Genomic DNA, 57,671 nt, shown 5'->3' with positions numbered 1-57,671 from the left:
TGCGTTATCAGTTTTCATAAATTGTTCACCAATCAAAAAATGGTGAATATGATTTTGTTGCATTCGGTGAATATCGGTGGCATGATGAATACCGCTTTCGCTAACCACAAGGGCATCTTGCCCAAGATTGGCAAATAGTCGTTGGGATAAGCGAATGCTATTTTCTAAATCTACCTGAAAGGTATTTAAATTGCGATTATTAATGCCGTAGATATTGTGAGCTGATTTGGGTAAATTTAGTGCTTGGGTTAGCTCATCATCGGTGTGAATTTCAATCAATACATCCAGACCCAAGTCAGTTGCTGTTTGATGTAAGTGTAAGGCGGTATCAGCATCTAAACAAGCCATGATAAGTAAAATACAATCCGCCCCCATCGCAGCCGATTCAATAATTTGGTATTCATCAACCATGAAATCTTTACGGAGTACAGGTAAGCGAACAGCCTTGCGGGCTTTAATAAGATAGTCATCATGACCTTGAAAATAATCACGGTCTGTGAGTACGGATAAACAGGTTGCACCAGCCTTTTCATAGGCTTTTGCTGTTGTCACGGGGTTGAAATCTTGACAAATGATACCTTTGGAAGGCGAGGCTTTTTTTACTTCTGCAATCACACCAATATCGGTTGTTGTATCAACTGCTCTTAGTGCATCAGCAAAACCTCGAGGCATGTGGCAAGCTGCCGACTTTAAAAGCTCATTGGTCGTTTTGATGGCTTTGGCGACTGTAATCTCTTGGTGTTTGGTTGCGATGATTTTTTGAAGGATACTGGGGGTGTTTGTTGTCATAAGCTTGTCATCATCCTTGGTATTTGGACTTGTTATTCACAGTGCTGGGTAAAGTTTGCAAATGCATTTAGCTTATCTAAAGCTTGGCGACTTGTCATAATTTGCTTGGCAATGGCAACGCCTTCGGCATGTGTTTTGGCATGGCCTGCCACATAAATAGCAGCACCTGCGTTGATGGCAATCATCGCTCGTGCCTTTAGGCTGATATCATCATTTGCTGTGCCGCCCAGTGCATTTTTGATGATTTCAAGACTTTGTTTTGAATCATTGACAGTCAGACCATATAAAGTTCTTGAGACAATACCAACATCTTCAGGCTGACAAAGATAAGTATGTACCTTACCATCTTTAAGCTCAGCGACATGTGTGCCCGTGGCAAGACTAAACTCATCTAAGCCATCTTGAGAATGCACGACCATGACATGGGTAAGACCAAGTTTAGCAAAAACATATGCCAATGGCTCACACAGTTCAGGGCTAAAAACACCGACCACAGCACGGCTAACCTTAGCAGGGTTGGTCAGTGGGCCTAAAATATTGAAGATCGTACGAACTTTGAGCAATCGGCGGACACCAACAGCATGACGCATTGCAGGGTGATGATTGGGTGCAAATAAAAATCCAATGCCAAGCGTATTAATGGCTTTGACTGTCTGAGTTTTATTAATATCCAAACGCACGCCCGCCAAGCTTAGCACATCTGAAGAGCCAGAGCTTGTTGATACCCCACGATTACCGTGTTTGGCAATGGTAACACCTGCCGCCGCTGCCACAAAAGCAGATGCTGTTGATACATTAAATAAGTTTGAACCATCGCCACCAGTACCAACAATATCAACTGCATTGGGATTGCAAATATCAATGGTATCGGCAAGCTCAATCATTGTTTTAGCGCAAGTGGTAATTTCATCTATAGACTCACCTTTTTGCCGCAAAGCGATCAAAATGGCTCCCATCAACGCATCAGGGCAACGACCTTGCATGATGATGAGCATGACTTGACGCATCTCATCATGGGTTAATTCAATATTCTTTAGCAAGTGGCTAAGGGCTTTGGTCAAAATAGCCAAGATATCATCATCGGTCATGATGGCAATATTATCGGCGGTGATGGTCTTTGTCATAATATTTGGTTTATTTTTCCAGTGTAGGACTGCCTGTCGTAAATTTAGATTGTCAATCTGTTATCAATTTTTGATCATAGGTTTCAATAATAGGCATGCTAAATTAATTAATTGCATGCGTGTTTTTTGGTATCAGACAACTTTGGGTAAGTGACTATTTTCAAGCTTTGCCAACCCACAACGCTTTAAAAAGTTATTCAATAATTGATAACCATATTCGCTCAAAATAGATTCAGGGTGAAATTGCACACCTTCAACATCAAGCGATTTATGGCGTACGCCCATAATTTCTTGCATACGACCATCAGCATGAGCTGTCCAAGCGGTGACCTCTAAACAATCAGGTAGGCTTGCCTTGTCAATCACCAAAGAATGATAGCGTGTGGCATTAAAAGAGTTTGGAATATCAGCAAAAACACCTTGATTGGTATGGTGTACAGATGATAGTCGCCCATGCATTGCCTCACCTGCACGCACCACCTGACCGCCAAACGCTTGTCCGATGGCTTGATGACCTAAACAGATGCCCAAAATTGGAATTTTTCCTGAGAGTTTATCTAAAATCTCAAGTGTTACGCCTGCTTCGTTTGGACTGCAAGGACCTGGACCCAAAACAATCGCTCGAGGTGCAAGCTTGATGATTTGATCCAAAGTGGTTTCATCATTTCGCCAAACGGTCATTTCTTGCTGTAGTTCTCCAAAATATTGAACAATATTATAAGTAAAACTACAATAATTATCAATCATCAGTATCATTTTAATAAATCCTTGATTTAAATAGATATTTTGATTTTAATCCTTTATCCATACTCGCTTGGCACTGGCTTTAAGCGAATGATGGTAATATTTGACTCATTAGCAGTTATTTTGTTCAAAGTAATAAGTCAGGTCGTGCCTGTTGGTTCGGTATTGTACCATTTTTTTGGCAGTGGTCAAATCAGTGTACTGATAATTAGTCAATTAAACTTGCCAGTCAGCAGTTTACCAAATGGTATTGGCAGGTTCATAGTGCATGATTTGGGTAATGTGATTGTTGGCATCAACCAAAACAACATTGGGCTTATGATTTTGGGCATCAATATCCTGCATCATCACATAATTCATAATAATCACAACATCGCCTGGTTGTACTTTACGAGCAGCTGCACCATTTAGGCACACCACGCCACTACCACGCTCGCCTGCGATGGTATAAGTTTCAAATCTCTCACCATTATTATTATTGACGATGCTGACTTTTTCATTCACTAAGATACCAGCAGCATCTAACAAATCCACATCAATGGTGATGCTACCCACATAATTTAGATTAGCTTCAGTAACAGTAGCACGGTGGATTTTACCACCCAAAAGTGTACGAATCATGGTTGTATTTTCCAAATTAATAATTATCATTAATGTTGATAGTAATTGGTGTCATCGGCTTGAGTTTTAAAGCGGCGATGAAAACACATCCACTGGGTTAAATCTTTTTGAATATTTTGCTCAATCAGTCGATTGATGCGTTCAGCATCGGCGGTTTCGTCATCGCTGGGATAATTTTTTAACGCAGCGCTTAGGCTGATGTGATAATGTGGACGGTGACCTTTTGCGATATAATCGGGCGTTTGTCTGAGCATATCCATCATGATGATGACAGGAGGATTGGCTTTATCACCCAGCTTAATAAGACGACGCTGAGCGGTAATCGTTGCTGCAGGCACACCAAAAAAGGTCGCCATCACGCCATGCTCAAGACCAAAATCTTGATCAGGTGAATACCAAATTATCCGACCTTGTTTGAGCCGAGTGATGAGTTTTTTCATATCACGATTTGAGATTTGCTCATCAAAGATACAGCGGCGTGCATTATAGATAAACCATTCAAGCAAAGGGTTGTTTTGTGGGCGATACACGCAGTCCGCCGCAAAAAACTGTGTACATAACCGACCGCCCAAATCAAGCGTTGTGCGATGTCCACCAAGTAAAATCACCGCTTTATTTTGTTTTTGGGCATCAATCAAATGCTGTAAACCAGAAATGCTAAAAGTGCGTTTAAAGACATTAGGGCGAAACCATGCACATAAACTTTCAAAAATACCAATACCTTGATTAATAAATACTTGCCGTGCGGTGGCCTTGTGTTTTGATTTTGGTTGATTTGGGAAGGTAAGCTGCAGGTTGGTTAGAGTGTCTTGAACTCGGCTTTTAGCTAAGTAATGTACCAAAATGCCAAGACGCTTGCCGATCCAAAACTGCCAACGCAGCGGTAGAAAAATCAGCGGTAAAATCAACGCAAAAGCCAGCCAAACTCCCCAATATTTGGGATGTAAAAACGCCCATTCAAACGATTTTGGCTCAGCTTGGCTACTTTGTTTATGAATATCTGTCAAGCTTGGCATATGCTTAATGGATATGGCGTGTTTGGGTGTCTGCTTATGCTGATGATGGCAACTCATGGATCATATTCTTTATTAATGGTACTGTTTAAACCTGTATTTTAAAGTTTATTGGGTCATATTTTCAAGCTCATCCCATCGCTCAAGCTTCATCATCAAAAGCTCATCAATCTCTACCAATCGCTCACCAGCCTTCGTTGCTGCCGCCAAATCGGTACTAAACCATGAACCATCTTCAATCTTTTTGGCAAGCTGTGCCTGCTCTTGTTCAAGTGCAGCAATTTCATTAGGCAAATCTTCAAGTTCACGCTGCTCTTTATAGCTGAGTTTGCGTTTTTGGGCAACGCCTGATTGAGGTGGTTTGATTTGGATGGGTTCAGCGGGTTTTGTAGCCTTAGGTTTATTGTCTGTGGCGTGATGAGCAAGCCATCTTTCATGCTGTTGTACATAGTCTTCATAACCGCCAACATATTCCAAAACGATACCGTCGCCGTACTTATCAGTATCAAATACCCAAGTTTGGGTAACAACATTATCCATAAAAGCACGGTCATGGCTGATGAGTAATACCGTGCCTTTAAAATTGACCACAAAATCTTCTAAAAGCTCAAGTGTTGCCATATCCAAATCATTGGTAGGCTCATCTAGCACCAAAACATTGGCAGGTTTTAGCAATAATTTGGCCAATAAAACGCGTGCTTTTTCACCGCCTGATAGTGCTTTAACAGGTGTGCGAGCACGATTTGGCGTGAATAAAAAATCTTGCAAATAGCTTAAAATGTGCGTAGTTTTTCCACCAACATCGACATGATCAGAGCCTTCTGAAACATTATCTGCGATAGATTTTTCAGGGTCTAGGTCGTCTTTGAGTTGGTCAAAAAAAGCAATATTTAGATTGGTGCCAAGCTTAACCGAACCTGATTGAATCGCTGAATCATCCAAACCCAAAATGCTTTTAATTAAGGTTGTTTTGCCAACGCCATTTTTGCCAATGATACCAACTTTATCACCACGAACAAGCAGCGTTGAAAAATCCTTAACTAAGGTTTTATTGTCGTATTCTAAAGTTAAGTGATTGACTTCACAAACAATTTTTCCAGATTTTTCGCTATTGTTTTGGCTAATTTGGACAGTACCCAACACATCACGGCGTGCTTTTCGCTCTTCACGCATGGCTTTTAAGGCACGGACACGACCTTCATTACGGGTGCGGCGTGCTTTAATGCCTTGGCGAATCCAAACTTCTTCTTGGGCAAGCTTTTTATCAAATTCGGCAAATGATTTTTCTTCACTGGCAAGTTCAAGCGCTTTTAACTCTTGGTAGCGTGCGTAGCCACCCACACCTTGCGTCACATCATAGCCAGAGAGTTGACCACGGTCAAGCTCGATGATATAAGTGGCAAGTGTATCAATAAACTTCCTATCATGCGAGATGAAAAGAACGGTTAATCGTTCATTCAATAAAAATTTTTCAAGCCAAGTGATGCTTTCAATATCTAAATGGTTGGTTGGCTCGTCTAAAAGTAGCACATCAGGATTTGTTACCAAAGCCTGTGCTAACAAAACACGGCGTTTACGACCCCCTGATAATGTTGATAAGCAAGCATCGGCATCAAGCCCCATGCTGTCAATCAATGCACGCGCACGCCGCTCCAAGTCCCAACCGTTCAGAGCGTCTAAGGTTTGCTGAAGACCGCTCATGACATCACAGGCTTCATTGTCGCCCATGGCACAGTCTGCACTGGCTTGATGATAGTTTTTTAAGGCTTGGGCAACTTTGTCATCACCCTCCATCACCACGTCAAGGACGCTGGCCGACTCATTTGGCACATCTTGTGCCAGCATGGCAATTTTTGTACCATCTTTGATGAGTATCTCACCATCATCAGCATGTATTTGACGCATAATCAGCTTAAATAAGGTGGATTTGCCTTCACCATTTCGACCAATCAAACAAACGCGTTCATTGGGTTTTAGGGTGAAATGAACGCCATCTAAAATCGGCGCTGTGCCAAAGGCTAAATGAATATTTTTTAAGTGAATTAAAGCCATAAGATGAAAAGCGATACAGTAAAATCAATGATAAAAAAGTGATGAAAGATTGTCAAAAACCAATAGACTAACTATCATATCAAATTTTAACCAAAAATTGTGCGTTATGTCGTAAAATAAGCCAAATTGGTCAAAGATTTACCCAAAAACCTTAATCCAAAACCTTAATACCCAATAAATGAGTTGATATTTTTATGCCTGATGTCTTATTTACCAAAGATTTTACCTTAATTGATCTACAAACACGCATCAGCTTTTTGGAGGATACTTGTGATGAGCTTAGTAAAATTATTGCTCGCCAAGACCGTGATTTAAGAGATTTGCAAGATCAGTTAAAACTGATGTACCAACATATCCAAGCCAAGCAAGACGATGTAGGCATTGCTACATTTGATTTATTGGCTGATAGACCGCCACATTATTAAATCCGATTGATTTACACAATCAAATATCAACCATCAAACAAATGAAAATAAACGCTAAAAATTGTAAGAAAATATATATATTTTACTTGTTTTGTGATTAAATTTCATTTAAGATACAAATGTGTAAGACTTTTGTACTGTTCTATAAAGAAGTATGGACGGTTTTACATATTGTAAGGACTGACTTTTTGGAGAAAGTGATGAGCTTAAAATTTGGATACAAAGCGCTGAGTTTGGCGGTATTTTCAACCCTAACCGCAACCGCAGCACAAGCAGCAGGCCTGGATCGCTCAGGGCAAGATGTGACTGCTTTTTTACAAGATGGCACTTATGCCGAAACCGTTTATACTTATATTGATGCCAATGTTACCGGTAAAGATACCTCAGGCAAAGATACAGGTGATATTGCCGAAGCTTATGATTTTTTCCGTTATGGCGTTAAAGCAGACATCAACGACACCTTTAGTGTGGGTGTGCTGTACGATGAGCCATTTGGTGCAGCAATTAAGTATGATGGTAATAGTAATTTTGTGGCAGATAAAAATGCAACAGCAACAATTTTTGCCCAAGCTATCAATCAGGCTACAAAAGCACAATTAAACGATAGCCTTGCTTATAAATCAATTAAGCCAGTTTTAGACAGTGTTAAATCACCTCAGCGTGCTTTGGCAGTAGCATCAATCGTAGAAACCAATTCAGCACAAGCCAAACCCATTGCTGACCGATTAAGAGCAGCGGCTGCACATGCAGAAGCAACTGACGGTCAAAAGACTAATGTCGAAATTCGCACCAACAACCTAACCATGTTAGTCGGTGCCAAATTGGGTGCTAATAAAAATTTCCAAATCTATGGCGGTCCTGTGGCTCAAAGAGTTAAGGGCGAAGTGCATTTGCGTGGTCCTGCTTATCAAGTCATGACAGGTTATGATGCCAAAATTGCAACAGATACTCAATTGGGCTGGGCGGCAGGTTTGGCATTTTATAAACCCGAAATTGCCCTAAAAGCCGCTTTGACCTATCGCTCTGAGATTGAGCATGACTCTGAAATTGCCGAAACCATTCCTGTTACGGGCTATGCGGGTAAAAAGGATTTTAAAGTTACTTTGCCTGACTCATGGAACTTAGATTTTCAAACTGGTGTGAATCCAACAACGCTATTAACTGCCAAAGTACGCTATGTACCATGGTCTGATTTTGACATTCGCCCAACACAGTATACAGAAACCACAAAACTTCGTTATCCACAGGGTTTACCAATCATCAGCTATGACAAAGACCAATGGTCGGCTGAAGTTGGTTTGGGTAAGCGTGTTAGCGATCGTTTGGCTGTTTCAGGTGCGGTAGGTTGGGATAGTGGTGCAGGTAACCCTGCAAGTAGCTTAGGTCCTATCAAAGGCTATTATTCATTGGGCTTAGGTGCGCGTTATAATGTTACACCTGAATGGTCGCTGTCTTTGGGTGGTAAATACTTTAAATTTGGAGATGCTCAAGCACAGCTACCAACCAAAGATAAAGTAGGTAACTTTGATAGTAATGATGGCTATGCCTTGGGCGTTAAGCTTGCTTATCACGCCAAATAATCTCATGCTAAATCATACAAAAATGTCCTAAATATAAAAAATAGCTTGAATTTTCAAGCTATTTTTATTAGTTGGTTAAAAAATTAACGAATCTCAACCGTCGCACCATTTTCGATGACAGCGACCAATTCTAGCACATCCCAATTGGTCAGACGAATGCAGCCCAGCGACGATTGACGACTAATACCCTCTGGTATGGGCGAACCATGAATACCATAGCTGGGTTTATTTAATCCCATCCAAACCACACCGACAGGACTGTTTGGTCCTGGTGGTAAATAATAGACTTTGTTGTCTTCATCATCACGATTGACGGTGGCCTTATAAGTTGGCATTTTAACTTTATTGATGATTTTGTACTTACCGCCTGGTGTTGTACTTGCCTCACCGCCAACCGTTGTTGGGTAAGTGGCGACAAGCTGGTCTTCATGATAAGCATATAAAATCTTATCTTTACGATCAGCAACCACACGAGTAACAACGCCTTCAAATGGCTTGCCAGTATTAATAACCGTAATGCTTTCGCCAGCAACAAAGCGTTTATTTGGGTTGAGTTTTTTTAGGTATGCCACATCCATATGAAACCTTTCACCAAGCATCTCTTGAATACTTTCATAGCCTAAAGCTTTTAACTTTGAACGAGATTCTGCATCATTGGGTAGGGTTTTATAAGGACCTTTAGCATCAGCTTCGGTAATGGTATAACTGACCAAAACAGGTTGATTGGTCGCAATATTTTGGTTTAACGCATCCCAAGTAGCTTGGTTCATTTTACCCGTTGGCTCAAGCCCCTTGATTTTTTGAAAATTCATTAATGCTTTTTTTGAATTCATGCCCCAACCACCATCAATAGGGCCAGGGGAGGCGTGATTCCAGTCAAGCAATACTTGCATTTTTACGGTCATGGCAGTATTGACTTTCATGTCTTGTGTCCATAGCGACTCATTGACACGACGAGCGTATTCGTCCAAATTGTGTATTGTTGTACGCTTACCCCCTTGCTCGATACTGTTAATGACAGTATCATCGGTTTGGGTTGGGACGATGACCTCGCCTGAGATAATATCGCCATCAGTATTGGCATGAGCAATGCCGATGCTTAGTAAGCTTATCATTACTAAGCTTAAAGGCTTAATTAATGTCATAATAAATCCTAAAAAAAATATACGCTATTATATCACGACCAAAAACTCACCACAATTTTAAACATGATGGATAATCAGGGTTAAAATTTCTAAGCCAAATGATTGATTGATTTTAAGGCTGTCATTCGCTGACATAAGTCAGCATTGTATCTGCTTTTATACAGATATACCCCCAAGTTTTGTCGTTGTCATCAAGACATGGCATGATATTTAGAATTTAAATTTATGAACTTAAATTAATTTTATCTTTAAGAAGAAATTCCATCAGTGCTTTTTGGGCGTGCAATCGGTTTTCGGCTTCATCCCAAACCACAGAACGGGGATCGTTTAACAGATCAAAGCTGATTTCTTCGCCACGATGGGCAGGCAAGCAGTGCATGAACAAAACATCAGGATCAGCCTTATCAAGCATGGCAGGGCTAACCTGATAAGGAGCAAATCGGCGTGCACGCGTCATTTGTTCAGATTCTTGACCCATACTCGCCCATACATCAGTTGTAATCAGATGTGCCCCTTTGGCAGCCTCTTGAGGGTCTTCAACATAAGTGACGCAGTGGCTATACTCTTCGATGAGCTTAGGATTCGGCTCAAATCCATATGGTGCTGTCACACGCAACTGAAAGCCGAATTGATGAGCTGCCAAAATATAAGAGGCACACATATTATTACCATCACCGACCCAAGTGACAGTTTTGCCTTTGATGCTGCCTCGATGTTCATGAAAGGTCTGCATATCAGCAAGCAACTGGCACGGATGAAAATCATCAGTCAACGCATTAATCACAGGTACAGACGAATGCTTGCAAAATAAATCCAGCTTGTCATGCTCAAAAGTGCGAATCATGATGATATCAACCATACTTGAAATCACCTTGGCGGAGTCTTCGATAGGCTCGCCTCGACCAAGCTGTGTATCTTTTGGCGATAAAAAGATGGCATGACCACCAAATTGACCCATACCAGCCTCAAAAGAGATGCGTGTGCGAGTTGAGGATTTTTCAAAAATCATGCCAAGCGTACGCCCCACAAACGGACGATAAATCTCGCCACACTGCTGCATTTGACGCAGCTTGCTTGCACGACTGATGATAGCCTCAAGCTCGGCAGGCGTCATATCTAAAAGATTACGAAAATGGCGTACGCTCATGATAAAATATTCCTTTAACAATCAGGGCAAATTTGTAGTATAGCATGGATATGGGGCTTGGCTATCATTTAACGATAATTTGTTTTTTAAGTGATATGGGTTGTTATGTTTAAGAAATTTGTCAAATGATCGTAACTCACTGAAAATTAATTATTTATTTTGATTTGGCAAATATTTTATGTAAACAAGCGTATATTTTTACAACTCGTTACATTTATTTGTGATAAAATTATTGAGATTCAAAATTTACCAAAAGGATATGCCATGGGTTTTATCCATGCTAAGCCAATGATGACTAGGAGTAATTTATGGGAATTTATTTAACGGCAACCGGTCTTTATAAACCTGCTTATCAAATTAGCAATGATGAGTTGGTGGCTGCATTTAATACTTATGTTGATAATTATAATGCCGAACACGCTAAGGCAATCGCAGCAGGTGATAAGGTGGCCCTTCAGCACTCATCAAGCGAATTCATCGAAAAGGCATCTGGTATCAAATCTCGTTATGTGATTGATAAAAAAGGAATTTTAGATCCCAAAATCATGGCGCCTATTTTTCCTGCTCGCAAACTTGGCGAGGAGTTGTCAGTGATGGCAGAGATGGGTTTAGCAGCACTCAAAGATGCTTTGGATCGTGCCAAGCTGACGGCTGATGACCTAGATGGTATTATTTGTGCATCATCAAATTTCCAGCGTTGCTATCCTGCCATCGCCATCGAGATTCAACATGCCATCGGTATGCAGCATGGCTTTGCTTATGATATGAATGTGGCTTGTAGTGCGGCGACTTTTGGCATTGCCCAAGCGGTAGGCAGCATCAAAGCAGGGCTTGGCAAAAAAATCGCTGTGCTAAATGTTGAAATTACCTCAGCGCATCTTAATTGGCGTAATCGTGATAGCCACTTTATTTTTGGTGATGTGGCGGCTGCGACGATCGTTGAGGAGTTGTCAACCCCAAAAGGTTATGAAATTCTTGACAGTAAGCTATACACACAATTTTCTGCCAATATTAAAAATGAGTACGGTTTTATGGATCGTAGCGAGTTTTTGGCAGCAGATACACAAATGTATGCAGACATCAAAGAGCCAGTTACTGATAAGCTTTTCTTACAAGAAGGGCGTAAGGTATTCCGTGAAGTTTGCCCCAAAGTTTCAGAAATCATTACCATACATTTGACCGAAAATAACTTATCAGCCGATCAAATTAAGCGTATGTGGCTACATCAAGCCAATATTAATATGATTGATTTGATTTTGCGTACGGTCGTTGGAAAAGATGCGGATAAATCCATTGCACCTGTTGTCATTGCAGAATATGGCAATACCAGTTCAGCAAGCCCTGTGGTAGCGTTCCATGAGACTCAAGACGGTGTTGAAAGCGAAGATCTATGCGTAATGTGTTCTTTTGGTGCTGGTTATTCAATTGGATCGGTATTACTCAAAAAAGTATAAAATTATAATTAATTATTAAGTTAAGATATATTAATTAACAAGACCAATCAAAAGCGTCTATTTAATCAGATACTTTTGAAATTTTATCCATAAATTCAGTCCAAACCTACAAAACCTATCAATGGCAATTAACTCACCTACAAAGGCAATGCCTTACGATAGTCGCTTCAGGTAGCTGAGTGGTTTGGTGATTACCAGCACAAACGATAATTAAGTTTTACTAATATACTATTTTGTTAAAAGATTTGTTGCTTCGTCAATCAAGCAATCAAAAAACATTTGTACAGACAAAAGGCATGGCGATCATGTCTTTTTTATTTTGGGCTTTTGGTTTACAATAGCTCGATGATAAGAATTTATTTTAATTGAGTAATTTATGAAAATTTATTTGGCAAGAAACCAAGTGCAGGCAGGACCGTATACACTCGAAGAGCTTAATACCATGTTAGCATCTGGTGAGGTACGGCTTGATGATTTGATTTGGCACTCACCAATGACCACTTGGCAACGCTTGGGCGACTTAACCCAAAATCAATCCTATTATCAGCCCAATAGTACGCTACCACCTAAACCAGCAACTTTGGCTGAGATTCAGCACAAAACCAAAACAAGAGGATTTGGTGATAATGTAGATTTTCACTCTGATCGCACCCAATCTACCGATAAACCTAAGCGTATCAGTGTAGATGAGCTGTATGGTAAAAAACCCGTTCAGCCGTCTGATGATACAAATGATCAGTCGTCCAGTCGAACATCTGATGTGGCGATTAGTCAGAATACGCAGGCAGTTTTGGCAACCATTGGTTCAAGATTTATGGCGGTGATGATTAACTTTGTGCTATTTATGTTGGCACTGATGCCTTTTTTACAGCAGTTTATGGCACTAAACCCTGATCCAGTTCTACTAAATACAGGCGATTTTGAGACACGCATGGCTTATGCCCAAGAATTGGCAACGCAGATACCTGCACAAACGATGACACTATCAAGCATTTTGATTGCTGCCTATTTAATCATTCAGCTTATCTTAATTATAGTCCGAGCACAGTCATTTGGTAAACTGGTCGCAGGCATTCGTACTGTAGATACAAAAACTTTAGAAAAACCAAATTTTTTCAAGCGATTTGTCTTGCGTGTTGTCGTGCTATTTTTTATCTATCAGTTGGCAAGTGCTCTGCCAATCGCCATTAATATGGCGCTGATTTTATTGATGATTAATTATATCATGGCAGCACGCAGCCCAATTAAACAAGGTTGGCATGACAAATTGGCAGGTACTATTGTTGTGAAGGCATCTGAGGTAAAATTTAAGAAAAAATCAGATAAGTGAGAAAATCATGACGCCAGAACAACAAGCCATTCTTGAGCGAGTACAGCTGCCCAATGACTGGAAGCAGGCGCTTGCACCTGCCTTGATTAGCGAAAATATGGATAAATTGCGTGATTTTTTAAAGATGCAATATCATCAACAAAAAAATATTTATCCCCCAAAAAATCAAATATTTAACGCATTTCATTTAACGCCATTATCTCAAGTTAAAGTGGTCATTTTAGGCCAAGACCCCTATCATGGCATAGGTCAGGCCATGGGGTTGTCTTTTTCGGTACCTAAACTTATCCCAAAACCGCCCAGCCTTCAAAATATCTTAAAAGAGCTATCAAATGATTTGGGCGTGCCCATCAGTCGTCATGGCGATCTTAGCTTTTGGGCTAAGCAAGGCGTATTACTGCTGAATGCCACCTTGACCGTTGAAGCAGGTCTTGCTGGCAGTCATCAAAAACAAGGTTGGGAGGAGTTCACTGATGCCGTCATTGAAGCCATTAATAATTATACCGACCAGACGGTTTTTATATTATGGGGCAGCTATGCAAAACATAAAGGTCGATTTATTGATACATCAAAACACTTGGTGCTAACCGCAAGCCATCCTTCACCTTTGGCGGCAAATCGTGGGGGATTTTTTGGCACTCGACCATTTTCACGCACAAACGAGTATTTGCAACGCCATGGCAAAACACCGATCAATTGGGCTTTGCCTCAATAGTTGCCAAATATGATAGTGCCATTTCATTACATTAATAATTCTAATATCAGTTATGATCAGTATCACTTTTGGTCGATGCATGATGTTGAGATGATGAATCGTGCTTTGGAGATTGCCAAACAAGGTGCTAAGTTTGGTGAAATTCCTGTCGGTGCAGTGGTTGTATACGAGGGTAGGATCTTAGGTGAAGGCTATAATTGCCCAATCACTACCCAAGATCCGACAGCACACGCTGAAATTGTGGCAGTACGGCGGGCGTGTGAGACGCTAAATAACTATCGCCTACCAAAAGGCTGTATACTTTATGTAACGCTAGAGCCTTGCACGATGTGCTTTGGTGCGCTGATTCATGCTCGCATAAGCCGTGTTGTGTTTGGTGCATTTGAACCGAAAGCTGGCGTTGTTGTAAGTCAGCTAAAATTACCAGAACAGGTGTTTTATAACCATCACTTAAGTGTTTATGGCGGACTTTTGGCAGATAAAAGTAGTGCCTTATTGAGTGGTTTTTTTAGGCAGCGACGCCAAGAAAAAAGAGCATTAAAAACCCAAGCCTAATAATTTAACATACCTTACCATATCTATGAAAAAACACAATTTTATGACTGATTTACAGATAAATTCAGATAAACCAATCATTATCACCATTGATGGCCCAAGCGGTGCGGGTAAAGGTACGCTGGCTTATCGGCTGGCAGAGCATTTTGGTTTTGAGCTATTAGATAGCGGTGCGTTGTATCGTATTGTTGGGCTGATGGCTTATCAAGCAGGATTACTTGATAACACCCCTGATGAGCTTGCCTTATCTGATTTGGTGCAGTCGCTTCATTTAAGTTTTTGCCCAAACGCTAAAACACGAGCCATTGATATTTATGTTGATAAAAAGCCATTGCGTGATGATATCCGTAATGAAACTGTCGGCGGCTATGCTTCTATTGTTGCAGCATTTCCAAAAGTACGCTCAGCACTGCTTGACTTACAAAGAAATATCGCAGATAACAAGCTTGGCTTGGTGGCAGATGGGCGAGATATGGGTACGGTGATTTTTCCTCATGCCCATGCAAAAATTTATCTCACTGCAAGCGCTCAGGCTCGTGCCAAAAGGCGTGTTACTCAATTAACTCAAGCAGGAAAACAGGCAAATTTTGATGATATATTGGCGGATATCATCGCACGAGATGAGCGAGATGAAAATCGATCAGTTGCCCCAAGTCGTCCTGCCGATGATGCGTTATTGATTGATAGTTCAGATAAGTCAGCCGATTTGGTTTTTGAAGAAGCAATGCAGTTTATAGAACAAAAATTATCTGAATGATGATACGCTGACTAAAAATAACTTTATTAATTAAGACTTTGCCATTTAAGTTTGTCATTTAAGAGATAAAACATAAAAAATACTATCTATTGGGATTATAATCTGCTATAATTAACAGGTTTAATATATTTTTGTGTTGTCATTAAGTTTAAAACCAGCATTTCTTAATGACTATACATCACTTGAACCGTACTGTGCTGGACAGGCTACGGCTAATTTTTAAGGTAAATATAATGGTATCATTTGCTGAACTGTTTGAAGCAAGCCAATCAGAACAAGGTCTTAACATTGAGCGTGGCTCAGTGATTTCAGGAACAGTCGTTGCTATTGACAGCGATTGGATTACAGTTGATACAGGTCTTAAATCTGAAGGTATCGTTGCTCGTGAAGAGTTCTTAAACGAAGCTGGCGAGCTTGAAGTGGCAGTAGGCGACAGCATTGATGTTGTAGTTGAAGCTGTAGATAACGGCATGGGTCAAACTGTGCTTTCACGCGAAAAAGCGAAGCGTGAAGAAAGCTGGCGTGCGCTTGAACAACTACACGAAAATGATGAAATCGTTAAAGGCGTTATTTCATCTAAAGTTAAAGGCGGTTTCACTGTTGAGATCGGTTCAGTGCGTGCATTCCTTCCAGGGTCATTGGTAGATGTTCGCCCAGTTCGTGAAACGACACACCTAGAAGGCAAAGAGCTTGAATTTAAAGTCATTAAAATTGATAAACAACGCAACAATATCGTTGTATCACGCCGTGCTGTTATGGAAGCTGAAAATTCAGCAGAGCGTGATGAGCTACTAGCCAAGTTAGAAGAGGGCATGGAAGTAGAAGGTATCGTTAAGAATCTAACTGAATATGGTGCATTTGTTGATTTAGGCGGTATTGATGGTCTATTGCACATCACCGATATGGCGTGGAAGCGTATCAAGCACCCATCAGAAGCAGTGGAAGTCGGTCAAGACCTTAAAGTAAAAGTTCTTAAATTTGACCGTGAGCGTAACCGTGTTAGCTTGGGTCTAAAACAATTGGGTGCTGACCCATGGACTGAAGTTGAGCAAACTTATCCAGTGGGTACCATCACCAAAGCGCGTGTAACCAACCTAACTGATTATGGCTGCTTTGCTGAAATCGCTGAAGGTATTGAAGGTTTGGTGCATGTCTCTGAAATGGACCATACGAACAAAAATATTCACCCATCAAAAGTTGTTCAAGTGGGCGATGAGGTGAATGTGATGGTTCTTGAGATTGATGGTGAGCGTCGCCGTATTAGCCTTGGTATCAAACAAACCATGCCAAATCCATGGGCTGAGTTTGATAAAAACCATGAAAAAGGTCAAAAAATCAGCGGTACCATCAAATCAATCACTGACTTTGGTCTGTTTATTGGTCTAGAAGGTGGTATTGATGGTTTGGTACACCTATCTGATATTTCATGGACTGAGTCTGGTGAGGAAGCCATCCGCAATTACTCAAAAGGTGATACCGTTGAGGCGGTCGTATTGTCTGTTGATGCAGAAGCAAACCGTATCAGCCTAGGCATTAAGCAGCTAAACTCTGATCCATTTAATGAATACTTGCTATCAAATGATCGTGGTGCTATCGTTAAAGGTACAGTAAAAGAAGTGGATGCTAAAGGTGCGGTGATTACTTTGGCCGATGAAGTTGAAGGTTATTTGCGTGTTGCAGATATTGCTCGTGAGCGTACCGAAGATGCCTCTAAAGTCTTGAGCGTTGGCGATGAAGTAGAAGCTAAAATTGTCGGCGTTGACCGTAAATCTCGCAATATTAGCCTATCAATCAAGGCAAAAGATGAAGCTGATGAGCGTCAAGCCATTAAAGAGCTTTCTAATACAGCAGCTGAAACACAGCCAAAAACACTTGGCGATATTTTCGGTGAGCAGCTTAAAGGTTGATTGTCCTGAATATGATTAAGCCTATTAAAAAGAGCGGTGTTGGTCATCGCTCTTTTTATTGCAGTAAATTGATTCAATATCATTTTTAACGGTTTGAATGTATTTTGAATGTGTGACATTTTAACAAAAAAATTATTTTCTTTTTTTGTGTTTTAAGTTATTATTTCCAGCTTTTTTGATAAAAAGCTTGATTTGTGATTGAGGTAGGTCGTATGCAAGCGGTAATAAATAAATCTAATTTGATTGCAAATTTGGCATCAGTCTGTGAAGAGTTAGAAGAAGATGTTGTTGATGAAGCAGTACGCCTAATGATTGCGATGATGGTTAATGAGTTGGTGTATGATGGGCGTATTGAAGTTAGAGGTTTTGGTAGCTTTTGTTTACATCACCGTTCTGCACGCATTGCTCGTAACCCACGCACAGGCGAGAGTGTCTCTGTTAAGGCCAAAGCCACTCCTTACTTTAAGCCTGGTAAGGCACTGCGTGAATCGGTGAATTTGGTTAATGACTGACTAAACAAAGGGTTAATTATGCATATTATTTTAATCATCCTATTGGTGCTGGCATTTGCTTATTCTTTGGCACTTGTCGTTCTCAATAATCAAGCAATCGCTGTTAATTTATTATTTTCAAGTGTTGCAAATATGAGCTTGGGTTTAGTTTTAGTTGCAACAATTTTTTTAGGCATTTTGATTGGGATTTTGCTTGCACTGTTATTATTTCGTGTTTTTCAAAATAAGTGGGAAATCAGTCGTCTCAAAAAAGAAAAAGCATCCATTCAAGCCAAGCTTGGTGAAGCCAATCTTCAACTGGCACAACAAGCTGAAGAAATTCGCAGATTAGAACTTGAGTATCAGACAAATAAGCCAACCTTGGCTGATGCTACTTTACAACAAGTTACCAATGATGGCTGTCATCATCCAAATTTATAACTCAATGCCTGATGAATGATGGCTGTTATTCTAAATTGCGAATGCCATTAAAATATGCTATGATTGCCGTCATAATTTAATAAAAAGCCACCATCTACGGCTTTTTATGATTGGTCACAAGGATATTTTATGGCAATTACCTCACCCATCATTGTAGCTGTTGATAAGCATAATTTAAACGATGCACTATCCTTGGCGGACAGCTTAGACCCAGCACTGTGTCGCCTAAAAGTGGGTAAAGAGTTATTTACTGTATGTGGTATCCAAATCATTAAGGCATTTCATGAGCGTGGCTTTGAAGTCTTTTTAGATTTAAAATTCCACGATATCCCAAATACCACAGCACAAGCAGTACTTTCGGCAGCTGATATGGGTGTATGGATGACCAATATTCATGCCATGGTTGGCACTGATACGATGCGTTTGTGCAAGAGCCGCTTACAAGATGGGGGCTATGATACATTATTGATTGCGGTCACTGTGCTAACTTCTATGACACAAGCTAATTTATCCGAGCTTGGCATTCAGCGTTCGGTGAGTGAGCAGGTATGCCATTTGGCAGGATTAACTCATGATTCAGGATTGGACGGCGTTGTTTGCTCAGCTCAAGAAGCACAGCTTCTGAAACAAAAATTTGGCAAACAGTTTAGACTAATTACGCCCGGCATTCGCTTGGTCGAGGATGCTAAAGATGATCAAGCTCGCATTTGCACACCAGCTCAAGCACTACAAAATGGCTCGGATTATTTGGTCATAGGGCGTTCAATTACAAATGCATCCAATCCTAATGATAAGCTTCATACAATCTTAGCTGGTATTTGATTTTACTAACATGATTAAGCCCTGTTACCAAACAGGGCTTAATTTATGGTAATGAATAAGTCTTTTTATTGATAGCGTGTTGGATCGGCAATCTTAGCATCCATAAAGCCTTGTTTACGCAGATGGCAGCTGTCGCAGTGACCACACGCACGGCCCAACGCATCGGCTTGATAGCATGAAACGGTCATTGAGTAGTCCACACCCAATGAGATACCAAGCGTTAAGGTATCGGCTTTTGATAAATTTTGTAATGGTGCAATAATGGATAGGTGGTTGCCTTGCCTACCTGAAACGGTAGCAAGGTTTGCCATAGTTTCAAAGGCAGCGATATAGTCAGGGCGACAGTCAGGATATCCTGAATAATCTACCGAACTTACGCCAATGATGATGGCGGATGCTTGCGTCACTTCAGCAACTGCCAACGCATAAGATAAAAAGATGGTGTTGCGTGCAGGTACATAAGTAATCGGTGCGACCTGATCAGCATCGCTATAGGTGACAGACTCATCGTGATTTGGCACCGATAGATTCATATCGGTCAATGCCGAGCCACCAAGTTTTGCGATATCAATATCAATGACATGATGTCTAACGCTAAGCTTTTTGGCGATATTTTGAGCGGCATGAAGTTCACTTGAATGGCGTTGGCCATAGCAAAAGCTGACCGCAGTGACAGTTTTAAATTGTGATTTTGCCCAGTACAGGCAGGTGGTCGAATCCAAACCGCCTGAAAATAATACAACGGCATTTTGGTTATTATTCATATGACATTTCATTGGATAAAGTTTCAAGAAAGATACTCCAAATTATGACATATTTCAACTATTTTTTAGGTAAATTCCTTTCATTAATACAAACACTGCCAAAGCATGATAAAATAAGTAGCCATAATCGATATAAATTTGCTGTACCGAGGAATGAATGGAAGTTGAGATTATCAAAATTATTCTAGCCTTTATCGTGCTGATTAACCCATCGGCAGCTTTGGCAATGTTCGTTAATTTTACGCATGGATACAGTTATGAGGATAAACGCCGTGTTGCACGGATTGCCAGTGCAACAGTGTTTATTGCGATTGCATTTTTTTCATTATTTGGTGAGATCATGTTGCGTGGTTTGGGCATCTCGTTGGGGTCGTTTCGAGTTGCAGGCGGTATCTTGCTATTTTTGATTGCACTTGGCATGATGAATGATGGTAATAATCCTGTCAAACCCAATGAAGATGAGCTGGAATTATCCCAGCCCAAGGCAAAAGATCCAAGCTCTTTGACTGGCATTGCCGTGGTGCCTCTGGCGATACCAATGATGGTTGGGCCTGGCGGTATTTCCACTGTCATTATCTACTCATCTCAAGTAAGTGGTATTGTGGGAATGTCGCTCATCATTGTTGCAGGTTTATGCATCAGTATTTTATGCTATTTGTCTTTAATGGCAGCAGGGCGGATTAGTAAATTGCTTGGCGATACTGGCTTAAATATCATCAATCGTATTATGGGGATTATTTTAGCAGCTGTGGCGATAGAAATCGTTGTGGCAGGTCTAAGAACCATTTTTCCAAATTTATTATAATCAGCCCAAATAATTAAAACCAAAAATATCTTTAATCTTCTTCTTGGATGGGCGTGTTTAGCCGATCACGGTTTGGCGATAGTTTCGCCAATAGCTTAGATGACATGGGCAAAATGCCCCCATCCATCAGATCAGCCAATATTTCGGCACAAAAAGGGGCAAAGCTAAAGCCTTTAGATCCCATGCCGTACAGACAAAAAATATGGTCACTATCGGAAAGTTTGCCGACCAAAGGGTGATAATCTGGCGTTTGGGCACGAATCCCAACACGACCTTCAAAATGAGTATCTTTAGAGATATTTAAAGACTGGCAATAGTTGGGCAAAGCTTGGCTAAATTTTTGAAAGTTACTAAGATGCTCATCATCGCTTAGCTTTGTTTCTGTATTATTGCGAATAAAGCTTGCGCCAAATAGTAAGGATTTTGATTGGCTCTTAGAGTCAAAAAACTCGGTGCTATAACCGTCGTATTTGATGGCGTTGGTCGCTTGAGTTGGCTTTTTTGGATCATCGCCGTTGGTAAGAGCAAGCCAAGTAACTTGACCACGAATTTTTCGGCAATTAAACAGCCGATTATCAATGAGATGGCTGGCAAATCCTGCAGCGATCACGACTTGATCAAAGCTGAAATTTTGATGACTTTGCCCATCAAAAGCTGTCAATACCACCCTATTTTCTTGCTCTTGAAAGCGTACGACCTTAAAAGGGTGATGTATAAAATGCTTTTTTAGTAACTTGGCAATGTTAATCGGGTATAAAATACCGCCCATGGGAATGTGTGCAACGATATCTGTTTGTCGCAGATCTTGGCCAAGTGCAGAACTGTCTTTTTGTGGATAGTGGGTACTGATTAACGACTTTGGATATTCATCAATCAGTGCTTGTCTTTTTTTGGCAGTTTTTTGACTGGGTAATAAAAAATCAAGAACGCCAATCTGATCAAATATTTGTGAGTACAAATTCATTGCTTTATAATGGCGATATGAATACAAAAAACTGACCGTAGGCAGGTGATTGGTGGCATGATCCAGCAAGGTTAGTTTGGGTGAAAATAATGCACACGGATTACCTGACGCACCTGCCATAATATCATCAGGCTCAAACAAATGCACCACATGCCCACGATAGCTTAAGGCAGCGGCGGTGCTTACGCCGCTGATACCGCCGCCGATAATTGCGATCTTTTTGGGCTTAAAACCTATCTGATAATGGTTTAAGGTAGGCTGATTTGGCATTGGTGCTGTGCATAGCATTTGTCTTTTTCGCCCAAAGCCTGCTGACTTAACCATATCAAACCCTGCATCAATCAAGCCACGGCGTACAAATCCTGCCGCAGTAAAGGTTGCAACTGTCGTCTTGCGATGTGAAAGCTGTGCCATCGCCTTAAATAGTGCATCACTCCACATATCTGGATTCTTGGCAGGGGTAAAACCATCCAAGAACCAAGCATCAATGCGTATGCTATGCTCATGTTGATTATTGGCAATTTCATTAAGGGTATCTAAAGCCTCACCAAACCATAAATCCAAAGTAATCTTTTCGCTCAGATGCAGTCGATGGCATCCTGCCAAAGGCAGTGGATAAACCTGAATCAACGCATCTACCCAATCGCCAAAACTGTCGTCAGTACGCCATGCAGATAATGCTTGTGCAAAATCATCATGACCAAGCGGATATTTTTCGGTACTAATAAAGTGTAATCGAGTAGATTTTGGGGCTATTTTTTGCCAAAGCTGGCAAACTGCCAAAAAGTTTAATCCTGTACCAAATCCAGTTTCGGCAATCACAAAACGCTCGTTTTTGGTTAACTGACCAAATCGTTCGGTTAACCGATTACCATGAATAAACACATGGTAAGTCTCGCTTAAACCGCCAGCTTGTGAAAAATAGATATCATCAAAATGCCGTGATGTGGGGATAAGACAACCATTGTGATCTTCTTTCCATACGATATCAGCGGTTTTTAGCGTGTCTGTCATGAGTTGCCTCATACTACTTAGGAAGAACTTGGATAAAAGGCCTAACATCGACATGATGATACACGCCTGCGATGATATAAGGATCTGCTTCTGCCCAAGCTTTGGCGGCATGAATATCCTCAAATTCAGCCACCACCACGCTACCACTCATGGCAGGCTCTCCATGTGCGATCGGCGTGGGACCAGCAAGAATGAGCCGATTGTGCGCCATCAGCGTATTTAAGCGTTCAAGATGTGCAGGTCTGGCTTTGGTACGTTGATCTAGGCTGTCAGCGACATCGTGACCAATAATGACAAATAACGGCATGTTTTCTCCTTGGACGAATCAGTGATTAAATATGGGGATACGGCGTTCATTTAGCGCCACTTTCCAAGCATCATCGTGTATCTGCTCACCAACAAGCATCGCTATAATGCCAAATTGATGGCTAGCTAATCGTTCTACTTTACGCACTATGCCACGATCAGGTACGGTATCGGTATTGATAATTAAATAAATTTGTGCCGATAAGTGCAAAGCGTCTGCAAGTAGCATCTTTATTTGTGCGTGTGTATCAATCACGCCAAAATCTTTTATGGCATTGATTGGAATTGGATGATGATAATAAGGCTTTTCAAGTGCAGCAATAACTAATCGATCGCTTAATACAATAGGTGCAATCGTTGTAGGCTTAGGCGACTGATAGTCATCTGCATTAATGATGGTTTGACGATAAAAATTCATCAAATTGGCATAATAGGGTGCTTTGGTATCAATACGAAACTGTTGGCGTGCTTTGATACGACTATATAAATATGCTGCCAAACGAGGCAAAATCGCATAGATGATAACGCTTGTCATCGCCAATATGGCAAATTGTGCAGGTGTCTGACTTGACGCACTGGGCAACACAATCCCCAACTGACTGGGAATATAGCCGATGATCGTTATCAAACGATCAAAATGATGATCGGTCAGCAGTGTCGATTCCCAGTGAAAACTGTAGCTTTTGAATAAAAATAAGCCCAGCATACCCAAAATGCTACCCATTAAGCCAAATAGCCAAGCGCCGTGTAAGATACTGGCAATCTGCCATCGCTTGATGGGTTTGATTGTATCATTTAAGACGCTAAAACAAACTTTTTGGATGTTTTTATCACAAGCACTTAGCTTCTCAATCAGCTTATTTTTAAGGGCGATATGTTCCACGACGCTGCTAAGCATCGATGGGCGGTGCGAAAATGCAAGTGATATCAGCCACCAAACCAAAGAAAGCGTATGCCAACCTAATAACGCTACCATCAAATAAAAAAAGTTAATCGCTTGAGTGCCAAGCAGACTTGCAACGCCAATGAGAGCGAAGATAAAATAAAGCAGATAAATCAGTCTGATGACACTTAAGATACCATGCTGTGTGTCTGATAATATCTGCATAATGCGTGCATCGCTGTCAATTTTTTGAGCTCGGATAAATAGCTTATCAAATGCTGTGCCATTTTCCAACTTAACAGCCTCGGTGATGATTTTTGGATCTTGGGTAAAAATATAATTTTGAGCTTCAAGCCGTCTGATTACTTCTAAATGCTGATGTGCTTTTTTAGTCTTGGTTGTCATGTTGCACTCTCATGAGCGTCAGGGCTGTAGTTCACTAAGCTTAGCATTTAGCTTGTCAAGCTTATTTTGTAGGTCTGCATCAGCTTTGAGTGTTAATTGTTTATTAAGTTTTTTAATTTGGGTACGCAGCTTGGCCGCAGCAATTGCATTTTTGGCATGGATTTCATCAATTTCAGTATTTTGGCGTTGGTTAAGTACATTCACCATGGCAGATTCAATGGTACTCACAACCGGCTTTGTGCCTTGTTCGATGGTCATGGCAACTCGGTCAAGATGCTGATGATAACGGCGACGCAGATGATTTTGTTCTGTGATTCTGTCAGCATCACTTAATTGACGCAAGTGCGGTATGACATCAATACAATCTACAGGGCAGGGGGCTAAGCATAGCTCACAGCCAGTACACAGATCGGTAATGATGCTGTGCATATGTTTGGCGGTACCGACGATGGCATCAACAGGGCAGGCGGGTATGCACTTGGTGCAACCAATACAGTCCGCTTCTTGGATGATGGCCCGTACTTCTTTGGGTCGGTTGGTTAGTGGATCGATTTGCCATTGGCTTGGGGTAGCAGGCTTGGTAGGCTTGTTTAGTATATTTGCAATGGTATCGGTTACGGATTGACCGCCTGGTACACATAAATTAATTGCTTCACCGTGCATGACAATGCCATAAGCATAAGGCAGGCAGCCATCATGATGACCGCATAAGCCGCATTGAGTTTGCGGTAAAGCAGCATCAATAGCGGCAATGCTCTGACGATCAGCATTGCTTAAGCTTTGTAAGTTTAATGGCTGAAATAAGATGGGTAAATTGTCTAAGCGTTCTGTCGTGTATGTAATCATGATATCTTATTAGTTAGGCAGTGACCACCGCTTGAATCAGTGAGCATGCGATGGTACCTTGATTTGGAATGGGTGGCAGCTGATCAATATCAAAAAATTGGGCATCGACAAGTTCATTACGCTGAATGTTGATTTGACCTTCTTTATAATTGGCGATAAAGCCAACCATCAGATTACTTGGATGGGGCCAAGGCTGACTATCAAAATATCGAATATCATCAATCAATAGTCCCACTTCTTCATATACTTCACGATGAACTGCCATGGACAGCGTTTCACCAACTTCAACAAAGCCTGCAATCAAGCCATAAATGCCACTTTTATGGTGGTGATGACGCGCCAAAAGAATTTGTTGTTTATGGGTTTTGGGATGAATGCGAGTGATGGCAACAATAATACAAGGCTGTACCCTAGGGTAGGCATGATGACGACATTTTGGGCAAATTTTAGCATGTTCTCCTTGGGGGTGGTGTGTCGTCTTAGCACCACAGCGACTACAAAACTGATGGTCATTGTGCCAACCGATCAGCATGATTGCACGAGCCATCAAGTTTAGCATCTTATTATCCATCACAGTCAAAAATTCACGAAAACTGACTATTTTTAGATTTCTGACTGTTTTGGTGTCATAGCCGTCACCATAAGCAAAAATCAACCCAAGCTTGATGGCATCATTGATATCCATGGCATGACTAATCGGCAACTGATTTGGTGAACACAAAAGTAAAGACTGCTTATGATGCGTTTCGGCAAAACCCAAATGAATGGCTTTGGTTGGTACATTGGACAACTTAAGCACAAATGGCAAACCATCGCTTGTACATAAAATACCATCGCCTTGTACGATCCAAATGTTCGCTGTCATGATAACACCTTGGCACGCCATAGAGCATCAGCCTCAATGTCAGACTCAGAAAGTGCCAGTGAGTCTGCATATTGAGATAAATCGTAAAATGCAGATCCTGTACTACGAGTATTGCTGCCACCAGTGTTATCATCGTCAATTGCCATTGCGATTTGACCGCCTGTCATCGCCAAATACACCTCAGCTAAGATCTCCGAGTCAAGCAACGCCCCATGAAAGGTACGATCTTTTTGACCGACGCCAAGCCGTTTTACTAGGGCATCCAAGCTGTTTTTTTGACCAGGGTACATTTGTTTGGCGAGTGCTAGTGTATCGGTAACTTTAACACTGTTTGCAAAATTACTTAAACCTGCACGGTTAAATTCCATGTTTAAAAATTTCATATCAAAGGCGGCATTGTGCGCAATGACCTCACTGCCTGCCATAAACTCATAAATCTGCTGAGCAACTTCAGCAAATTTGGGCTTATCTGCGACAAACGCATTACTGATGCCATGAACTTGTATGACTGCATCATCCATGTGTTTTTCAGGATTGATGTACACATGTAAAATATTGCCTGTGAATTTACGCCCAACCAATTCAACAATTCCGACCTCAACGATACGATCACCACCAGCTTCATTAAAACCTGTGGTTTCAGTATCCATGATCAGCTGTCTTTCGGGTGCGTCTCGATTGTCAGGCTTGGGTAAAATTGGCCAAAAATCAGTATTGGTACGACTGGTATCACCATCATAATCAGGGTTTTGGATGGTGTTGTAAGCATAGGGGTGTTTTGGTTTGGGTGTATTTATCATAAAATTTTCGTCATTGTGAACGATGGGATTGGGGAGGGTCTCATCTCCAAAACCATCAACGCCTTTATTGGCCAGTTGGTCTGCCATCTCATTGCCAGCATGACCAGCATGGCCTTTGATCCATTGCCAATCAATGATGCGATTTTGGGTCAGCTGATCCAATCGTTGCCATAGGTCTTGATTTAAGACAGGCTTGCCATCTGCTTTTTTCCAACCACGCAACTTCCAACCGCCAATCCACTGAGTTATGCCATCTTTAACATAGCCTGAATCTGTCCAAAGTTGCAGAGGAATCTGTGCAGGCGTTGCCTCCAAAGCTGTGATGGCAGCCATCAATTCCATGCGATTATTGGTCGTATCAGGCTCACCGCCCCACAGATGCCGCTCATCGCCATTGAAATAATGCAAATACACGCCCCAACCGCCTGCAGATACGCCTTGTTTTCCATTGCCTTTACAGGCGCCGTCGGTATAAGCGATATTAAGTTGGCTCATGGTGTTTGCTCGTATGATTGATAGTAATTAGACTATTATAAATCATTGAAGGATTTTGTGCGAATTTTTTGGTCTATGCAGAGACTTTGAGTGTGATATAATGCTTTATTTGCCGAAAATTAGATTGTTTATGATTCATCATGACACACCAAGCCATCGTTTTGACCGTTTATTTGACGCCAAATTTTTACATGCACCAAAAACTGTCCAAGACCAAGACAGACAAAACATTTTTCAATCACTGACCGCAAACACACCACTTTTTTTGGAAATTGGTGCAGGTAAGGGCAAGCATGCCATGCAATTTGCTGGCTTAAATGCAGACAAGTATTTGATCGCCATTGAAAGAACTCGTGAAAAATTTAACGCATTTCAAAAACAAGCCGCTCTTGGTGAATTGAATAATTTAACCTTCGTTCATGCTGATGCCATTACCTTTTGTGTACATTTTATTGCACCCAATTCGCTTGACGGCGTATTTATTTTGTATCCAAATCCTGAACCGCATAATAAAAATCAGCGCTGGCTTAATATGCCATTTTTTGAATTTTTATTATCTCGTCTAAAAGCTGGGGGATTTGTCAGGATTGCCAGTAATATTGAGTCTTATATTGATGAGGCGTGCCAGCTGTTGGACGAAGTTTGGCGGCTACCTTATACCAAGTATGCCATTGATTCAACATCAGCACGCACGCACTTTGAGATCAAATATTTGGCTCGTGGCGAGCTTTGTCAAGAAATTATTCTCACCAAACCTGCCTGCTATCAGACCAGATTTGATGATACGCCTGTAAAAGAGTAGGCTGTATGAAACCAAAAATTGCTGTGATTGGTGCGGGTGCTGCTGGACTTATGGCGGCTGAAGTGTTGTCTTTATACCCTGTATCGGTAGATGTCTATGAACACAAACCAACTGCCGCACGCAAAATACTGATGGCAGGCAAGACTGGTTTAAATATCTCGCACAGTGAGCCTTTTGAGACTTTTGTGGATCGTTACACGCCAAATGATTGGCTGACCGGGTATTTACAGTCATTTCATGCCGATCATATCGTTGCGTGGATGGCATCTTTGGGTATCGAAAGCTACATTGGTTCATCTGGCAGGATTTTTCCAGTAGAAATGAAAGCCTCAAAACTGGTTCGTGCTTGGCTATCTCGGCTAAATGGTCGGGGCGTTCGGTTTTATTATCGCCATCGCTGTACTCAGATATCAGGCAGGGTATTAAGCTTTGATAAACTTGATGCTAAGGCGGAGCTTATTGACTCTTTTTGTGCTAACTATGATGCGGTTATCTTAGCGTGTGGCGGTGGGTCATACCGAGCACTTGGCAGTGATGGTGCTTGGCAGCAGTGGTTTGATAAAGATTTATTAACACCTTTATATGCCAGTAATGTCGGCGTGCTGGTTGATTGGTCGTCTTTTATGGTGCCGTTATTTGGTCAGCCATTAAAGCGTATTCAAATCAGTGTAGGGAAAAAGTCGTATCAAGGGGATGCCATCATCAGCCATTATGGACTAGAAAGCGGACTGATTTATCGTCTCAATCGGGCAATGCGTTGCTGTCAAAAAGAAAATGGCTTTCATTTATCGGTCGATCTGATGCCTGATAAATCTGTTGATACCATTCATCATATTTTAAGCCAAACTAAAAGAAAATCGCTGAATACCTTACTCAAAAAAGCTGGTCTAGATGCTGTTAAAATCTCTATCTTAAGGGAGTGTACGCCTAAGGCAGATTGGTCGGATACCGCCAAAATGGCAGTGCATATCAAAAACTTAACCATTCAAGCGACAGGTTTTCGACCAATAGATGAAGCGATCAGTACTGGCGGCGGCATCAAACGCATTGCTCTAGGCAATGATCTACAGCTTATCAAAGAGTCAGGTGTATTTTGTGCTGGCGAGATGCTTGATTGGGACGCACCAACAGGCGGCTATTTATTAACCGCTTGTATGGCAACAGGGCGTGCGGCAGCTTATGGTGCTTTACAGTTTTTAAATATTGACCAGTAAAAAAGTGATTAAAACAAAATCATCAAGCCAAATTGTGCTGGTATTTTATTCATTTATTTTAATATTGATTAATGAGTTAATTAATAAATTTTTTAACCAGTGCGTCACTGTCGGTGCGTGCATTCAGTGCTACCAATAAGGCATAAGCACCAATAAATTTACGACTGATGAACATCATTTCTTTGGGTGGTAGGCTAAATTCACGCGACTGCATACCATTTTTGGCGGCATTCATTACTCTGGCATATAAATCGCTACCTGACCAAATATATAAGCCTTGCTCATCTAAATGTGAAGAATGACCGCCATGGCGTGTCTTAAGTGCCTGCGCATGAGCAAAAGGCTCGCAAGCCATCAAAAATACTTCTGCTATATCAGATTTGGGTTTACCGTTTAACTGATCAAAAAAAGCATAGCCTGTCATGGCTGCCATCATCTGTTGTTTGTCTTGATGATAGCCTGCACTAATCAGCCCATACGCGATACTCAAAAGATGATCGTCAAATTGCTTGATTGCCCCAAAGTCTAATAAGATAAGCTTATCAATGCCATCTTCATAGCGTACCAAATAATTGCCAAAGTTTGGATCGGTCTGCATCTCGCCCCATTCAAATAACTCACGCATGAAAATTTCGATGGCGGCTTGTCCAAGTGCATTTTTACGGTCTTGGGGTAGGGTGGTGATGATTGGATCATTTAACGAAATACCCGCTTCAAAGCTCATGCAAATCAATCGGTTAGTACTATAATTATCATAAATTGTCGGCACAATATAACGCTCATCATCTGCCAAATAATGAGCAAAACGCTTGGTGGTTTCTGCCTCAAGCCGATAATCCACTTCACGGTGCAAAAGCTCACCGATCTCCTCAAACCAAGCATCCAATGCTTTGGTCTGTGGTACTGCATTGGTAATTTTTAATAAATGCTTAAAGATAGATAAATCAGAATCAATTGAATCGGCAACCCCTGGATATTGTACTTTAAGTACAACATCTTGACCGCTGTATTTATGTACAGCTTTATGAACCTGTGCTAAGCTTGCCGTACCTATGGGTGTGCGGTCGATATCAAAGTCAGCGATTTGCTCACCAAGTTCTGCTTTAAGTGTCGCATAAATGACATGCCAAGACAGCGGCGTCGTTTGAGCATCCAGTGTATGCAAGGCATTTAAGACTGCCTTGGGTAGAAAATGCTCGCCATATAGTGCAAGCATTTGACCGACTTTGACGACCGAACCCTTTAATTTACCAAGCTCACCTACCAAATAATCCGCTTGTTCTTGCATTAAAGTATGCTTGGCAATCTCTCGCTCTTCTTTGGTCATCAAAAGACCGTTCATGCTGGACTTTGCCCAATTTTTACCGATATTTAAAGAAGTTTTTGCAATCGATAGACGGCGTGAAAAAGGCGAAGTTTTGAGTTTATTCAGTGGTTGGCTCATTGTTGTGATGCAATAAATAATATGGTTATCAATGGTTGCATTATAGCAAATTTCTATTCATTTAACATCTGTCAAACCTAAAAGATATTTGACAAAAACAAAAAAGATGGTTAAACCATCTTTTTTGTTGATTAAATCAGCGTTTGATGGCACGCCAGCCGATATCACGGCGATATTGCATGCCATCAAAATAAATACGCTCAATGGCAGCCAAGGCATCTTTTTGGGCGGTTTGAATATCATCTGCCAGTGCTGTGACGCATAAAACCCGCCCACCATCAGTCACGATGGCATCACCTGATTGTTTGGTGCCAGCATGGAAGATTTTTAAGCGGTCTGTTTGGGTATCAAGTCCTGTAATGATATCGCCTTTGATGCTGGATTCAGGATAGCCACGACTTGCCAAAACCACACCCAAAGCCACTTGATCCAACCACTGAGCTTCGTTTGGTAAATTCCCCAAAAGACCTGCTTGGATTAGGCGAGTCAAAGAGCTTTTAAGACGCATCATAATCGGCTGAGTCTCTGGATCACCAAATCGGCAATTAAACTCAATCACATAAGGGTCGTTATGCTCGTCGATCATCAGCCCTGCATACAAAAATCCTGTATAAGGCGTGCCATTGGCCTTCATCACCTCAACAACAGGGCGAATTACCCGCTCAATCACTTTATCATGCACCATCTGCGTGACGACAGGTGCTGGTGAGTATGCACCCATGCCACCTGTATTAGCACCAGTATCACCCTCAAAAATACGCTTATGGTCTTGGCTGGTTGCCATCGGTAGGATATTTTCGCCATCAATCATGCAAATAAATGATGCTTCTTCACCCGATAAAAATTGCTCAATGACCACACGGCTGCCTGCATCACCAAATTTATTGCCATCAAGCATATCATCAATTGCATCAAAAGCTGTCGCTTCATCCATGGCGACGATCACGCCTTTACCTGCTGCCAAGCCATCTGCCTTGATGACGATAGGTGTACCTTTTTCACGCACATAACGCTTGGCGGCTTCAATTTCTGTAAAGACTTGGTAATACGCTGTGGGAATGCCATATTTTTGCATAAATTCTTTGGCGAATGCTTTTGAGCCTTCAAGCTGAGCACAGTATTTTGTTGGGCCCCAAACAGCAATGCCTGCTTGACGCAAATCATCTACCACACCAGCAACCAGCGGTGCTTCAGGTCCAACAACGACAAATTGGATGTCATGTGTTTGGCAAAATGCAATCAGTGCGTTATGATCGGTAATATCCAAATCAACATTTTGTAATTTTGGCTCAATAGCAGTACCGGCATTACCACGCGCAACATAGACAATCTTAACTGCATCATCTTTTGCACAAGCCCATGCCAATGCATGCTCACGGCCCCCTGTGCCGAGTACCAAAATTTTCATCATTCCCCCAAGTATTTGTTTAACATTGGTGCTTATTGTAACAAAAATTTGGAAGATCGCCAATGAAGTTCTAAAAAAATCGTCAGTTATTTTGGCGTGTGATCTTTAGACAATATGAATAGTGTAAGATTCTGTATCGAGCTTGGCGACGAGCGTATCGCCACTGACAAGTCTGCCAACACCTTTGGGCGTGCCTGTATAAATAATGTCACCTTGACGCAAGCCGAATTTTTCATGCAAAAAATTCAATTGATAAGTTATATCAAATAAAAGCTTATCTGTGCTATCGTCTTGGCGGATATCGCCATTGACCATCAGTGATAATTGATGTGTTGTTGGTATGCCTTTGGTTAAGACAGATAGCCAAGCAGCATGGCGAAAGCCTTTGGCAGTTGTCCACGGCATTCCTTTGGTTTTTAGGGCATTTTGGATATCTCGTGCTGTCAAATCAAGCCCAATCCCATATCCTGCAATACAGCTTAGATCAGGAATTTGGTCATCTGCCACATCTTGATCGATATAAACAACCAGCTCAACTTCATGATGGATATCTTCTGAATAGCCTGGTAATCTTAGGGTGTTATCGGTGGTCAGTGCTGTGGTTGGCTTTAAAAATACCAAAGGTTCGCCTGTTGGTGTATTGCCAAGCTCGCTGATATGCTCAGCATAGCTACGACCAATGCAATAAATATTATTGACAGGGGCGGTGCTGCCATCTTTAAATGTGATGTGCTTCATAAAAATCCTCAAAGCGTATGTCAGCAGTTTTACGAAATGATGTTGCCATCACACCATCAAGCGTTAAGCTTGGCAGTGTTCACTAATTAGCCCCGTCAGATAAGGGTAGTAATAGTTTGGTAAGTCATGCCCCATGCCATCAACCAATACAAAACGAGCATTTGGAATGACTTTGGCAAGAAATTTACCGTGGCTTGGTGCAACTAAACCATCTTTATTGCCATGAATAACCAAAGTATTAGCACGGATCTGCTTGGTAAAGCGTAATATCGAACCTGATGCCAAAATAGCAGTCAGCTGTTGTGAGACGCCTAATGGATGAAAATTTCTTTGGTAGCGTTTTTCGGCAATGGCACGCGTACCTTTGATGTCCAAATGGCCAGGCGATCCAACCGCTGTCATAAACCATACGCTGTGGCGAACCATATCTCTTTCTGAATGACTTTCAGGGCGACGGACAAATGTCATGAATTGCTTGGGGTTTGGCGGCCTTAAAAATGCCCGATTGGATGTAGAAAATAGCAGTACTAAATTTTTGATATATTTAGGATAGCGTGCTGCCACAATCTGTGCGATCATACCACCCATCGAAGCCCCAATAAGATTGACATTATGAAGCTGCATGGTTTTGATTAGGCGTGCTGCATCTTCTGCCATATCTGTTAGAGTATAGGCAACTGGCTCTGAGCGATTGGATAGACCTGCCTGCATTTTTAGCATCATTTTGAAGGTATTGAGTCTTGGTAGGCCATCAATTTGGATTTTACTTGATAGGCCTGTATCACGATTATCAAAGCGTATGACAAAAAATCCAGCATCAATAAATCGCTTTAAAAACTGGTCTGACCAAAACATCATTTGTGAGCCAAGGCCTGTAATAAAGATCATTGGTGGATGCTCGGGGTTGCCGCCTGCTTCCACACAAAGCTTAATACCTTCACCGATATCAATGATGGCTTGAAATAGATGTTCTGACAGATCAGAAGGATACCAGTGAATATCTCCAAATTTTTGCCAGCTGTTAGGTGGTGTGATGGGGCGATTGATACTCATGATGGCTTAAATTTCCACCATTTCAAAATCTTCTTTACCAACGCCGCATTCAGGGCAAAGCCAATCATCAGGCACATCCTCCCAGCGTGTACCAGGTGCAAGCCCTTCTTCGGGGCAACCTAGCGCCTCATCATAAATCCAGCCACATACAATACATTGATATTTTTTCATAATCACCTTTGACCGTCAAAAGTCCACCAAATTCCCAAAAGATTTGGTTATTGGGTAAATAAAATACCCAATTAGTTTACAGATGTATCGAATTTTTGCAAGTAAAATTTATGATTTATGAAAATCATTTGATCAAATTGCCAGTTTTTTGTTGATTAAATTAGCACAATTGACGGTATTTGGCTAGAAATTTTTGGTGTATTATCTAAATGTCATCTAAAAATTATTTGATATTACAGATAAAATAAAGTTTGATAAAATCGCTACAACTCATCGTTAAAATCGTGTATCATTAACCATATTTTAATGCGTATAAGGAATGCTGTCATGAGCCAAACTACTCAGTCTTTGCCTGTTAATACCGATGAAATCAAAGGCTATCGCACCCAAATTGATGCCATTGATGAGAAAATTCAAACGCTCATCAATGAGCGTGCCAAAGTTGCTCAGCAAGTGGCAGTTGCCAAAAAAAACCACGAAAATCACCCCATCTTTTATCGCCCTGAGCGAGAAGCTCAAGTATTAAAATCAGTCATGGCGCGTAATGAAGGCCCGTTATCTGGCGAAAAGATGGCACGCTTGTTTCGTGAAATTATGTCGGTATGCCTTGAGCTTGAAGAGCCACAAAAAGTGGCTTTTTTGGGACCAGTTGGGACATTCACCCATGCAGCAGCACTAAAGCATTTTGGTAAAGCAGCCACGACAGTATCTTTGACAACCATCACCGATGTATTTCGTGAAGTTGAAGCAGGCAGTGCGATGTACGGCGTGGTGCCTGTTGAAAACTCATCAGAAGGTGTGGTGAATCATACTTTGGATGCATTTTTAAGCTCAAGCTTAAAAATCATTGGCGAGGTGGAGCTGCCGATTCATCATAATTTTTTGGTGGCAGAGCATACCCGTGTTGAGAGCCTGAGCCGTATTTATAGCCATCAGCAAGCATTGGCACAGTGTCGCCACTGGCTGGATGTCAATTTCCCAAATGTTGAACGAGTGGCAGTTTCATCAAATGGTGAAGCGGCTCGTCGTCTTCAAAATGAATGGCATTCTGCAGCAATTGCAGGTGATGTGGCTGTTGCTGAATATGGTTTACATAAATTATACGAAAATATCGAGGATAATCCGGGTAATACCACACGATTTTTAATCATTGGGCGAGAAGACATTGCACCATCTGGTCAAGACAAAACCTCAATCATGGTCTCAAGTCCAGATAAAGCGGGAGCGTTGATTGAGATTTTGGAACCTTTACGCCGTCACGGAGTATCGATGACCAGTATTGAGACACGCCCTGAGCGTCCGAATAAATGGGCTTATGTATTTTTTATTGATATGAATGGCCATATCGAAGATAAGCATGTTGCTGCTGCGATCGAAGATATCAGACCACTAGTAAAGGATTTGCGAGTGTTAGGCTCTTATCCAAAAGCTGTTTTATAACTTTTTTAAATTAACAGCGTATGAAAAATCCAATGGATAATACAAAAAAGCCGTTGTTTGAGCAATTGTGCGTAATCGGCTTGGGGCTGATTGGTGCATCATTTGTACAAGCGGTACACAATGCCAATCATCGGCTTAACACGCCTTTGGTGGGTCAAATCACTGCCGCTGATACCAATCAAAAAAGTATCGATGATGCGTTGGCGGCAGGCGTGATTTCAAGTGGTAGCACAGATATTTTCAGTGCAGTTTGTGGCTCTGATTTGGTTATGATTGCCACGCCCGTCAAAAGCATTTATCCGATCATGAAGATGCTAAAGCATGCGATAGATTTGGGTGATTTGGCTAGTCATGCCATCATCACAGATGTGGGCAGCACCAAAGTATCAGTTGCTAAAGCGGCTGATGAGATTTTTGGTGCGTACCATCATTTTATTGGTGGGCATCCGATTGCAGGTGCAGAAAGGTCGGGCTTTGACGCCAGAAATGGTGAGCTTTTTGTACAGCATAAGGTCATTTTATGCCCAAGCACTCATAGCCAAGCAGCCGATTTTGCTAAAATTGCCAAAATCTGGCAGGCAATCGGTGCTAAGGTTATACAAATGAGTGCATCACGCCATGATGAGATTTTGGCTTATACCAGCCATTTACCACATTTGCTTGCTTTTAGTCTGACACATCAGCTGGCAAGCCATGATGATAATTTGGATATTTTTCGTTATGCAGCGGGTGGGTTTAGGGATTTTAGTCGTATTGCCGCCAGCCATCCTGTGATGTGGCATGATATTTTTATCGCTAACAAGCCTGCACTTTTAAATGCATTAGATGAATTTGTGAATCATTTACAAGTGTTTCGCCAAATCATTGATCAAGAAGATTCTGAAAAAATGTTTGATTGGCTCGCCACCGCTCGTCATGCTCGCCGTCATTTTGGGCATATGCTCGCCAAAAAACCGATGCACAAACCTAATATTGTTATTACTCCAGATGCCATCAAGGATACTATTATGAGTCAAAGTTATCATATTCGGCCACAAAATGCCATTTCAGGTGTGATTAGTGTCCCAGGAGATAAGTCGATCTCACACCGTTCAATCATGTTTGGCGCATTGGCTGATGGTGTCACTCATGTGACAGGATTTTTACAGGGTGAAGATGCACTGGCGACACTGCAAGCATTTGCTGATATGGGCGTTAAGATTGAGCGAAATAGCGATAAAGTTACCATTCATGGTGTTGGTATTGATGGTCTAAAAGCACCCAAAACTCCGCTATATATGGGTAATTCAGGCACCAGCATGCGTTTATTGGCAGGAATTTTATCCGCCCAAGCCTTTGATAGCGTGATGACGGGTGATGTCAGCCTATCTCAGCGTCCGATGGAGCGAGTGGCTGTACCACTGCGTAATATGGGTGCCAAAATCCAATCAACGGGTAAAAAAGGCACAGCACCCTTATCCATCACAGGCTCACAAACTCTAAATGCCATCGAATATCAATTGCCTGTTGCTTCTGCTCAAATTAAATCTTGTCTGATTTTGGCAAGTCTATGGGCTAAGGGTACCACAACCATCATCGAGCCTGAAGTGAGCCGAGATCACACCGAGCGTATGCTAAATGCCTTTGGTTATCCTGTGCAAGTTGATGGGTGTAAAATCAGTGTGACGGGCGGCGGCAGGCTGACAGCTACAGATATTATTGTGCCAGCAGATATCTCCAGTGCAGCATTTTTTATGGTGCTGGGTGCAATTGGAGGCGGTGAGGGACTGACCATTGAAAAAGTGGGCATGAACCCAACTCGCACAGGCGTCATCGATATTTTAACCTTGATGGGTGCTGATATCACAGTGATGAATGAAGCTGTCGTAGGTGGCGAGCCGATTGCTGATATTACAGTGCGACCTTCTGATTTGCATGGTATTGACATACCAGAGCATTTGGTACCACTTGCGATTGATGAATTTCCTATATTATTCATCGCAGCAAGCTGTGCGTATGGTGTCACCAAACTGACTGGTGCAAAGGAGCTGAGAGTAAAAGAGTCTGATCGCATCCAAGTGATGGCAGATGGCTTGGCAACACTTGGTATTGATTCTAAAGTGCTAGAAGATGGCATTATTATCCAAGGTAAAGGCATCCAAGGTGAGAAAAACGCCATCTTTGGCGGTGGTGTGATTGAGAGTCATCACGATCATCGGATTGCGATGAGTTTTGCGGTGGCAAGCAGCCGCGCCACAGATGACATTATCATTCAAGGCACCGAGACAGTCAATACCAGTTTTCCAAATTTTGCCGAGCTTGCCAATCGTGTTGGTCTGTCTATTGAGGTTAAATAACCCATCTATTTAAATAATCCATCTACCGATTGATTATGGTAATTGCTATGGCAAAAACAGTCACAACCACGCCAAAAGGGTTACTGACAGTGTTATCTGCTTTTTTGATTTGGGGCTGTTTTCCGCTGTATTTCAAAGAGCTGATAGAATATGATGCCATAGAAATCATCGTTCATCGTGTGGTTTGGACTTTTGTTATCTTACTTGGGATTACCATAATCACAAGACGCTTTAGGTGGATTGATCAAATCAAAAAGCAGCCCAAATGGCTGTTTTTAACCTTTCTTGCTTCTGTTTTAATCGCAACAAACTGGTTGGTTTATGTGTGGGCAGTAACGCACGATCAGGTACTTGAAGCAAGCTTAGGCTACTTTATCCACCCTTTGGTTGGCGTGCTATTTTCGATGCTAATATTCAAAGAAAAGCTGCGGTTGATGCAAAAACTCGCTGTACTACTGGCCGCCGCCGCTGTTGGCATTCAGATTGTATGGATGGGCGGGTTGCCTTGGGTGAGTATGTTATTGCCACTGTCATGGGGACTTTATGGTGTTATTCAAAGACAAACGCCTTTTGATGCACTTGATGGGTTGTTTCTTGAGACAGCATTGCTTGTACCTATATCACTGATTTGGTTGCAATTTTCTCATGTTGCCAGCTCATCGATGGCGTTTTGGGTGTCATCTGAGATTTGGCTTTTGATGTTAGCAGGTCCAGTGACATTAGTGCCGCTGCTTTTGTATAATATATCGACCAAGCTGGTACAGTTTAATACCTTATCTTTTTTAAATTACTTAACGCCAAGCTTGATATTTTTATTGGCTATTTTTTATTATCACGAGCCTTTTGATGCCAAGCGATTGTTGGTTTTTGTATTAATTTGGGTCGGGCTTTTGATGTTTAGTGCGGATATGTTTAAACATAAAAAAGGAGCATAAATGAGCGATATTGTGTTCATACAAGGGCTTAATATTGATACGGTGATTGGTGTCTATGCTTGGGAGCGTGTCATCAAACAAAGGCTCATCATCGATGCGCAGATGGTCTGTGATATGACGCGTGCCATTGCCGATGATGATGTGGCGTATGTGATTGATTATAAAGCCGTTTGTGAGGATATTGAAAAATTGTGCCATGAGGTGCAAGCTGAGCTTTTAGAGACCTTGGCGGATAAGATTGCGCATCATGTTTTGACCAATTATCCATGCTGTGAAATCGCACTGACCATACATAAGCCCAATGCCATCAAGCAAGCTGATAGCGTGGGTATTAAAATCATCCGCAAGGCAGGTGTATGAGCAAACAAGCCTATGCAAATGCGATTGTTATCGCTTTGGGCAGTAACCATGATGCCAAGGTTGCGTTTACTTGTGCCATTAAATCGCTTCAAGAGCTTGGGCGAGTCGTATTATCACAGCGAATTTGTGGACAAGATTTCACTGGGCGTAGTCAGAGAATTTATCATAATGCTTGTGCTTATATTATACTGACAAAAACTATGCAATATACAGACATTGAACAAACGCTGAAACAAATTGAACGGCGATGTGGACGCAATCCTGCCAAAAAATGTACCAAATACGATTATGAAGTGGTGATAGATTTGGATATTCTGGCGGCAAGGTTTGATGAACAGTGGCAGATGAATTTGGCACGACTGCCACTAAAAAACCACGATATACAAGGCATAAAGCAAGTTGCGGCATTTTTATTAGACCAAATATAGCTGATATCGATTCATTATTATCATCAAGTGGGCTGTACTGTGTGTCTATCTAAAATCATGGTAAGCCATAAAGTGGGTATTCATTTTTAATTAGTCCCACTATTTTTTTAATAAATGAAACTGGTATTGGTATTTATTTTTGTGAATAAACTTTTGGTAAAAATCCTTTTATAATAAACAAGAATATTTATATATTAAACTTGTTTTAATCGGTTGCATGGGCAGACATCTGCTTGTGTGTATAGTCCACCATGAGTAATGGATGGGTAATTTTATCAGGGTAATTTCAATGACAAAATATTATAACGATCCCGATCACATCGAGACCCAAGAGTGGCTTGATGCATTTGAATCGGTCATAAAAAATGCAGACAAAGATCGTGCACAGTTTTTATTAAAAGCACTTTATAACATGGCTGTTCAAGAAGGTTTACCATTCAACCGCCTTGATACTGCATATATCAATACCATTCCAGCCGAAGATGAGCCAACTTATCCTGGCGACTTGCACATGGAGCGTAAAATTCGTGCATTGATTCGTTATAACGCCTTGGCAATGGTCATGCGTGCCAACCAAAATAATGACGATTTGGGTGGGCATTTGGCAACTTTTGCATCATCAGCGACACTGTATGAGACGGGATTTAACCATTTTTGGCGTGCACCTAGCGAAAACCATGGCGGTGATATGATTTATTATCAAGGTCATGGTGCACCAGGCATGTATGCCCGTTCATTCTTAGAAGGTCGCTTGTCTGAAGAGCAGCTGATTAATTTTCGCCGTGAAGTCGATGGCAAGGGCTTGTCAAGCTATCCGCATCCTTATTTAATGCCTGATTATTGGCAGTTCCCAACAGTATCCATGGGCTTGGGTCCTTTGATGTCAATTTATCAGGCCCGTAATCAAAAATATCTGACCAATCGTGGCCTAATCAAAGATGAGGATCGTAAAGTTTGGGCATTTTTAGGTGATGGTGAAACTGACGAGCCTGAAAGCTTGGGTGCTATCTCAATGGCAGGTCGTGAGAAGCTGGATAACCTAATTTGGGTCATCAACTGTAACCTTCAGCGTTTGGATGGTCCCGTGCGTGGTAACGGTAAAATTATCCAAGAGCTTGAATCGGTGTTCCGTGGTGCAGGCTGGCGAGTGATTAAAGTCATTTGGGGCGATCATTGGGATCCATTACTTGCCAAAGATACCTCAGGGGCACTCAAAAAACGCATGGAAGAGGTGGTAGATGGTGAGTATCAGCTCTATGAAGCTCGTGATGCCGCCTTTGTTCGTAAGGAGTTTTTTGGCAAGTATCCTGAGCTTGAAGAGATGGCAAAACAGTTCAGTGATGAAGAGATTATACGCCTAAATCGTGGCGGTCACGACCCCAAAAAAGTCTATGCTGCCTATGCTGAAGCCATGAAAACCAAAGGTCAGCCGACGGTAATTTTGGTGAAAACGGTGAAAGGCTATGGTTTGTCTACTCAGATTCAATCGGTCAATAAAGCTCACCAAATCAAAAAAATTGACGAAAGTGGCTTAAAATACTTCCGTGACCGTTTTGATTTGCCATTGACCGACGAACAGCTCAAAGAATTACCTTTTTATCGCCCAAGTGAAGATTCGGCCGAATATAAATATCTGATGGGTCGCCGAGAGGCTTTGGGCGGTCATTTGCCATCTCGTCGCAGTGGTCACATTCCACTTGAGATTCCTGAGCTTTCGGTATTTAATCAAGTTCTGCAAGGCTCAAAAGGCAAAGAGCAATCAACCACTATGGTATTTGTGCGTTTATTGTCAGCCCTATTAAAAGATAAAGGTCTAAATAAACATGTTGTGCCGATTGTGCCTGATGAGGCGCGTACCTTTGGTCTAGAAGGCATGTTCCGTCAGCTTGGTATCTATTCATCAGTGGGTCAAAACTATGTCGCTGAAGATGCCGATGCTTTGATGGGCTATCGTGAAGCCAAAGATGGCCATATGCTAGAAGAAGGCATCAATGAAGCAGGTGCAATGAGTGCATGGATTGCCTTATCAACCAGCTATTCGGTTAATGCGTTACCGATGATTCCAATGTACATTTATTATTCAATGTTTGGTTTCCAGCGTATTGGTGATTTGGCGTGGGCAGCGGGCGACTGTCAAGCACAAGGATTTTTATTTGGTGCGACAGCAGGGCGTACCACACTAAATGGTGAAGGTTTACAGCATCAAGATGGCCATAGCCATATCTTATTTGGTACCGTACCTAACTGCGTAACCTATGACCCATGCTATGGTTATGAGCTGGCTGTCGTCATGCACGATGGTTTACGCCGTATGTATGCACAAGGTGAGCGAGTTTATTATTACATCACCTTGATGAATGAAAACTATGAACATCCAGCCATGCCTGAGGGTGTTGAAGAAGGCATTAAGCGTGGTATGTACCTGTTAAAAGATAATGGCTCAACTCAAGTTCAGCTACTGGGTTCGGGTGTGATTTTGCGTGAAGTTGAAAAAGCGGCACAAATCTTGCAAGATGAATTTGGTATCACTGCCAATGTTTGGAGTGTGACCAGTTTTAATGAACTGACTCGTGATGGCATGGCGTGTGACGACTACAACCGCCTACACCCAACCGCCGACCAAAAAACCCCATGGGTAACCAGTCAATTGGCATCACATAAAGGTATTGTGGTTGCAGCAACAGATTATATGCGTAATTATTCAGAACAAATCCGTGGATGGTTACCTGACAGCCGTCCATATGTAACCTTGGGTACTGATGGCTTTGGGCGTTCGGATAGTCGAGCCAAATTACGCAGTTTCTTTAATGTTAATGCAGAACATATTGTTGTGGCAACTTTGAAAAAATTGGCAGATGAAGGTGACATTGATGTTCGCTTGGTTCAAGATGCGATCAACAGTTTTGATATTGACGCCGATCAAGCACCAGCATGGCAGCGGCAGCCTCAATATGATTTCTTCCCAGATGCACCAGCACCAAAGGCAACTCGTGAGCCAAACCCTGTGCCTGAACTGGTCGAAGATGACAATCACTGATAACTGCCCAATTTATAGGAGAATATGATGGAAATCAAAGCCCCCGATTTGGGTGTTGAATCAGCTGAAGTTGCTGAAATTATGGTAAAAGTTGGCGATAGCGTCAGCGAAAATGACAATATGATTTTGGTTGAGTCTGATAAAGCCTCTGTTGAAGTGCCATCAACTGGTGCTGGTGTTATCAAAGAAATTCATATCTCGGTCGGTGATCACATCTCCGAAGGAGATTTGTTGTTCACTCTTGACAGTGATCAAAGTGGTGATGCTCAAAAAACTGACTCAAAATCCGACGATGAACCTCAAACAAAACAATCGGCTAAAGATGAAGATGATATATCTATCGGTGATGATGAGCAAACAGACGATCAGCCTGACTTAAATGAATCAGCTGGTAGTCAAACGCATCATTTACCAGACCTTGGCGTAGATAGTGCCGAAGTTGCTGATATTATGGTGGCAGTTGGTGATGAAATTACCAAGGATCAACCATTGATTTTGGTTGAGTCTGACAAAGCCTCGGTTGAAGTACCTGCACCAGTTGATGGCGTGATCGAAGAAATCTTAATCAAAGCAGGCGATAGTGTCTCAAATGGTCAAGCGTTTATTACGATTAAGAGCAAGGGCATTTCAGCCAAAAAATCATCAAATAAAGAGCAACCAGCCGAAAAAACCAAAGAAGAAGATACCAAAGCTAACCAAGCGGCAGTATCTGAATCAAAAAACAAGTCTGTACAAAGCCCACAAACCAAACTGCCAGAAGCTGTCGTAAACGAAAAAGCTCGACATGTTTACGCAGGCCCAGCGGTGCGTAAACTTGCGCGTGAGCTTGGTGTGGACATCAGTGCTGTGACAGGTACAGCAGCTCACGGGCGAATCTTAAAAGAAGACTTATTTGGCTATGTCAAATCAGTCATCAGCGGTTCTACCAGTCAAGCAAAATCTGGCACGACCGAGGTGCGTTCTGGTTTGCCAAGCTTACCAGATATGAGCAATAAAGAGATTTGGGGCGAGCTTGAAATCCAAGATCTCACTCGTCTACAAAAAGTCTCTATTCCGCAGCTAAACTACAATACCTATCTACCACAGGTGACGCAGTTTGATCTTGCTGATATCACAGATACCGAAAGCTTGCGTAATGAGCTTAAGGGTGAGTTTAAGGCAGAGGGCATTGGTCTGACTATTTTGGCATTTATTGTTAAGGCGGTGGCATATGCACTTACCCAAACGCCGAAATTTAATAGCCATTTATCGGATGATAATACACAAATTATTATCCGCAAATCGGTAAATATGGGTATTGCGGTAGCAACCGATGATGGTTTGATTGTACCTGTGATCAAGAATACTCAAGATAAAGGTATCAAGCAGATTGCCATTGAGATTGGTGAACTTGCCAAAAAAGCGCGTGATAAAAAACTGACCGCCAAAGACCTACAAGGTGCAAGCTTTACCATCTCAAGTCAAGGCAATCTTGGCGGCACAGCCTTTACGCCACTTGTAAACTGGCCACAGGTCGGTATTTTGGGTGTATCTGAAGCATCGTATCAGCCAAGATGGAATGGCAAAGAATTTGAGCCACGGCTCATGTTGCCACTATCACTGTCTTATGATCACCGTGTGATCAATGGTGCGGATGCTGCGGTCTTTACTCGCCATATTGCAAAATTGTTGGCAGATCCGCGTCGTATCTTGTTATAATTTAATCGCCAAGACTAACAACGCATCGATCAAAATCGGTGCGTTTTTTTATAAATTAATATGAATTAACTTAAGAAATGATACTTTAAAATAATAATATGTATAAATTAAAAAGATGATTTTTATCATTAAATATTAATAATAAAAACAAAAGATGAAAATCGGCTGGTTATTACTCTAATCATTTAATCATTTAATCAAAAAATACGCACACAAAACCCAGTTTACAAAACTCAAAAAGCTGATGCAATTGACACTTTTTTGCTGTATAGTGATATATACTGATAGTTCACGATACTATTTTATGTCTATCAACTCAAAAAATACTTAAGCAAAAGGATATTATATGAATACTTATACACCGCCAGAAGTTTGGGATTATCAAAGTATCAAAGCCAAAAACGGTGGCACATTTGGCGGTACAAATCGCCCCACAGCAGGGGCAACGCATGAGAAGAACTTGCCTGTTGGCGACTCGCCTTATCAGCTGTATTCTTTAAACACGCCCAATGGCATTAAGGTGAATATATTACTGCAGGAGCTAAAACAACTTGGGGCAATCACAGGATATGATGCCTATAAGATCAATATCATGGCAGGAGATCAATTCGGATCGGATTTTGTCAAAATTAACCCAAACTCCAAAATTCCAGCATTGCTTGATCAAAGTACCACGCCTGCTACTCGTATCTTTGAAAGCGGGGCGATTTTATTGTATTTAGCCCAAAAACATAACGCCTTTATCCCAACTAATCTCAATCAGTTATCAGAGCTTTACTCATGGCTCATGTGGCAGATGGGTTCAGCACCGTTTGTGGGTGGTGGTTTTGGTCATTTTTATGCCTATGCACCAGAGCCAATGGAATATCCTATTAACCGTTATGCGATGGAGACCAAACGACAATTGGATGTCTTAGATCAGCATTTGGCAAACCATACCTTTATGATTAAAGATGATTATACGATCGCTGATATGGCGATTTATCCATGGTATGGGCGTTTGTGCTTGGGAGAGCTTTATGTCTCTGATAGCTACGATGCCGCCAAGTTTTTGGAAGTACATACTTATCAAAATGTCATTCGATGGGCAAAAACCATTGCAGCTCGTGAAGCAGTACAATACGCCCAATCTCTTGAGCTTAAAGCAATTTGATGACCAAGTTATCTTGATAATATGTTTACAATTACTCAGTCAAATGATACCCAAATTCTATTGGATCATCTGATTCATTACTACCAGCAAACACAGGCACAGCGTCAAGGTGAGGCACTGGGTATTTCTGTTTTTTCACCATTTATCGTCATTGTTCCATCGATGGTACTTGGTGATTGGCTCAATCGCAGTATTGCTGAACGGCTTGGGATTAGCACACTTTTTATGACACAATTTTGGGGTCAATATCAGTGGCAGCTTATTCAGCAAGTGCTTAGGATTGATGCTAATCATCATCCTTCAGATGCCTTGCAGGTGCCAGAGGTGGCGGTACTGTCTGGTTCGGTCATGCGTTGGCGGATTTTTGGCTTTATCAAAACTTTATCTAGTGAGCAGATTATCAAGATTATGCAAGATGATCATCATCCGTTGTATGATTTTTTGATGACAATTTATGACACTCAGAACCAAAGCATTCCAGAGCATCGGCTATGGCGAATCTGTGAGGAGGTGTCGTCAGTTTTTGTGCGATATTTGACCCATCGACCCGAATGGCTACATGCATGGACCCATGACTTACCACTACCTGAATCAATCGATGAGATGATCGATACTAAGGATAGATTTGCCAATGATTATAGCGATAGTGATCCAACACCCAAATGGCTGATTCAGCAATATCACGATCTTGAAAAATTGTTACGATATCTGTGGCGACAGCTATTTTCTGAGGTCTATGCTTATCGTGAGACGCTTGAGGTGCGATTTTGGGCAGTGCTTGATGGGCTGCGTGGTGAAAGTGTGGCAGCTGAAGCATATAAAAGCTTGCCTAATCACCTTTATTTATTTACTATCCAGCAAATTCCCTTGCTGGAGCTACAATTTTTAAAACGCTTATCAGTTCATTTGAATGTGCATTTATTGCATTTTAATCCATCAAAGATGTTTTGGGCGGATATTGTTGATAAAAACTGGCTGGCAACGCAGCGTATTATTAACCCAAACTTGGTCTATCTAAAAGATTATGGTCATGTTTTATTATCAAGATTGGGTAAAGAGTCCCGAGAAACTTTTGCGATGCTGGCAGATATGTCGGGCGGTGATTATTATTATGAAAAAGAAGGGGTGAATCGCAGATTTTATGAAACTTATCGCACACCCAAAGATTGGCAAGTTGACTGGCAGGATGATTTTGTATCGCCGGCTCAAGAATCTAAAAGTTTATTAAATCAGCTAAAATCCGATATTTTAATGCTTGAAGATGGCGAAGCTACCAAACAATGGTGGCAACAAGAACTTGTATCAGCCTTCAAAGATAGTGCGTTTTGGGAACAAAAAGTTAAAACCAAAAGCCAGTTAATGTTGCCTCTTGGATTGGATAAAAATGATCAATCTCTACGCCTGCCCAGTCTAAGTATCCATGCCTGCCACAGTCTAAAACGACAGCTTGAAGTGGCTCGTATGATCATAGCTCGCTATCTTAATGAGCCAAATTCTGACGGTAGCCACCGAAAATTATCTGATATCGTGGTTTATTTACCTGAAGCTCAGGCGGCCGAAGATCTTATCCGACTGATTTTTAATGATGATGTTGGTATGGATGGGCTGAAGCTACCTGCCAAAATTACCGGTACTGCCAGTCGTGAGGTAGATTCGCTGATGGCTGCCATCAGCGGGTTTTATCGGCTACTTGGTGCCAAAAATGCGCGTTTTTATCGTGATGATGTGTATGAATGGCTGATGACGCCAGCATTGTACGAAAGTTTGGGGCTTGATTTTGAGTCAGTCAATCGAGCCTGTCAATTGCTGGATGCGGCTGGCTTTCGCCGAGGATTTGATGCTGCACATTTGGCAATGACACTAAATGAAGCTGATTTGGATTATCGTTATAGTTTTAGCTATGCTTTAGATCGTATCGTGGCAGGGTTTTTAACACCCTGTGATTCACCATCTCCAAGCTCATTGATGCATCCGTTTAAATGGCGTGATGAATCATTTCAAGAAGCAAGCTTGCCTTTAGAGGGGGTCACATTAGCTGATCAACCGATTGTTGAGGCGCTGTGTCTGATTCATGCAGGTCTCAGAGAATTTCGTGATGAATATCAACGGCTTGCACCTGTGATTGATTGGCTTCATCATATCGAGCATCGTGTCATCAATCGCTACTTTACCAAATATCGTGAAACCAGTCAGATGCATGTTATTTTCAAGGTGATGAATGGTATTGCAGCCAGCATCCGTGCCAATCATCATTATCACCACCATGCTAAGAATTCTACACAAGGCACTCAAAACATAGAGCTTACACTTGAATTTGTGCTTGAGAGTATGGCGAGTTTACTTGCCTCTCAAGCGGTGAGTGCTGAGCCAGCAGGCACGATCACTTTTGCGCGTTTTGGGGCTTTAAGAAATGTGCCTTTTGGCTTGACGCTAATGCTGGATATGAATTTATCAGCATTCCCTAGGCAAGATCGACAAGCGCGCCTAGATTTGATGAAAGCTGGGCTTAAGCGTCGTGGCGATCGTTTTTTAGAAGATGATGACAATGGTGCATTTTTAGATGCCATACTGTGTAGCCGTGATGCTTGTGCCATTTTTTATACCAATGTCGCCGATGACGGCACTCAGCTACTGCCAGCATCACCAGTCAGTGAGTTGATTGAATTTTTTAAATCTAATGTGGATTGGGCGGTTGACTTGCAGGCGAATCATACCAATCAAGCCGATCAAATACATGCTAAACTTGCGACCATCGCCCCGAAATTGGTTCAGCAGCTTTTGATTTATGAGCATGCTGCCAATGCCTTTGATGCGTCTGTATTTTATGAAACAAAAGAGATGGTCTGTGATGAAGATGATTTGGCTGATTTTTTAACCCAAAAAATTCTGCACGCCAAACAATCCCAAACTTATTACTTGCCACCATCGCCCATGATGGTAAAATTGCGTCATTTATTGGATCAAGATTTTAATCAATCACCCATCATAAGCTTACCTGATGCGACAATTTATCAGATGCTTGCAGAAGCGTTACAAAACAACTTACAAGGTGACAGCGGGCAATTAGAGGAAGTTTTAACCATTTTTGGCATTCAATTACCAAACAGTATGCCACTTAATCAGATTTATCATACACTTAAAAATCCTGCCACAGCCTATCTAAAACACAAACTGCCACTACTATATGACGCAGAAGACGGCTTTTTAGAAGAGCCGCTGTCTTTGGACGGTTTGGGTCAATATCAGCTTAAAGAGACCTTGATTGATGCCATGGCACAAGGGGTATTTGATGGCATGCCTATGGATGAGTTTGACTATCATAAGCTCATAGATACCATTTATATGAACGATGATAAGGCATCAGAGTTTGCTCACATTGTACGCATCTATTATGATAATTTGCTACCCGCTGGTGCAAATCGTTTGACCAGTTTGGATAATTTGGTTGGGCAACTGGCGAAGCTGACTGACGATTTTGCACAAAATCTAACAGATTTACAAGTTAAGAAGCAGCAATTACAATATTCTTCAATGATTAGTCCAACCAAAGAGCAATATATTGCAGTTGAGCTAAATCATATCCCGCTGGATATTGTCGCAAAATTACCCATCAGCTGCGATCAATGGTTGCGAGTGCTACCAAATACAGTGCGTGCAGGGCATTTTTTACGCTTTTATTTGCATCATTTGGCGTGGCAAGTGAGCAGAAAAACCGACCAAAAAGACATTGAACAAAATCTTGGCAGCAGCTTATGGCAGTTTGGGCAGGCTAGCAATGATTTAAAAGACTTTCATCTCAATGATGTTTCCTTATTAAAGCTAAAACCCATTCATAAAGAGACTGCTAAGCGGCAACTACAAAATTTCATGGTCATGGGTTTATTAGCCAAGCAGATGCCTTTGGTGCTACCTTTGATGACTTCACTGAACATTGTCGCTTTGAATACCAAAAATGAGCTTGAATTTGGTGAAAGCCAGTTTAATGATTGGTTGTCAGGTCAGTATGAAGATCATTACCAAGGTCAATCTTGGCAAAAGATATTGGATGGCCTGCAGCCACTGCCTGAGATTAAAAAAGGTAAAGAACTTGCACAAGTTTTATATGCTGGTTTATTGGATGCTCTCATCATTGACCCAACCAGTCAAACAGTTTGATGGTTTAATACTTAAGGCGATAAACGCTTTTGTTTTTTATTGTGAAATAATGATAAATTTTAACAGTTATCTGATCTAAGTTTGCTCAAACAATCGCCAAACTGATTGTTTGACAACTGTTTGAGCAAAAATGAATTACTGATTTTGAGCTTGGACGGCAAGCTTATCGTATAAGCCGCCATCACTAAAATAAGTTTTCATGATACTTGCCCAGTCTCCAAAGACATCATTAGGAAAAAAGGTTGTCATGACAGGGAATTTATCGGCGTGTTTGGCTAGGATATCGGGGCTGCTTGGTCTTAAGAAAAACTTCGTGGCAAGCTCTTGAGCTTCGTCGCTGTACAGATGATTGAGGTATTCGGTTGCAGCTTTGGTTGTGCCTTTGTTGTCGGTAACAGATTTCACCACAGCAATCGGATTTTCTGCATTCACTGTGTAGCTTGGGTAAATAATATCCACATTGCCAAATTTACTCTTAATCACATTGGCTTCATTTTCAAAGGTGATTAAGACATCACCGATGCCACGCTGGGCAAAGGTTGTTGTTGCCGCACGCCCACCATTTTCAAATACTTTAACATGGCTTAAAAGTGCCTTGACGAACGCATGAGTTTGAGCTTCGTCATTATGATAAGCATTCAAGCCATAGCCATAAGCACCCAAAAACGCATAGCGACCGTTACCAGAGGTTTTTGGGTTGGCGATGATAATATCTATGCCACTTGTTGCCAAGTCATTCCAATCTTTAATGCCTTTGGGGTTGCCTTCTCGTACCAAAAATACGATAGTACTGGTGAAAGGAATGGCATGGTTTGGGAATGCGTGTCGCCAATTGCCATCCACCAATTTGGCATCAGCCAATAGCTCAATATCAGAGCCTTGATTCATGGTAACAATATCCGCTTGCAGTCCATTTTTTACCGAAAGTGCTTGCTTGCTTGAGCCACCATGAGACTGCTTGATCTTAATTTTGGTATTTGGGTGATGGGTCAAATAATGATTTATAAAAACTTCATTATACGCTTTATAAAAATCTCGAGACACATCGTAAGAAACATTCAAAAGCTCAATTGGATCTTGATTAGCTTCTGTACTACTGGCTGTCGTGTCAGTATTTTGGATGGAAGTTTTGGTATTGTTTGAGCAAGCAGTTAAGCCAAAAAAGATACCAAATGCTGTTGCCAGCAGTGTTGTTTTTTTAAGCAATGTTATCATAATAAATCCAAACCAAACTAAATAAACAGATAGTGCATACTTTACGCAAATTCGTCATAAAAAACCAACGACAAATCAGACTTTTTATTTTCTATTTTGGAATTAAGCAGTCTGATAAATTAGTCTAAGTAGGGCTGATGATTGATGAAAATACAAAAAAAATATGCTATGCTTACCGTATTTTATCCCAATTTAAGGAATGTTTATGACTCAGCTTGACCCAAATTGGCAGACAGATGCACTTGATCTAAGTCTTGGTTATTTTGAGCAGACTTTGGCAGTTCGAGGCGGTTATCATCGCACTGATGAAGGCGAGCATAACGAAGCTATTTTTACAACCAGCAGTTATGTGTATGCTAGTGCCGCTGATGCAGCCGATCATTTCAATGGTAATAAAAAAGGCAATGTCTATTCTCGGCATACCAATCCAACAGTCAGAGCCTTTGAGCGTCGTTTAGCTTTACTTGAAAATGGCGAGCGAGCTGTCGCTACCGCATCTGGTATGGGTGCTATTTTGACCATGTGTTTGGCATACCTAAAAGCAGGCGATCATTTGCTTTGTGCTAAGCAATTATTTGGCTCATCGATCGCACTCTTTGATGGTTATTTTCAGGGGTTTGGGGTAGAGGTCAGCTATGTAGATTGTTTTGATAATGAGGCATGGGCAGCAGCGATACGCCCTAATACCCGTGTGCTTTATTGTGAAAGCCCAAGTAATCCTTTGGCACAGATTGCCGATTTGCGTTACTTGTCCAAGCTTGCCCATGCACACGATGCCTTATTGATTGTTGATAATTGTTTTGCAACACCAGCCATCCAAAAGCCTTTAGAGCTAGGAGCTGATGTGGTCATTCACTCAGCCACCAAATACATTGATGGGCAAGGGCGTATCTTGGGCGGTGCGCTTGTTGGGCGTGATGAGCTGATGGAAAAAGCATTTGGTGTGGTGCGTACAGGCGGCATCAGCTTGTCACCTTTTAATGCTTGGGTACTCTTAAAAGGGCTTGAAACGCTATCTCTACGCATGAAGGTGCATTGTGACAATGCCAATCAAGTTGCCCAATTTTTAGCCAGTCACCCTAATGTCAAAAAAGTTCATTTTTCAGGACTGTCAGACCACCCCTCGCATGAGCTTGCCAAATCACAGCATACCGCACTTGAAGTGACTGGGGGAGCATTTGGGGCGATCATTGGTTTTGAAGTGGCTGACCAAGCATCGGCATGGCAAGTGATTGATAGCACCCGTATGATTAGTATTACTAATAATTTGGGTGATGCCAAAACTACCATTACCCATCCTGCCACCACCACGCATTTTCGTATGACGCCTGAGCAACGTATTGAAGCAGGTGTTCATGATGGTTTGATTCGATTATCGGTGGGGATTGAAGATGCTCGTGATATTATCAAAGATTTGGCACATGGCCTAGATAATATTTAGATAAAATTTATAGAATTAATCACAGTTTTATTTAAAATCATCCGTGGTCAATTCTTTAATCATAAATGATTTAAATCAAATCACAAAATTACTAAGAGAATAAATTGGGTTTTAACTCTGGTGCATTTATGCTAAAATATACAAAATAACATATACCAAATAACAACCGATAATAGCCAAACCCAATCGGTTGGGTTATCTATTACCAGTTATCTTATTTTCATCACACTTGATTATAATTTGAGCCATCACATGAGTTACTCTATTTTTTGCCAAACTAAAAATAATGTCTTGTTAGAGCCGATGTTTTTTGGTCAACCCGTGAATGTCTCTCGTTATGATCAACAAAAGCATCCGATTTTTGAGCAACTCATCGAAAAACAACTGTCATTTTTTTGGCGTCCCGAAGAAATCGATGTCTCAAAGGATCGTATTGATTTTGCCGAACTTTCTACGCATGAGCAACATATTTTTTTAAGTAATCTTAAATATCAGACTCTGTTAGACAGTATCCAAGGTCGTAGCCCAAATGTGGTTTTATTGCCCTTGGTTTCTATTCCAGAACTTGAGACTTGGATTGAGACTTGGTCATTTAGTGAGACGATTCATTCACGCAGTTACACACATATTATTCGCAATGTGGTCAATGACCCTAGTAAAATTTTTGAAGATATTGTGGATAATGAATATATTCTTGAGCGTGCAAGTGATATCGCCAAATATTACGATGACTTGCATTTATGTGCCAAATTATATGATTTGCATGGTGAGGGCATTTATCAGATTGATGGGCAGTCTGTTGAGGTTACGCTACCAAAACTAAAAAAACAGCTGTATTTGTGTATTGTCGCTGTCAATGTGCTTGAAGCCATTCGCTTTTATGTATCATTTGCCTGTTCGTTTGCATTTGCTGAGCGTAAAGTGATGGAGGGTAATGCGAAAATTATTAAAATGATTGCGCGTGATGAAGCATTGCATTTAAATGGCACTCAGCATATGATCAATCTGATGCGTCAAGGCAGAGATGATCCTGACATGGTTGCCATTGCCGAAGCGTGTCAAGAAGAAGCGATTGAGATTTTTAAAAGTGCTGCCGAACAAGAAAAAGCTTGGGCAAACTATTTATTCAAAGATGGTTCAATGATTGGTCTAAATCGAGATATTTTATGCCAGTATATTGAGTTTATTACAAATACTCGTATGTCGGCTATTGGATTGCCAGCTATTTTTGAAACCAAAACCAATCCCATTCCTTGGATTAATGCTTGGCTGTCTTCAGACAATGTTCAGGTTGCCCCTCAAGAAACCGAAATTACCACTTATTTGGTTGGTCAGATTGATTCTGATTTAGATGATGTGGATTTGGACGATTTTGAGCTATAACTAATTACCAAAAGGGCTTGTTATGAGACAAGCCCTAATTCATAAATCAGTCATAACAAGAAAAATAAAGATTGCGATATGGGTTGGGTGTTTACTGACGAGACACGATTTTACTTGCATGAAAATGAAACACTGCTAGACGGCATGATTCGTACAGAACATAAAAAGGTACACTACGAATGCCGACAGGGTTATTGTGGTACTTGTCGCATGAAAGTATTGGCAACCACTGGGTCAATCACTTTGGTTAAAAAACCGTTGGCAACTTTAGCAGATGATGAAATATTGGCCTGTTGCTGCACTTTAAACGGCACAACTCAAGTCAGCTATTACCCTAAAAATGAAAATCAGTTGCCATTGTTTATTGACTGTGCTGAATACTTACCCTAATTGATATACTATGGTTAAATCAGCCAAAGCGAAATTAGGGCGTTTTATCCAGTGAAAACGACGATCAATCTGCTTTTTGGTGTTTTGGGTTGTCTTTTTCGGTAATGATGTCAGCATCAGGATCGCCAAAGCTTAAGATATCACCAAAATTTGGCTGAACCTTTAATAAGAGCTGTTGTGCTTTTAAGTAACCATCATTGATTTGAACTTTTTTTAGATTTTTCATGATCATATCGTTATTTTTTAGCCATCGACCAATGTCAAGATAAATGATATTGCCTTTATGCCCAGTAAATGGAATGCCTTTAATTTTAATTTTATTCAAAATAAAAGGTAATGGATCTTTGCGTAGTAGCGTACGGTATAAGCCCACGCCAAGTCGTGCAGCTGGGGCTTTATACCACTGCTTACTGTGTAGCTCAATCACATCTGTATCACCGATTTGCTTAAGCACCAACCGCTGAGTGTGGCGATCTAGCTGTAGATGAACCAGTTCAAAATTACTGGCCACTGTTGTATATAGACCCATGATATCGACTGTACAAGTCAATCTAAGCCAGTTGTCATGAATATCCAATTTTAAATTATGCAACAGCCCAACATTTTTTGTAACAAAATTATACAAAGCATCATTAACTTGCTTTTGGGTGAGTGTGACCAAAAGCTCATCAACCAAATTATCAGCTGCTTTGACATAGCCATGCTTGATATTGCCAAAAGTTTGTTGCCAACTTAAGAGCAAGCTTTCATTAAACCAACTGCTACTGTCTTTGGCATCAAATTGATTTTCAAGACTCATCGTGTCCGTTTGTGCGTTATCTGTATGATAAAAAGTTGTGTCATTGCCGTTTTTTATCATTTGGGCATTGTGCAACTGAGAAGATGGGTGGGTTGTTTGAGTATTATCCATATGATTCGATCTTAAATTTGATTATCCTAAATCGCTATGGTTTGATAACCAAAGCCTACTAAATATAAAATTGATGAGTATTTTAGCAAATTTTTAGTAGGATAAGATGAGTGAATCGGTAATTTTTTGTAGCTTTAAAAAAACATATCATACAGAGTATACCAATCAATCATCTATACCAACAAATAAGCAACATAATGCCCAAAACGATACCAATAAAAGAAAAATATTTTTGGCATAAATGATATCAATATCAACCTTTTAAAACATATCTACCAAAAATTTTGTTAAAATATATCATGAATTTTATCAAAGGAATTTATCATGAGTCAATTTTTTGCTCGATTAACTCCTAAGCAAAAGCAATATTTAGCAACCATTCAAACGCCGTATTATTTGCTTGATGAGCGTGCCATTATTGACAACCTTAGCATCACGCAAAAGGTTTGTCATGAGTCTGGTGTAAAAGCGTTACTTGCACTCAAATGCTTTGCCACTTGGGGGGTTTTTGAATCTATGAAGCCGTATCTGCATGGCACAACTTCCTCGTCCTTAAAGGAAGTGCGACTGGGCAAAGAATGCTTTGGCGGTGAAACGCATGCTTATAGCGTGGCTTATGCCGATCATGAAATTAAAGAAGTTCTTGATTACTGTGATAAGATTATTTTTAATTCTATTAATCAATTAAAAAGATTTGGGCAATTGGCTCATGATAAAAATATCCCCGTTGGGCTTCGCCTAAATCCTCAAACCAGCAACTCATCATTTATCATTGCCGACCCTGCCAGACCATTTAGCCGCTTGGGCGAGCATGATGTTGAGAGCATTATGGCGATAGCGGATCAGATTACTGGTGTGATGATTCATAATAATTGTGAGAACACTGATTTTGAGGCATTTAGCCAAAGTTTGACCGATATAGAAAACCGCTTTGGTGAGTTATTTCATCGCTTAGAATGGATCAGCTTTGGCGGTGGTATCCATTATATTGACCAAAATTATCCTTTAGATAAATTTATCAATAGGCTTAAGAATTTTAGCGAAACATATGGTGTACAAATTTATCTTGAGCCAGGGGAAGCGTCAGTACACCAAGGCGCTGTTCTTGTGACCAGCGTGCTTGATGTGATGTATAATAATAAGCCGCTGGCAGTGGTTGATGCTTCTATTGAGGCACATATGTTAGATTTACTCATTTATCGTCAATCTTCGCCGCTGGCTTATGTCAATGACACAGCTTATGATATCACAGGTGCAGATTTTGATGGCACATCGGCAGATGAAACCTCAGTAAGAATCTATGGCAAATCCTGTTTGGCGGGCGATATTTTTGGAGATTATACGCTTAATGAACCTCTAAAGATTGGTGACAAAGTCGCTTTTGGCAATGCTGCTGCTTATACAATGGTTAAGAAAAATTGGTTTAATGGCGTTGACATGCCATCGATTGTGATTATTCGCCAAGATGGCAAAATCATGATTCAACGCCAATTTGATTATGAGGATTATAAAGCCAGTCTGTCCTAAATGAAACATTGCTTTTGAGAATAAATGATTATCTAACTGCTTGAAAATCAGGCAAATAATCGCTATTATTAAAGTTTTTATCATCAATAGCAAATAATTTGGGTGTGTGAATTTTCCTTGAAGTCTTCCTTTTTAATTCATGCACAAATATTGATAAGCTCATTTCATTCATTGGGCATTAAGGAGGATTGATGTCTCAGGCAAAAAATGTACTCATCATTGGTGCAGGTGGTGTCGCTCAGGTGGTTGCACACAAATGTGCGATGGCAAATGATATTTTTGGGGAAATTCACATCGCATCACGCAAGATTGACAAGTGTCAAGCTATTGCCAAAAATGTCGCCAAAAAGGGCAGTTTTAAGCGTGATGCCGTTTTGCATACTCATGCTGTAGATGCGATGGATCATCACGCTGTGGCTGAATTGATCCGCAAAACAAATACAGATATCGTGATTAATGTTGGCTCACCATTTATTAATATGAGCGTGATGGATGCGTGCATCGAAACAGGTACGCATTATTTAGATACTGCCATTTATGAAGATCCGCATAAAATTTGCGAAACGCCGCCTTGGTATGAAAATTATGAATGGAAAAAACGCGAATCCTTCAAAAAAGCAGGTGCAACCGCCATCTTGGGCGTGGGCTTTGATCCAGGTGTTGTCAATGCATACGCACGGTTGGGTGTTGAGTATTTTGATAAAGACAGCGTAACCGATATTGATATCATTGATATTAATGCTGGTAGCCATGGCAAATATTTTGCAACCAATTTTGATCCTGAGATTAATTTTCGTGAGTTCACTGGCGTGGTTTATTCTTGGCAAAATAGCCAATGGCAGACCAACCAAATGTTTGAAGTCAAGCGGACAGATGACTTACCAGTCGTCGGTATTCAAAACAGCTATCTAAGCGGGCATGATGAACTGCACTCTTTGCACAAAAACTTAAATGTGCCGAATATCCGTTTTTGGATGGGGTTTGGTGATCATTACATCAATGTATTTAGCGTGCTAAAAAATCTTGGTCTCTTATCAGAGCAGCCGATCACAACTGCCGAGGGTCTAGAAGTAGTGCCTCTAAAAGTCGTCAAGGCGGTTTTACCCAATCCTGCCAGTCTTGCCGAACATTATACAGGTAAGACCTGTATCGGCAATAAAGTTAAGGGGGAAAA

Annotated in this window: 50 protein-coding genes (1 of these 50 only partly in view); 28 read left to right on the top strand and 22 right to left on the bottom strand. The window is 41.2% G+C overall.

Features of this window, described 5'->3' with window-relative positions:
- From trpC to HMPREF2573_RS07600, 6 genes are all read right to left on the bottom strand, one after another.
- A protein-coding gene (gene trpC / locus HMPREF2573_RS07625) for an indole-3-glycerol phosphate synthase TrpC (RefSeq protein WP_070473098.1) crosses the window boundary here: on the bottom strand, positions 1-789 show its 5' portion. Its footprint begins 36 nt before the window's first position; the window shows 789 of its 825 coding nt (coding positions 1-789); the start codon lies at positions 787-789; its stop codon lies beyond the left edge, outside the window.
- Positions 790-821: 32 nt separating this feature from the next.
- Positions 822-1,913 (bottom strand): anthranilate phosphoribosyltransferase, encoded by a 1,092-nt coding sequence (gene trpD, locus HMPREF2573_RS07620; protein WP_003658318.1) that lies wholly within the window; start codon positions 1,911-1,913, stop codon positions 822-824.
- A 132-nt stretch (positions 1,914-2,045) separates the two neighbouring features.
- Complete coding sequence (locus tag HMPREF2573_RS07615) at positions 2,046-2,669, bottom strand: anthranilate synthase component II (protein ID WP_003658317.1); 624 nt, start codon at positions 2,667-2,669, stop codon at positions 2,046-2,048.
- A gap of 225 nt (positions 2,670-2,894) precedes the next feature.
- On the bottom strand, positions 2,895-3,278 hold the full coding sequence (panD, locus tag HMPREF2573_RS07610; protein ID WP_003658315.1) for an aspartate 1-decarboxylase: 384 nt from the start codon (positions 3,276-3,278) through the stop codon (positions 2,895-2,897).
- 29 nt (positions 3,279-3,307) lie between these two features.
- Entirely contained in the window at positions 3,308-4,351 is a 1,044-nt protein-coding gene (locus HMPREF2573_RS07605; protein WP_070473096.1) for an LpxL/LpxP family acyltransferase, read from the bottom strand.
- A 48-nt stretch (positions 4,352-4,399) separates the two neighbouring features.
- On the bottom strand, positions 4,400-6,343 hold the full coding sequence (locus tag HMPREF2573_RS07600; protein WP_070473093.1) for an ATP-binding cassette domain-containing protein: 1,944 nt from the start codon (positions 6,341-6,343) through the stop codon (positions 4,400-4,402).
- A 194-nt stretch (positions 6,344-6,537) separates the two neighbouring features.
- On the opposite strand from HMPREF2573_RS07600, the gene HMPREF2573_RS07595 reads away from it, so the two are divergent.
- Positions 6,538-6,768, top strand: a complete 231-nt coding sequence (locus tag HMPREF2573_RS07595) for a SlyX family protein (RefSeq protein ID WP_003658309.1) — start codon at positions 6,538-6,540, stop codon at positions 6,766-6,768.
- Positions 6,769-6,968: 200 nt separating this feature from the next.
- Positions 6,969-8,348, top strand: a complete 1,380-nt coding sequence (locus tag HMPREF2573_RS07590; protein ID WP_003673094.1) for an outer membrane protein transport protein — start codon at positions 6,969-6,971, stop codon at positions 8,346-8,348.
- Between the two features lie 83 nt (positions 8,349-8,431).
- Here HMPREF2573_RS07590 and HMPREF2573_RS07585 read toward each other — a convergent pair whose 3' ends face one another.
- Positions 8,432-9,493: a L,D-transpeptidase family protein gene (locus HMPREF2573_RS07585; RefSeq protein ID WP_003658305.1), complete on the bottom strand. Its 1,062-nt coding sequence runs from the start codon at positions 9,491-9,493 to the stop codon at positions 8,432-8,434.
- A 223-nt stretch (positions 9,494-9,716) separates the two neighbouring features.
- Positions 9,717-10,640 (bottom strand): ornithine carbamoyltransferase, encoded by a 924-nt coding sequence (argF, locus tag HMPREF2573_RS07580; protein ID WP_003658302.1) that lies wholly within the window; start codon positions 10,638-10,640, stop codon positions 9,717-9,719.
- 308 nt (positions 10,641-10,948) lie between these two features.
- On the opposite strand from argF, the gene HMPREF2573_RS07575 reads away from it, so the two are divergent.
- The 9 genes from HMPREF2573_RS07575 (at position 10,949) to pyrF (ending at position 19,112) form a co-directional block, all read left to right on the top strand.
- Positions 10,949-12,094, top strand: a complete 1,146-nt coding sequence (locus tag HMPREF2573_RS07575; protein WP_003659694.1) for a beta-ketoacyl-ACP synthase III — start codon at positions 10,949-10,951, stop codon at positions 12,092-12,094.
- A 376-nt stretch (positions 12,095-12,470) separates the two neighbouring features.
- Complete coding sequence (locus HMPREF2573_RS07570) at positions 12,471-13,424, top strand: RDD family protein (protein ID WP_003659696.1); 954 nt, start codon at positions 12,471-12,473, stop codon at positions 13,422-13,424.
- Positions 13,425-13,431: 7 nt separating this feature from the next.
- Positions 13,432-14,139 carry a uracil-DNA glycosylase gene (gene ung, locus HMPREF2573_RS07565; protein ID WP_003659698.1) on the top strand — a complete coding sequence of 236 codons (708 nt, stop codon included), beginning with the start codon at positions 13,432-13,434 and terminating at the stop codon, positions 14,137-14,139.
- A gap of 9 nt (positions 14,140-14,148) precedes the next feature.
- Positions 14,149-14,694: a tRNA adenosine(34) deaminase TadA gene (gene tadA, locus HMPREF2573_RS07560; protein WP_100190769.1), complete on the top strand. Its 546-nt coding sequence runs from the start codon at positions 14,149-14,151 to the stop codon at positions 14,692-14,694.
- A gap of 43 nt (positions 14,695-14,737) precedes the next feature.
- Positions 14,738-15,451 (top strand): (d)CMP kinase, encoded by a 714-nt coding sequence (gene cmk, locus HMPREF2573_RS07555; RefSeq protein ID WP_003658292.1) that lies wholly within the window; start codon positions 14,738-14,740, stop codon positions 15,449-15,451.
- Positions 15,452-15,681: 230 nt separating this feature from the next.
- Entirely contained in the window at positions 15,682-17,358 is a 1,677-nt protein-coding gene (rpsA, locus tag HMPREF2573_RS07550) for a 30S ribosomal protein S1 (RefSeq protein ID WP_162837132.1), read from the top strand.
- A gap of 212 nt (positions 17,359-17,570) precedes the next feature.
- On the top strand, positions 17,571-17,870 hold the full coding sequence (locus tag HMPREF2573_RS07545) for an HU family DNA-binding protein (RefSeq protein WP_003658286.1): 300 nt from the start codon (positions 17,571-17,573) through the stop codon (positions 17,868-17,870).
- 18 nt (positions 17,871-17,888) lie between these two features.
- Positions 17,889-18,290, top strand: coding sequence for a lipopolysaccharide assembly protein LapA domain-containing protein (locus HMPREF2573_RS07540; RefSeq protein WP_003658285.1), 402 nt, complete (start codon positions 17,889-17,891; stop codon positions 18,288-18,290).
- A gap of 129 nt (positions 18,291-18,419) precedes the next feature.
- The gene (gene pyrF, locus HMPREF2573_RS07535) at positions 18,420-19,112 is read left to right on the top strand and encodes an orotidine-5'-phosphate decarboxylase (RefSeq protein WP_003673820.1); all 693 of its coding nucleotides are present in this window, start codon (positions 18,420-18,422) and stop codon (positions 19,110-19,112) included.
- A 65-nt stretch (positions 19,113-19,177) separates the two neighbouring features.
- Here pyrF and queC read toward each other — a convergent pair whose 3' ends face one another.
- Positions 19,178-19,876, bottom strand: coding sequence for a 7-cyano-7-deazaguanine synthase QueC (gene queC / locus HMPREF2573_RS07530; protein ID WP_003658281.1), 699 nt, complete (start codon positions 19,874-19,876; stop codon positions 19,178-19,180).
- 157 nt (positions 19,877-20,033) lie between these two features.
- Here queC and HMPREF2573_RS07525 point away from each other — a divergent pair, with 157 nt between their 5' ends.
- Positions 20,034-20,681 carry a MarC family protein gene (locus HMPREF2573_RS07525; protein WP_003658280.1) on the top strand — a complete coding sequence of 216 codons (648 nt, stop codon included), beginning with the start codon at positions 20,034-20,036 and terminating at the stop codon, positions 20,679-20,681.
- A 31-nt stretch (positions 20,682-20,712) separates the two neighbouring features.
- Here HMPREF2573_RS07525 and mnmD read toward each other — a convergent pair whose 3' ends face one another.
- Genes mnmD through dnaQ form a run of 6 tightly spaced genes read right to left on the bottom strand, consistent with a single transcriptional unit; the run spans position 20,713 to position 27,259 of the window.
- Complete coding sequence (gene mnmD, locus HMPREF2573_RS07520) at positions 20,713-22,659, bottom strand: tRNA (5-methylaminomethyl-2-thiouridine)(34)-methyltransferase MnmC2 (protein ID WP_042510320.1); 1,947 nt, start codon at positions 22,657-22,659, stop codon at positions 20,713-20,715.
- Between the two features lie 13 nt (positions 22,660-22,672).
- The gene (locus tag HMPREF2573_RS07515; protein WP_042510321.1) at positions 22,673-22,966 is read right to left on the bottom strand and encodes a YciI family protein; all 294 of its coding nucleotides are present in this window, start codon (positions 22,964-22,966) and stop codon (positions 22,673-22,675) included.
- Between the two features lie 18 nt (positions 22,967-22,984).
- Entirely contained in the window at positions 22,985-24,253 is a 1,269-nt protein-coding gene (locus tag HMPREF2573_RS07510) for a DUF2868 domain-containing protein (RefSeq protein ID WP_003659711.1), read from the bottom strand.
- 18 nt (positions 24,254-24,271) lie between these two features.
- Positions 24,272-25,099, bottom strand: coding sequence for an RnfABCDGE type electron transport complex subunit B (locus HMPREF2573_RS07505; protein ID WP_003659712.1), 828 nt, complete (start codon positions 25,097-25,099; stop codon positions 24,272-24,274).
- A gap of 13 nt (positions 25,100-25,112) precedes the next feature.
- Complete coding sequence (gene nudC, locus HMPREF2573_RS07500; protein WP_003659714.1) at positions 25,113-25,964, bottom strand: NAD(+) diphosphatase; 852 nt, start codon at positions 25,962-25,964, stop codon at positions 25,113-25,115.
- Positions 25,961-27,259, bottom strand: a complete 1,299-nt coding sequence (gene dnaQ / locus HMPREF2573_RS07495) for a DNA polymerase III subunit epsilon (protein WP_003658268.1) — start codon at positions 27,257-27,259, stop codon at positions 25,961-25,963. The genes nudC and dnaQ overlap by 4 nt, the downstream gene beginning before the upstream one ends.
- 130 nt (positions 27,260-27,389) lie before the next feature.
- On the opposite strand from dnaQ, the gene HMPREF2573_RS07490 reads away from it, so the two are divergent.
- Positions 27,390-28,061, top strand: coding sequence for a tRNA (guanine(46)-N(7))-methyltransferase TrmB (locus HMPREF2573_RS07490; RefSeq protein ID WP_003673822.1), 672 nt, complete (start codon positions 27,390-27,392; stop codon positions 28,059-28,061).
- A gap of 5 nt (positions 28,062-28,066) precedes the next feature.
- Positions 28,067-29,275 (top strand): TIGR03862 family flavoprotein, encoded by a 1,209-nt coding sequence (locus HMPREF2573_RS07485; RefSeq protein WP_003658264.1) that lies wholly within the window; start codon positions 28,067-28,069, stop codon positions 29,273-29,275.
- Positions 29,276-29,351: 76 nt separating this feature from the next.
- Here HMPREF2573_RS07485 and HMPREF2573_RS07480 read toward each other — a convergent pair whose 3' ends face one another.
- The 5 genes from HMPREF2573_RS07480 to rd all read right to left on the bottom strand — a co-directional run bounded on the left by HMPREF2573_RS07480 (position 29,352) and on the right by rd (position 34,089).
- On the bottom strand, positions 29,352-30,719 hold the full coding sequence (locus HMPREF2573_RS07480) for an ABC1 kinase family protein (RefSeq protein WP_003658263.1): 1,368 nt from the start codon (positions 30,717-30,719) through the stop codon (positions 29,352-29,354).
- Between the two features lie 136 nt (positions 30,720-30,855).
- Positions 30,856-32,127, bottom strand: coding sequence for a phosphoribosylamine--glycine ligase (gene purD, locus HMPREF2573_RS07475; protein WP_003673103.1), 1,272 nt, complete (start codon positions 32,125-32,127; stop codon positions 30,856-30,858).
- A gap of 105 nt (positions 32,128-32,232) precedes the next feature.
- On the bottom strand, positions 32,233-32,865 hold the full coding sequence (locus tag HMPREF2573_RS07470) for a fumarylacetoacetate hydrolase family protein (RefSeq protein WP_003666245.1): 633 nt from the start codon (positions 32,863-32,865) through the stop codon (positions 32,233-32,235).
- Positions 32,866-32,928: 63 nt separating this feature from the next.
- Complete coding sequence (locus HMPREF2573_RS07465; protein ID WP_003658259.1) at positions 32,929-33,918, bottom strand: alpha/beta fold hydrolase; 990 nt, start codon at positions 33,916-33,918, stop codon at positions 32,929-32,931.
- Between the two features lie 6 nt (positions 33,919-33,924).
- On the bottom strand, positions 33,925-34,089 hold the full coding sequence (gene rd, locus HMPREF2573_RS07460; protein ID WP_003658257.1) for a rubredoxin: 165 nt from the start codon (positions 34,087-34,089) through the stop codon (positions 33,925-33,927).
- A gap of 327 nt (positions 34,090-34,416) precedes the next feature.
- On the opposite strand from rd, the gene pheA reads away from it, so the two are divergent.
- The 9 genes from pheA to HMPREF2573_RS07415 all read left to right on the top strand — a co-directional run bounded on the left by pheA (position 34,417) and on the right by HMPREF2573_RS07415 (position 49,631).
- Positions 34,417-35,529, top strand: a complete 1,113-nt coding sequence (pheA, locus tag HMPREF2573_RS07455) for a prephenate dehydratase (protein ID WP_003659724.1) — start codon at positions 34,417-34,419, stop codon at positions 35,527-35,529.
- A gap of 32 nt (positions 35,530-35,561) precedes the next feature.
- Positions 35,562-37,865 carry a bifunctional prephenate dehydrogenase/3-phosphoshikimate 1-carboxyvinyltransferase gene (locus HMPREF2573_RS07450; protein ID WP_003673825.1) on the top strand — a complete coding sequence of 768 codons (2,304 nt, stop codon included), beginning with the start codon at positions 35,562-35,564 and terminating at the stop codon, positions 37,863-37,865.
- Positions 37,866-37,912: 47 nt separating this feature from the next.
- Complete coding sequence (gene rarD, locus HMPREF2573_RS07445) at positions 37,913-38,800, top strand: EamA family transporter RarD (RefSeq protein ID WP_003658251.1); 888 nt, start codon at positions 37,913-37,915, stop codon at positions 38,798-38,800.
- Positions 38,801-39,160: a dihydroneopterin aldolase gene (gene folB, locus HMPREF2573_RS07440; RefSeq protein WP_070473090.1), complete on the top strand. Its 360-nt coding sequence runs from the start codon at positions 38,801-38,803 to the stop codon at positions 39,158-39,160.
- Complete coding sequence (locus HMPREF2573_RS07435; RefSeq protein WP_003658247.1) at positions 39,157-39,588, top strand: 2-amino-4-hydroxy-6-hydroxymethyldihydropteridine diphosphokinase; 432 nt, start codon at positions 39,157-39,159, stop codon at positions 39,586-39,588. Before folB ends, HMPREF2573_RS07435 begins: the two co-directional genes overlap by 4 nt.
- A gap of 289 nt (positions 39,589-39,877) precedes the next feature.
- Positions 39,878-42,625, top strand: a complete 2,748-nt coding sequence (gene aceE, locus HMPREF2573_RS07430) for a pyruvate dehydrogenase (acetyl-transferring), homodimeric type (RefSeq protein ID WP_003658245.1) — start codon at positions 39,878-39,880, stop codon at positions 42,623-42,625.
- Between the two features lie 27 nt (positions 42,626-42,652).
- Complete coding sequence (locus tag HMPREF2573_RS07425; protein ID WP_003668414.1) at positions 42,653-44,323, top strand: 2-oxo acid dehydrogenase subunit E2; 1,671 nt, start codon at positions 42,653-42,655, stop codon at positions 44,321-44,323.
- Between the two features lie 346 nt (positions 44,324-44,669).
- Complete coding sequence (gene yghU / locus HMPREF2573_RS07420) at positions 44,670-45,476, top strand: glutathione-dependent disulfide-bond oxidoreductase (protein WP_003659729.1); 807 nt, start codon at positions 44,670-44,672, stop codon at positions 45,474-45,476.
- 21 nt (positions 45,477-45,497) lie between these two features.
- Positions 45,498-49,631, top strand: a complete 4,134-nt coding sequence (locus tag HMPREF2573_RS07415) for an exodeoxyribonuclease V subunit gamma (RefSeq protein ID WP_070473087.1) — start codon at positions 45,498-45,500, stop codon at positions 49,629-49,631.
- Between the two features lie 135 nt (positions 49,632-49,766).
- Here the strand turns inward: HMPREF2573_RS07415 and HMPREF2573_RS07410 are convergent, their stop codons facing one another.
- Positions 49,767-50,846, bottom strand: coding sequence for a sulfate ABC transporter substrate-binding protein (locus HMPREF2573_RS07410; RefSeq protein ID WP_070473084.1), 1,080 nt, complete (start codon positions 50,844-50,846; stop codon positions 49,767-49,769).
- A gap of 205 nt (positions 50,847-51,051) precedes the next feature.
- Between HMPREF2573_RS07410 and HMPREF2573_RS07405 the strand changes: the two genes are divergently transcribed.
- From HMPREF2573_RS07405 to HMPREF2573_RS07395, 3 genes are all read left to right on the top strand, one after another.
- Positions 51,052-52,287 (top strand): O-succinylhomoserine sulfhydrylase, encoded by a 1,236-nt coding sequence (locus HMPREF2573_RS07405; protein WP_003664310.1) that lies wholly within the window; start codon positions 51,052-51,054, stop codon positions 52,285-52,287.
- A gap of 252 nt (positions 52,288-52,539) precedes the next feature.
- The gene (gene nrdB / locus HMPREF2573_RS07400) at positions 52,540-53,670 is read left to right on the top strand and encodes a class Ia ribonucleoside-diphosphate reductase subunit beta (RefSeq protein WP_003658237.1); all 1,131 of its coding nucleotides are present in this window, start codon (positions 52,540-52,542) and stop codon (positions 53,668-53,670) included.
- Positions 53,671-53,748: 78 nt separating this feature from the next.
- Positions 53,749-54,060: a 2Fe-2S iron-sulfur cluster-binding protein gene (locus HMPREF2573_RS07395; protein ID WP_003664312.1), complete on the top strand. Its 312-nt coding sequence runs from the start codon at positions 53,749-53,751 to the stop codon at positions 54,058-54,060.
- Between the two features lie 64 nt (positions 54,061-54,124).
- Here HMPREF2573_RS07395 and HMPREF2573_RS07390 read toward each other — a convergent pair whose 3' ends face one another.
- Positions 54,125-54,970: a hypothetical protein gene (locus HMPREF2573_RS07390; RefSeq protein ID WP_003658234.1), complete on the bottom strand. Its 846-nt coding sequence runs from the start codon at positions 54,968-54,970 to the stop codon at positions 54,125-54,127.
- A gap of 324 nt (positions 54,971-55,294) precedes the next feature.
- On the opposite strand from HMPREF2573_RS07390, the gene HMPREF2573_RS07385 reads away from it, so the two are divergent.
- Both HMPREF2573_RS07385 and HMPREF2573_RS07380 read left to right on the top strand, forming a co-directional pair.
- On the top strand, positions 55,295-56,497 hold the full coding sequence (locus HMPREF2573_RS07385) for a carboxynorspermidine decarboxylase (protein WP_003658230.1): 1,203 nt from the start codon (positions 55,295-55,297) through the stop codon (positions 56,495-56,497).
- Positions 56,498-56,688: 191 nt separating this feature from the next.
- Positions 56,689-57,671 (top strand): saccharopine dehydrogenase family protein (locus tag HMPREF2573_RS07380; RefSeq protein ID WP_070473081.1); only part of this gene is annotated, 983 nt, incomplete at its 3' end.

Source organism: Moraxella sp. HMSC061H09, from assembly GCF_001809255.1.
In the GTDB taxonomy this organism is placed as follows: Bacteria; Pseudomonadota; Gammaproteobacteria; order Pseudomonadales; family Moraxellaceae; genus Moraxella; species Moraxella catarrhalis.
This window is presented reverse-complemented; position numbering and strand designations above follow the sequence as displayed.

Excerpts from the sequence above, each read along its gene's own strand:
- HMPREF2573_RS07410 (WP_070473084.1), bottom strand. The coding sequence starts at position 50,846 with ATGATAACATTGCTTAAAAAAACAACACTGCTGGCAACAGCATTTGGT.
- HMPREF2573_RS07575 (WP_003659694.1), top strand. The coding sequence starts at position 10,949 with ATGGGAATTTATTTAACGGCAACCGGTCTTTATAAACCTGCTTATCAA.
- HMPREF2573_RS07595 (WP_003658309.1), top strand. The coding sequence starts at position 6,538 with ATGCCTGATGTCTTATTTACCAAAGATTTTACCTTAATTGATCTACAA.
- HMPREF2573_RS07415 (WP_070473087.1), top strand. The coding sequence starts at position 45,498 with ATGTTTACAATTACTCAGTCAAATGATACCCAAATTCTATTGGATCAT.
- rd (WP_003658257.1), bottom strand. The coding sequence starts at position 34,089 with ATGAAAAAATATCAATGTATTGTATGTGGCTGGATTTATGATGAGGCG.
- HMPREF2573_RS07450 (WP_003673825.1), top strand. The coding sequence starts at position 35,562 with ATGGATAATACAAAAAAGCCGTTGTTTGAGCAATTGTGCGTAATCGGC.
- nudC (WP_003659714.1), bottom strand. The coding sequence starts at position 25,964 with ATGACAGCGAACATTTGGATCGTACAAGGCGATGGTATTTTATGTACA.
- HMPREF2573_RS07600 (WP_070473093.1), bottom strand. The coding sequence starts at position 6,343 with ATGGCTTTAATTCACTTAAAAAATATTCATTTAGCCTTTGGCACAGCG.
- ung (WP_003659698.1), top strand. The coding sequence starts at position 13,432 with ATGACGCCAGAACAACAAGCCATTCTTGAGCGAGTACAGCTGCCCAAT.
- folB (WP_070473090.1), top strand. The coding sequence starts at position 38,801 with ATGAGCGATATTGTGTTCATACAAGGGCTTAATATTGATACGGTGATT.
- HMPREF2573_RS07545 (WP_003658286.1), top strand. The coding sequence starts at position 17,571 with ATGCAAGCGGTAATAAATAAATCTAATTTGATTGCAAATTTGGCATCA.
- argF (WP_003658302.1), bottom strand. The coding sequence starts at position 10,640 with ATGAGCGTACGCCATTTTCGTAATCTTTTAGATATGACGCCTGCCGAG.
- HMPREF2573_RS07385 (WP_003658230.1), top strand. The coding sequence starts at position 55,295 with ATGAGTCAATTTTTTGCTCGATTAACTCCTAAGCAAAAGCAATATTTA.
- aceE (WP_003658245.1), top strand. The coding sequence starts at position 39,878 with ATGACAAAATATTATAACGATCCCGATCACATCGAGACCCAAGAGTGG.
- HMPREF2573_RS07480 (WP_003658263.1), bottom strand. The coding sequence starts at position 30,719 with ATGAGCCAACCACTGAATAAACTCAAAACTTCGCCTTTTTCACGCCGT.
- HMPREF2573_RS07390 (WP_003658234.1), bottom strand. The coding sequence starts at position 54,970 with ATGGATAATACTCAAACAACCCACCCATCTTCTCAGTTGCACAATGCC.
- rarD (WP_003658251.1), top strand. The coding sequence starts at position 37,913 with ATGGCAAAAACAGTCACAACCACGCCAAAAGGGTTACTGACAGTGTTA.
- cmk (WP_003658292.1), top strand. The coding sequence starts at position 14,738 with ATGACTGATTTACAGATAAATTCAGATAAACCAATCATTATCACCATT.
- nrdB (WP_003658237.1), top strand. The coding sequence starts at position 52,540 with ATGAGTTACTCTATTTTTTGCCAAACTAAAAATAATGTCTTGTTAGAG.
- purD (WP_003673103.1), bottom strand. The coding sequence starts at position 32,127 with ATGAAAATTTTGGTACTCGGCACAGGGGGCCGTGAGCATGCATTGGCA.
- mnmD (WP_042510320.1), bottom strand. The coding sequence starts at position 22,659 with ATGACAGACACGCTAAAAACCGCTGATATCGTATGGAAAGAAGATCAC.
- yghU (WP_003659729.1), top strand. The coding sequence starts at position 44,670 with ATGAATACTTATACACCGCCAGAAGTTTGGGATTATCAAAGTATCAAA.
- panD (WP_003658315.1), bottom strand. The coding sequence starts at position 3,278 with ATGATTCGTACACTTTTGGGTGGTAAAATCCACCGTGCTACTGTTACT.
- HMPREF2573_RS07470 (WP_003666245.1), bottom strand. The coding sequence starts at position 32,865 with ATGAAGCACATCACATTTAAAGATGGCAGCACCGCCCCTGTCAATAAT.
- HMPREF2573_RS07605 (WP_070473096.1), bottom strand. The coding sequence starts at position 4,351 with ATGAGTTGCCATCATCAGCATAAGCAGACACCCAAACACGCCATATCC.
- HMPREF2573_RS07515 (WP_042510321.1), bottom strand. The coding sequence starts at position 22,966 with ATGCCGTTATTTGTCATTATTGGTCACGATGTCGCTGACAGCCTAGAT.
- pheA (WP_003659724.1), top strand. The coding sequence starts at position 34,417 with ATGAGCCAAACTACTCAGTCTTTGCCTGTTAATACCGATGAAATCAAA.
- HMPREF2573_RS07570 (WP_003659696.1), top strand. The coding sequence starts at position 12,471 with ATGAAAATTTATTTGGCAAGAAACCAAGTGCAGGCAGGACCGTATACA.
- HMPREF2573_RS07510 (WP_003659711.1), bottom strand. The coding sequence starts at position 24,253 with ATGACAACCAAGACTAAAAAAGCACATCAGCATTTAGAAGTAATCAGA.
- trpD (WP_003658318.1), bottom strand. The coding sequence starts at position 1,913 with ATGACAAAGACCATCACCGCCGATAATATTGCCATCATGACCGATGAT.
- HMPREF2573_RS07525 (WP_003658280.1), top strand. The coding sequence starts at position 20,034 with ATGGAAGTTGAGATTATCAAAATTATTCTAGCCTTTATCGTGCTGATT.
- HMPREF2573_RS07540 (WP_003658285.1), top strand. The coding sequence starts at position 17,889 with ATGCATATTATTTTAATCATCCTATTGGTGCTGGCATTTGCTTATTCT.
- HMPREF2573_RS07615 (WP_003658317.1), bottom strand. The coding sequence starts at position 2,669 with ATGATACTGATGATTGATAATTATTGTAGTTTTACTTATAATATTGTT.
- queC (WP_003658281.1), bottom strand. The coding sequence starts at position 19,876 with ATGAATAATAACCAAAATGCCGTTGTATTATTTTCAGGCGGTTTGGAT.
- HMPREF2573_RS07585 (WP_003658305.1), bottom strand. The coding sequence starts at position 9,493 with ATGACATTAATTAAGCCTTTAAGCTTAGTAATGATAAGCTTACTAAGC.
- HMPREF2573_RS07435 (WP_003658247.1), top strand. The coding sequence starts at position 39,157 with ATGAGCAAACAAGCCTATGCAAATGCGATTGTTATCGCTTTGGGCAGT.
- HMPREF2573_RS07395 (WP_003664312.1), top strand. The coding sequence starts at position 53,749 with ATGGGTTGGGTGTTTACTGACGAGACACGATTTTACTTGCATGAAAAT.
- HMPREF2573_RS07505 (WP_003659712.1), bottom strand. The coding sequence starts at position 25,099 with ATGATTACATACACGACAGAACGCTTAGACAATTTACCCATCTTATTT.
- HMPREF2573_RS07590 (WP_003673094.1), top strand. The coding sequence starts at position 6,969 with ATGAGCTTAAAATTTGGATACAAAGCGCTGAGTTTGGCGGTATTTTCA.
- HMPREF2573_RS07490 (WP_003673822.1), top strand. The coding sequence starts at position 27,390 with ATGATTCATCATGACACACCAAGCCATCGTTTTGACCGTTTATTTGAC.
- tadA (WP_100190769.1), top strand. The coding sequence starts at position 14,149 with ATGATAGTGCCATTTCATTACATTAATAATTCTAATATCAGTTATGAT.
- HMPREF2573_RS07425 (WP_003668414.1), top strand. The coding sequence starts at position 42,653 with ATGGAAATCAAAGCCCCCGATTTGGGTGTTGAATCAGCTGAAGTTGCT.
- HMPREF2573_RS07465 (WP_003658259.1), bottom strand. The coding sequence starts at position 33,918 with ATGAGTATCAATCGCCCCATCACACCACCTAACAGCTGGCAAAAATTT.
- pyrF (WP_003673820.1), top strand. The coding sequence starts at position 18,420 with ATGGCAATTACCTCACCCATCATTGTAGCTGTTGATAAGCATAATTTA.
- HMPREF2573_RS07405 (WP_003664310.1), top strand. The coding sequence starts at position 51,052 with ATGACTCAGCTTGACCCAAATTGGCAGACAGATGCACTTGATCTAAGT.
- dnaQ (WP_003658268.1), bottom strand. The coding sequence starts at position 27,259 with ATGAGCCAACTTAATATCGCTTATACCGACGGCGCCTGTAAAGGCAAT.
- HMPREF2573_RS07485 (WP_003658264.1), top strand. The coding sequence starts at position 28,067 with ATGAAACCAAAAATTGCTGTGATTGGTGCGGGTGCTGCTGGACTTATG.